The sequence below is a fragment of the Flavobacterium anhuiense genome, from assembly GCF_050990855.1.
GTDB lineage: Bacteria > Bacteroidota > Bacteroidia > Flavobacteriales > Flavobacteriaceae > Flavobacterium > Flavobacterium anhuiense_C.
Map to the genome: position 1 here is coordinate 346,029 of NZ_CP158861.1, position 57,671 is coordinate 403,699.

Annotated in this window: 69 protein-coding genes (2 of these 69 cut by a window edge); 2 read left to right on the plus strand and 67 right to left on the minus strand. The window is 31.9% G+C overall.

The features are described 5' to 3' along the window. The 3 genes in view from gmd to ABTV69_RS01665 are tightly spaced (at most 39 nt apart) and all read right to left on the minus strand, a layout consistent with a single transcriptional unit that may run on beyond the window. Positions 1-162, minus strand: the beginning of a protein-coding gene (gene gmd, locus ABTV69_RS01655) for a GDP-mannose 4,6-dehydratase (protein WP_433833702.1). The gene continues 957 nt to the left of window position 1, outside the view; 162 of the gene's 1,119 nt are visible here — the first part of the coding sequence; it begins with the start codon at positions 160-162; the stop codon falls past the left edge of the window. Between the two features lie 39 nt (positions 163-201). After that, positions 202-1,098 (minus strand): NAD-dependent epimerase/dehydratase family protein, encoded by an 897-nt coding sequence (locus tag ABTV69_RS01660; protein ID WP_433833704.1) that lies wholly within the window; start codon positions 1,096-1,098, stop codon positions 202-204. Beyond that, positions 1,095-1,838: a glycosyltransferase family 2 protein gene (locus tag ABTV69_RS01665; protein ID WP_433833706.1), complete on the minus strand. Its 744-nt coding sequence runs from the start codon at positions 1,836-1,838 to the stop codon at positions 1,095-1,097. Before ABTV69_RS01665 ends, ABTV69_RS01660 begins: the two co-directional genes overlap by 4 nt. Before the next feature lie 151 nt (positions 1,839-1,989). On the opposite strand from ABTV69_RS01665, the gene ABTV69_RS01670 reads away from it, so the two are divergent. Further along, positions 1,990-3,021, plus strand: a complete 1,032-nt coding sequence (locus ABTV69_RS01670; protein WP_433833708.1) for an acyltransferase — start codon at positions 1,990-1,992, stop codon at positions 3,019-3,021. A 62-nt stretch (positions 3,022-3,083) separates the two neighbouring features. Here the strand turns inward: ABTV69_RS01670 and ABTV69_RS01675 are convergent, their stop codons facing one another. From ABTV69_RS01675 to ABTV69_RS01810, 28 genes are all read right to left on the minus strand, one after another. Continuing rightward, the gene (locus tag ABTV69_RS01675; RefSeq protein WP_433833710.1) at positions 3,084-4,154 is read right to left on the minus strand and encodes a glycosyltransferase; all 1,071 of its coding nucleotides are present in this window, start codon (positions 4,152-4,154) and stop codon (positions 3,084-3,086) included. 136 nt (positions 4,155-4,290) lie between these two features. Further along, positions 4,291-4,788 carry an acyltransferase gene (locus ABTV69_RS01680; protein ID WP_433833712.1) on the minus strand — a complete coding sequence of 166 codons (498 nt, stop codon included), beginning with the start codon at positions 4,786-4,788 and terminating at the stop codon, positions 4,291-4,293. Continuing rightward, positions 4,785-5,792 (minus strand): glycosyltransferase family 4 protein, encoded by a 1,008-nt coding sequence (locus tag ABTV69_RS01685; RefSeq protein WP_433833714.1) that lies wholly within the window; start codon positions 5,790-5,792, stop codon positions 4,785-4,787. Before ABTV69_RS01685 ends, ABTV69_RS01680 begins: the two co-directional genes overlap by 4 nt. Next, positions 5,789-7,003, minus strand: coding sequence for a glycosyltransferase (locus ABTV69_RS01690; protein ID WP_433833716.1), 1,215 nt, complete (start codon positions 7,001-7,003; stop codon positions 5,789-5,791). Before ABTV69_RS01690 ends, ABTV69_RS01685 begins: the two co-directional genes overlap by 4 nt. Beyond that, positions 6,993-8,219 (minus strand): glycosyltransferase, encoded by a 1,227-nt coding sequence (locus ABTV69_RS01695; RefSeq protein ID WP_433833718.1) that lies wholly within the window; start codon positions 8,217-8,219, stop codon positions 6,993-6,995. The genes ABTV69_RS01690 and ABTV69_RS01695 overlap by 11 nt, the downstream gene beginning before the upstream one ends. Beyond that, a complete protein-coding gene (locus ABTV69_RS01700) occupies positions 8,191-9,522 on the minus strand; it encodes an O-antigen ligase family protein (protein WP_433833720.1) in 1,332 nt (443 codons plus the stop codon). Before ABTV69_RS01700 ends, ABTV69_RS01695 begins: the two co-directional genes overlap by 29 nt. 83 nt (positions 9,523-9,605) lie before the next feature. After that, positions 9,606-10,346 (minus strand): glycosyltransferase family 2 protein, encoded by a 741-nt coding sequence (locus ABTV69_RS01705; RefSeq protein ID WP_433833721.1) that lies wholly within the window; start codon positions 10,344-10,346, stop codon positions 9,606-9,608. Between the two features lie 42 nt (positions 10,347-10,388). Further along, positions 10,389-11,078 (minus strand): acyltransferase, encoded by a 690-nt coding sequence (locus ABTV69_RS01710; protein WP_433833723.1) that lies wholly within the window; start codon positions 11,076-11,078, stop codon positions 10,389-10,391. A gap of 55 nt (positions 11,079-11,133) precedes the next feature. Beyond that, entirely contained in the window at positions 11,134-12,276 is a 1,143-nt protein-coding gene (locus tag ABTV69_RS01715; RefSeq protein ID WP_433833725.1) for a hypothetical protein, read from the minus strand. Beyond that, entirely contained in the window at positions 12,276-13,589 is a 1,314-nt protein-coding gene (locus ABTV69_RS01720; RefSeq protein WP_433833727.1) for a lipopolysaccharide biosynthesis protein, read from the minus strand. The genes ABTV69_RS01715 and ABTV69_RS01720 overlap by 1 nt, the downstream gene beginning before the upstream one ends. Positions 13,590-13,592: 3 nt before the next feature. Continuing rightward, a complete protein-coding gene (gene rfbH / locus ABTV69_RS01725; RefSeq protein ID WP_433833728.1) occupies positions 13,593-14,897 on the minus strand; it encodes a lipopolysaccharide biosynthesis protein RfbH in 1,305 nt (434 codons plus the stop codon). Next, positions 14,887-15,768, minus strand: a complete 882-nt coding sequence (locus tag ABTV69_RS01730; protein ID WP_433833729.1) for an SDR family oxidoreductase — start codon at positions 15,766-15,768, stop codon at positions 14,887-14,889. The genes rfbH and ABTV69_RS01730 overlap by 11 nt, the downstream gene beginning before the upstream one ends. Before the next feature lies 1 nt (position 15,769). Beyond that, positions 15,770-16,306: a dTDP-4-dehydrorhamnose 3,5-epimerase family protein gene (locus tag ABTV69_RS01735; protein WP_433833731.1), complete on the minus strand. Its 537-nt coding sequence runs from the start codon at positions 16,304-16,306 to the stop codon at positions 15,770-15,772. Positions 16,307-16,315: 9 nt separating this feature from the next. After that, positions 16,316-17,410, minus strand: a complete 1,095-nt coding sequence (gene rfbG, locus ABTV69_RS01740; protein WP_433833733.1) for a CDP-glucose 4,6-dehydratase — start codon at positions 17,408-17,410, stop codon at positions 16,316-16,318. Next, on the minus strand, positions 17,395-18,171 hold the full coding sequence (gene rfbF / locus ABTV69_RS01745) for a glucose-1-phosphate cytidylyltransferase (RefSeq protein ID WP_433833735.1): 777 nt from the start codon (positions 18,169-18,171) through the stop codon (positions 17,395-17,397). Before rfbF ends, rfbG begins: the two co-directional genes overlap by 16 nt. A 21-nt stretch (positions 18,172-18,192) precedes the next feature. Continuing rightward, the gene (locus ABTV69_RS01750) at positions 18,193-19,224 is read right to left on the minus strand and encodes a ferredoxin--NADP reductase (protein ID WP_433833737.1); all 1,032 of its coding nucleotides are present in this window, start codon (positions 19,222-19,224) and stop codon (positions 18,193-18,195) included. Between the two features lies 1 nt (position 19,225). Beyond that, positions 19,226-20,305 (minus strand): Wzz/FepE/Etk N-terminal domain-containing protein, encoded by a 1,080-nt coding sequence (locus tag ABTV69_RS01755; protein WP_433833739.1) that lies wholly within the window; start codon positions 20,303-20,305, stop codon positions 19,226-19,228. Between the two features lie 2 nt (positions 20,306-20,307). Beyond that, positions 20,308-22,734 (minus strand): SLBB domain-containing protein, encoded by a 2,427-nt coding sequence (locus ABTV69_RS01760; RefSeq protein ID WP_433833741.1) that lies wholly within the window; start codon positions 22,732-22,734, stop codon positions 20,308-20,310. A 3-nt stretch (positions 22,735-22,737) separates the two neighbouring features. Next, positions 22,738-23,784: a dTDP-glucose 4,6-dehydratase gene (gene rfbB, locus ABTV69_RS01765; protein WP_433833743.1), complete on the minus strand. Its 1,047-nt coding sequence runs from the start codon at positions 23,782-23,784 to the stop codon at positions 22,738-22,740. 17 nt (positions 23,785-23,801) lie between these two features. Beyond that, positions 23,802-24,809, minus strand: a complete 1,008-nt coding sequence (locus ABTV69_RS01770) for a mannose-1-phosphate guanylyltransferase (RefSeq protein WP_433833745.1) — start codon at positions 24,807-24,809, stop codon at positions 23,802-23,804. Positions 24,810-24,839: 30 nt separating this feature from the next. Then, positions 24,840-26,129 carry a nucleotide sugar dehydrogenase gene (locus tag ABTV69_RS01775; RefSeq protein ID WP_433833747.1) on the minus strand — a complete coding sequence of 430 codons (1,290 nt, stop codon included), beginning with the start codon at positions 26,127-26,129 and terminating at the stop codon, positions 24,840-24,842. 285 nt (positions 26,130-26,414) lie between these two features. Then, positions 26,415-26,879: a UpxY family transcription antiterminator gene (locus ABTV69_RS01780; RefSeq protein ID WP_433833749.1), complete on the minus strand. Its 465-nt coding sequence runs from the start codon at positions 26,877-26,879 to the stop codon at positions 26,415-26,417. A 51-nt stretch (positions 26,880-26,930) separates the two neighbouring features. Next, positions 26,931-28,322, minus strand: coding sequence for a UDP-glucose 6-dehydrogenase (locus ABTV69_RS01785; RefSeq protein WP_433833751.1), 1,392 nt, complete (start codon positions 28,320-28,322; stop codon positions 26,931-26,933). A 27-nt stretch (positions 28,323-28,349) separates the two neighbouring features. Continuing rightward, a complete protein-coding gene (locus ABTV69_RS01790; RefSeq protein WP_433833753.1) occupies positions 28,350-29,333 on the minus strand; it encodes an SDR family oxidoreductase in 984 nt (327 codons plus the stop codon). Positions 29,334-29,344: 11 nt separating this feature from the next. Then, on the minus strand, positions 29,345-31,792 hold the full coding sequence (locus ABTV69_RS01795; RefSeq protein ID WP_433833755.1) for a polysaccharide biosynthesis tyrosine autokinase: 2,448 nt from the start codon (positions 31,790-31,792) through the stop codon (positions 29,345-29,347). Between the two features lie 15 nt (positions 31,793-31,807). Continuing rightward, positions 31,808-32,599, minus strand: coding sequence for a polysaccharide biosynthesis/export family protein (locus ABTV69_RS01800; protein ID WP_433833757.1), 792 nt, complete (start codon positions 32,597-32,599; stop codon positions 31,808-31,810). 71 nt (positions 32,600-32,670) lie between these two features. Further along, on the minus strand, positions 32,671-33,291 hold the full coding sequence (recR, locus tag ABTV69_RS01805) for a recombination mediator RecR (protein WP_433833759.1): 621 nt from the start codon (positions 33,289-33,291) through the stop codon (positions 32,671-32,673). Positions 33,292-33,452: 161 nt separating this feature from the next. After that, positions 33,453-33,818: a CoA-binding protein gene (locus ABTV69_RS01810; protein WP_433833761.1), complete on the minus strand. Its 366-nt coding sequence runs from the start codon at positions 33,816-33,818 to the stop codon at positions 33,453-33,455. Positions 33,819-33,971: 153 nt separating this feature from the next. Between ABTV69_RS01810 and ABTV69_RS01815 the strand changes: the two genes are divergently transcribed. Continuing rightward, the gene (locus ABTV69_RS01815) at positions 33,972-34,598 is read left to right on the plus strand and encodes a MarC family NAAT transporter (RefSeq protein ID WP_433833763.1); all 627 of its coding nucleotides are present in this window, start codon (positions 33,972-33,974) and stop codon (positions 34,596-34,598) included. Between the two features lie 73 nt (positions 34,599-34,671). On the opposite strand, the gene ctlX is transcribed toward ABTV69_RS01815, so the two are convergent. The 36 genes from ctlX to rpsG form a co-directional block, all read right to left on the minus strand. Then, positions 34,672-35,607, minus strand: coding sequence for a citrulline utilization hydrolase CtlX (gene ctlX / locus ABTV69_RS01820; protein ID WP_433833765.1), 936 nt, complete (start codon positions 35,605-35,607; stop codon positions 34,672-34,674). A 69-nt stretch (positions 35,608-35,676) separates the two neighbouring features. Then, a complete protein-coding gene (locus ABTV69_RS01825; RefSeq protein ID WP_433833767.1) occupies positions 35,677-36,591 on the minus strand; it encodes a dimethylarginine dimethylaminohydrolase family protein in 915 nt (304 codons plus the stop codon). A 62-nt stretch (positions 36,592-36,653) separates the two neighbouring features. Continuing rightward, positions 36,654-37,931: a citrate synthase gene (locus ABTV69_RS01830; RefSeq protein WP_433833769.1), complete on the minus strand. Its 1,278-nt coding sequence runs from the start codon at positions 37,929-37,931 to the stop codon at positions 36,654-36,656. Positions 37,932-38,084: 153 nt separating this feature from the next. Then, positions 38,085-39,377, minus strand: a complete 1,293-nt coding sequence (gene eno, locus ABTV69_RS01835; RefSeq protein ID WP_132989113.1) for a phosphopyruvate hydratase — start codon at positions 39,375-39,377, stop codon at positions 38,085-38,087. A gap of 111 nt (positions 39,378-39,488) precedes the next feature. Continuing rightward, the gene (gene carA / locus ABTV69_RS01840; RefSeq protein ID WP_433833772.1) at positions 39,489-40,598 is read right to left on the minus strand and encodes a glutamine-hydrolyzing carbamoyl-phosphate synthase small subunit; all 1,110 of its coding nucleotides are present in this window, start codon (positions 40,596-40,598) and stop codon (positions 39,489-39,491) included. A 240-nt stretch (positions 40,599-40,838) separates the two neighbouring features. After that, a complete protein-coding gene (rplQ, locus tag ABTV69_RS01845) occupies positions 40,839-41,330 on the minus strand; it encodes a 50S ribosomal protein L17 (protein WP_433833773.1) in 492 nt (163 codons plus the stop codon). A 62-nt stretch (positions 41,331-41,392) separates the two neighbouring features. Further along, positions 41,393-42,385: a DNA-directed RNA polymerase subunit alpha gene (locus tag ABTV69_RS01850; protein WP_008464329.1), complete on the minus strand. Its 993-nt coding sequence runs from the start codon at positions 42,383-42,385 to the stop codon at positions 41,393-41,395. 21 nt (positions 42,386-42,406) lie between these two features. Continuing rightward, a complete protein-coding gene (rpsD, locus tag ABTV69_RS01855) occupies positions 42,407-43,012 on the minus strand; it encodes a 30S ribosomal protein S4 (protein WP_008464326.1) in 606 nt (201 codons plus the stop codon). A gap of 90 nt (positions 43,013-43,102) precedes the next feature. Further along, a complete protein-coding gene (gene rpsK, locus ABTV69_RS01860; protein WP_026727866.1) occupies positions 43,103-43,486 on the minus strand; it encodes a 30S ribosomal protein S11 in 384 nt (127 codons plus the stop codon). An 8-nt stretch (positions 43,487-43,494) separates the two neighbouring features. Further along, the gene (rpsM, locus tag ABTV69_RS01865) at positions 43,495-43,869 is read right to left on the minus strand and encodes a 30S ribosomal protein S13 (protein ID WP_008464322.1); all 375 of its coding nucleotides are present in this window, start codon (positions 43,867-43,869) and stop codon (positions 43,495-43,497) included. A gap of 2 nt (positions 43,870-43,871) precedes the next feature. Beyond that, entirely contained in the window at positions 43,872-43,988 is a 117-nt protein-coding gene (ykgO, locus tag ABTV69_RS01870; RefSeq protein ID WP_002987490.1) for a type B 50S ribosomal protein L36, read from the minus strand. Between the two features lie 12 nt (positions 43,989-44,000). Further along, the gene (gene infA / locus ABTV69_RS01875) at positions 44,001-44,216 is read right to left on the minus strand and encodes a translation initiation factor IF-1 (RefSeq protein ID WP_007136545.1); all 216 of its coding nucleotides are present in this window, start codon (positions 44,214-44,216) and stop codon (positions 44,001-44,003) included. A 7-nt stretch (positions 44,217-44,223) separates the two neighbouring features. After that, positions 44,224-45,570, minus strand: coding sequence for a preprotein translocase subunit SecY (gene secY, locus ABTV69_RS01880; protein ID WP_008464318.1), 1,347 nt, complete (start codon positions 45,568-45,570; stop codon positions 44,224-44,226). 13 nt (positions 45,571-45,583) lie between these two features. Further along, the gene (rplO, locus tag ABTV69_RS01885) at positions 45,584-46,036 is read right to left on the minus strand and encodes a 50S ribosomal protein L15 (RefSeq protein ID WP_179002200.1); all 453 of its coding nucleotides are present in this window, start codon (positions 46,034-46,036) and stop codon (positions 45,584-45,586) included. An 11-nt stretch (positions 46,037-46,047) separates the two neighbouring features. Next, a complete protein-coding gene (gene rpmD / locus ABTV69_RS01890) occupies positions 46,048-46,230 on the minus strand; it encodes a 50S ribosomal protein L30 (protein ID WP_008464315.1) in 183 nt (60 codons plus the stop codon). A 10-nt stretch (positions 46,231-46,240) separates the two neighbouring features. After that, the gene (gene rpsE, locus ABTV69_RS01895) at positions 46,241-46,765 is read right to left on the minus strand and encodes a 30S ribosomal protein S5 (protein ID WP_085949269.1); all 525 of its coding nucleotides are present in this window, start codon (positions 46,763-46,765) and stop codon (positions 46,241-46,243) included. A gap of 3 nt (positions 46,766-46,768) precedes the next feature. After that, positions 46,769-47,119 carry a 50S ribosomal protein L18 gene (gene rplR / locus ABTV69_RS01900; RefSeq protein ID WP_035650451.1) on the minus strand — a complete coding sequence of 117 codons (351 nt, stop codon included), beginning with the start codon at positions 47,117-47,119 and terminating at the stop codon, positions 46,769-46,771. 11 nt (positions 47,120-47,130) lie between these two features. Then, complete coding sequence (gene rplF, locus ABTV69_RS01905; protein ID WP_433833776.1) at positions 47,131-47,673, minus strand: 50S ribosomal protein L6; 543 nt, start codon at positions 47,671-47,673, stop codon at positions 47,131-47,133. A gap of 19 nt (positions 47,674-47,692) precedes the next feature. Beyond that, complete coding sequence (gene rpsH / locus ABTV69_RS01910; protein ID WP_008464306.1) at positions 47,693-48,091, minus strand: 30S ribosomal protein S8; 399 nt, start codon at positions 48,089-48,091, stop codon at positions 47,693-47,695. A gap of 105 nt (positions 48,092-48,196) precedes the next feature. Next, the gene (gene rpsN / locus ABTV69_RS01915) at positions 48,197-48,466 is read right to left on the minus strand and encodes a 30S ribosomal protein S14 (RefSeq protein ID WP_008464305.1); all 270 of its coding nucleotides are present in this window, start codon (positions 48,464-48,466) and stop codon (positions 48,197-48,199) included. A 3-nt stretch (positions 48,467-48,469) separates the two neighbouring features. Next, positions 48,470-49,021, minus strand: a complete 552-nt coding sequence (gene rplE, locus ABTV69_RS01920; protein ID WP_012022484.1) for a 50S ribosomal protein L5 — start codon at positions 49,019-49,021, stop codon at positions 48,470-48,472. 2 nt (positions 49,022-49,023) lie between these two features. Continuing rightward, a complete protein-coding gene (rplX, locus tag ABTV69_RS01925) occupies positions 49,024-49,338 on the minus strand; it encodes a 50S ribosomal protein L24 (protein WP_026727873.1) in 315 nt (104 codons plus the stop codon). A gap of 11 nt (positions 49,339-49,349) precedes the next feature. Further along, positions 49,350-49,718 carry a 50S ribosomal protein L14 gene (gene rplN / locus ABTV69_RS01930; protein ID WP_007803649.1) on the minus strand — a complete coding sequence of 123 codons (369 nt, stop codon included), beginning with the start codon at positions 49,716-49,718 and terminating at the stop codon, positions 49,350-49,352. Positions 49,719-49,720: 2 nt separating this feature from the next. Beyond that, positions 49,721-49,981 (minus strand): 30S ribosomal protein S17, encoded by a 261-nt coding sequence (rpsQ, locus tag ABTV69_RS01935; protein ID WP_012022485.1) that lies wholly within the window; start codon positions 49,979-49,981, stop codon positions 49,721-49,723. Between the two features lie 17 nt (positions 49,982-49,998). Further along, the gene (gene rpmC / locus ABTV69_RS01940; protein WP_008464297.1) at positions 49,999-50,190 is read right to left on the minus strand and encodes a 50S ribosomal protein L29; all 192 of its coding nucleotides are present in this window, start codon (positions 50,188-50,190) and stop codon (positions 49,999-50,001) included. Between the two features lie 12 nt (positions 50,191-50,202). Continuing rightward, entirely contained in the window at positions 50,203-50,628 is a 426-nt protein-coding gene (gene rplP, locus ABTV69_RS01945) for a 50S ribosomal protein L16 (RefSeq protein ID WP_008464295.1), read from the minus strand. A gap of 19 nt (positions 50,629-50,647) precedes the next feature. After that, positions 50,648-51,406: a 30S ribosomal protein S3 gene (gene rpsC / locus ABTV69_RS01950; RefSeq protein ID WP_008464292.1), complete on the minus strand. Its 759-nt coding sequence runs from the start codon at positions 51,404-51,406 to the stop codon at positions 50,648-50,650. A 5-nt stretch (positions 51,407-51,411) separates the two neighbouring features. Next, entirely contained in the window at positions 51,412-51,825 is a 414-nt protein-coding gene (gene rplV / locus ABTV69_RS01955; protein WP_007803631.1) for a 50S ribosomal protein L22, read from the minus strand. An 8-nt stretch (positions 51,826-51,833) separates the two neighbouring features. Beyond that, a complete protein-coding gene (gene rpsS, locus ABTV69_RS01960; RefSeq protein WP_008464288.1) occupies positions 51,834-52,112 on the minus strand; it encodes a 30S ribosomal protein S19 in 279 nt (92 codons plus the stop codon). A 6-nt stretch (positions 52,113-52,118) separates the two neighbouring features. Further along, positions 52,119-52,943 (minus strand): 50S ribosomal protein L2, encoded by an 825-nt coding sequence (rplB, locus tag ABTV69_RS01965; RefSeq protein ID WP_008464287.1) that lies wholly within the window; start codon positions 52,941-52,943, stop codon positions 52,119-52,121. Positions 52,944-52,952: 9 nt separating this feature from the next. Beyond that, positions 52,953-53,243 carry a 50S ribosomal protein L23 gene (gene rplW / locus ABTV69_RS01970; protein WP_008464286.1) on the minus strand — a complete coding sequence of 97 codons (291 nt, stop codon included), beginning with the start codon at positions 53,241-53,243 and terminating at the stop codon, positions 52,953-52,955. 7 nt (positions 53,244-53,250) lie between these two features. Continuing rightward, positions 53,251-53,880: a 50S ribosomal protein L4 gene (gene rplD / locus ABTV69_RS01975; RefSeq protein WP_111379744.1), complete on the minus strand. Its 630-nt coding sequence runs from the start codon at positions 53,878-53,880 to the stop codon at positions 53,251-53,253. Continuing rightward, a complete protein-coding gene (gene rplC, locus ABTV69_RS01980) occupies positions 53,880-54,497 on the minus strand; it encodes a 50S ribosomal protein L3 (protein WP_144217592.1) in 618 nt (205 codons plus the stop codon). The genes rplD and rplC overlap by 1 nt, the downstream gene beginning before the upstream one ends. A 405-nt stretch (positions 54,498-54,902) precedes the next feature. Then, the gene (gene rpsJ / locus ABTV69_RS01985; RefSeq protein ID WP_007803605.1) at positions 54,903-55,208 is read right to left on the minus strand and encodes a 30S ribosomal protein S10; all 306 of its coding nucleotides are present in this window, start codon (positions 55,206-55,208) and stop codon (positions 54,903-54,905) included. 10 nt (positions 55,209-55,218) lie between these two features. Then, positions 55,219-57,375 (minus strand): elongation factor G, encoded by a 2,157-nt coding sequence (gene fusA, locus ABTV69_RS01990; protein ID WP_433833779.1) that lies wholly within the window; start codon positions 57,373-57,375, stop codon positions 55,219-55,221. Between the two features lie 11 nt (positions 57,376-57,386). Beyond that, positions 57,387-57,671, minus strand: partial view of a 30S ribosomal protein S7 gene (gene rpsG / locus ABTV69_RS01995; protein ID WP_026727879.1) — the 3' portion only. Its footprint extends 192 nt past the window's final position; 285 of the gene's 477 nt are visible here — the last part of the coding sequence; the start codon falls outside the window, past its right edge; the stop codon is at positions 57,387-57,389.

A 57,671-nucleotide genomic window follows, 5' to 3' on the forward strand; every position in this document is an offset into this window, starting at 1 on the left:
GTGAGTTTCGTGCTGATCTTGGTATATGTGATCAATACGTTGAGTATTAAAAGAAGAAGCTCTTCTTTTAACACCATGGACCATATATCCTTTTTCTAATAATAATTCTGCCAAATACGAACCATCTTGTCCGGTAATACCTGTTATAAGAGCAATTTTCATTTTTATTATTTTATTATTTTATTATTTATTTCAGTTATTTTATTTTTTCTTAAAAGATTCAAAAGTTTTAATTAATCCTATTTCTGCTGATATCGGTAAATCTTTTTTAATAGCACTCTTTATTTTCTTATTACTAACTATGTAGTTTTCAGTCAATTTATCTAAACGTTCTGTATTTAAAGGTAATTTGGCATAATCCCCAAATTTAGCGAACAACCTGATGAAAGACGAATTAATATTTAAAATTAAATTTTTCTTTTTTAAACTTCTACCAATTAAATTAATTAATTCGTTTGTTGAGAGATTTTCATCATCAGCCAAATTGTAGATACCTGAAATAACTGAATCATTATCAATAATTTCACCAACAAAAAAACAGAGATTTTCAATATTCAAAAATGAACGTTTATTCTCAAAATTTCCTAATGGCCAAGGTATTCCTTTTGACACAACATTATATAAAAGATTTAAATTCCCCTTATTTCCTGGACCATGTATCATACAAGGTCTCAAAATATATACTCTTTTATAATCAGGTAGTCTAGTATTTAAAATATATTCCTCTGCTTTTCTTTTCGCAATGCCATAGTGTGTCTTCGGATTAGTTTCAAATTCTTCTGTTAAAATTCCATTTACTTGATCAGCTGCCGCTTTAACTGTACTCATAAAAACAAATATTTTTGAAGAAGAAGAAATAAAAGCATCAAACAACTGCCTGGTCAATTCAAAGTTCGCATGATAATATTCTAAAGGATCAGCTACTTTTTTTAAATCGTGTGCCTTCCCTGATAAGTGAATAATCACATCCGTATTTATACTAAGTTTTTGCTCTGGAATATACCTCACACTTAAACAATCGATCTCATGATCTTTTTCCAAATATTGTTTAAGATTTGTACCTACAAAACCTGATGCACCTGTTATTGTTATTTTCATCTTTTCAAATATCCTATTATTTTCCAAAAAAAACGCATTTTTATCTTTGAAGAGGAAAAAGCCATATCATTCATAGTAAGAGCCTTTTGAATTTCTTTTGTAATTAATTTATACGAAGAAGATCCAGAACTACTTAAACCACCTACTAGCATTGATGTTGTTATGATTGAAGAATATTTCCAACTAATTTTATTCTTCAAAAAAAATCGAGTAATCAACTCATAATCTGCGCCTATTTTAAAACCTAAATCATAAACTCCAAATTTAGAAAAAAGCTCTTTTTTAAAAAAGATGGAAGGATGCGGAGGCATAAAACCTATTCTAAGTTTATCAGGATTCCAATATTTAGAAGAATAAAGTCGTACAATCTTACCATTATCTTTCTTCTGTACAATATTTCCAATTGATGCATCAATATCATTTTTTTTATGAAAATCTACTATTTCTTCAATAACAAATGTCGAATTAAAAACATCATCAGAATTCAAAATTCCAATTAGATCTCCTGAGGCCATTGCTATTCCTTTATTCATAGCATCATAAAGGCCTTTATCTGGTTCTGATATCCATTTAGAAATTACATCGTTATGTTTTTCAATAATAGTAACAGTTGAGTCTTTTGAATTTCCATCAACAATTATATATTCTATATTTTTATATGTTTGATTTTTAACTGACAAGATTGTTTTCTCAATGGTAATTGAGCTATTATAACAAACTGTTATTATGGAAATTTTCATTATTAAATTCTTATATTGATTTATAAATTTGACTATTTTATAAAAACTTTTTTACCTCATTGCTTATTAACTTCTAAACAAAAATGAAAAAATTAAATTACATTTTTTCTAAAAATTATAATATTTAAGTTCCATATCTTCGTAAAAAAAAATGCACGAAACTAAATTACAATGGGCGGATAGCCTAAGAGCCCTGGCTACCGTTTCTGTAATTATATTACATGTTACGGCTCCCTTATTAACAAGTATGGAATCTCTTTCTAATTGGTGGATTGGAAATATTATTCAAAGCTCTGTTAGATTTAGTGTCCCTATTTTCTTTATGCTAACAGGTTCTCTGCTTTTTGATAAGGAATATGCTATTGACGTTTTTTTAAAAAAGAGATTTTTTAAAGTTGTACTTCCATTTCTTTTTTGGAGCATTCCTTATATTTTATTTAGTTTAGTGATTAAAATAATGCACAAAGAACATTTAGATTTTTTTCAAGTTTTTATGTTTACAATTGATCAATTTAAAAATGGCAGTTCCTATCATCTTTGGTTTGTATATACATTATTAGGCATTTATATTTTCACTCCAATAATTAGTAAATGGATAAAAAACAGTACGAATAAAGAGGTCTTATATTTTTTGTCAATTTGGTTAATTACAATTTTATATACTTATCCAATTTTCTCAATATTCAGTACTAAATTAGATCTTTCTCATTTTACTGGTTTTCTAGGGTATGCTATCTTAGGATATTATTTAAGAAAGATTAGTTTTGAGAATTCTACCAAAAAGAATCTTATAGCTTTTATTCTATTTTTTACAGGCTTATTAATAACAATTGTAGGAACCTTCTTCTTATATAAGATTAAAGGAAAAATGGATGAATTATACTATGAGTATTTAACATTTAATGTATTAATGTGCTCAATGGGTATTTATCTATATATTAAGGACAAAAATATAAAGAGTATATTTTTTCTTAACTTTTTAAATTTAATCAATAAATTTAGTTATGGTATTTATTTAGTACATGTATTAGTTTTAGCATTTCTTACAAAAGCGGGAATCACCTGTTTCTTTATTCATCCTTTAATTGGAATTCCAGTAACTTCTTTATTATGTTTAACAATTTCAACCTTACTGATATATATTATCAACAAGCTTCCTTATGGAAAATATATATCAGGGTAAACACAACTAATCTCTAATTTTTAGCTGTATTATTCCGCTAAAAATTACTTTTTCATCAATTATCAATTAGAAGATAATAAATAATTAAAACTATTAGCTACATCTTCCCAATTATTTGGAAATTTTTCTAAAACTGTAGTATAATTAACTTTAACACCTAATCGATAATCATCTGTGAAATCATCAATTGCTTTTAAAAAAGATTTTTCATCATAAGGGGTAAAATAGTAGGCTGAATTTTCGCACATCCATCTTGAATAGTTAAAATCTGCAACAATAATTGGTAAATCAATAGTTAAAGATTCAATTAAAGGCAATCCATAACTTTCCATTGATGATATAAAAAGGAGCGCATCCGCTTTTTTATAATAATCATTCATTTCTGATGTACTTAATCTTCCTAAATTTTTCAAGAAGGCAATATGTTTAAATGCTTCAAATTCTTCTTCTTTTAATGTCAGCCAAATCTCAAAACCATTATCCTGAATATTCTCTTTCAACAAATATTCATTAATTTTCAATAAAAACTCATGCTTTTTATGTGGGTAAAAGGCTGAAGGATAAAATAGTTTTATTTTAGATTCCTTTACTGAATTAGCAGTTTTATTTTTATCTAGCCAATTAGGTACTGGTTGAGGGATAACAACTATTTTATCCTTTATAGCTGGATAAGATTTAATCATTTCCTCAGCAATAGCTCCAGTCTGAACTATTATTTTTTTAGCATAAACCTGATTAATCGAAAACAAGAATCTATTTATTCTGAATTTAAGACTTTTTCCTGAAAACTTATTAATTTTTGGATATACTAAATTTGGCTGATGAACCAAGACGACTTGATTATGAATTCCTCTTAGAGGTATATCTCCTAAAACAATTGTAGGCACATTTGAAAAAATAAAACTTGAAAAAAAACACTCTATAAATCTTGAAATGGGATTTGGTAAAAATCTTTTATATATTCTAATTTTAGTATTTTCAGCATTAAAATTAAAACTATCACTTGGTAGAAATACTGTTGTGTTTTGTAAAAATCCCAAAGAAGAAGAAGCTTCTAGAAAAGAAATAACAACCTGAGAAGCGCCCAACCCGTTTATATTAGTGGCATGTATTTGTATTTTATTTTTATCCATTTTTTTTTAACCATTGCAAAGTTTATCAGCTACTCCGATATTTATCTTTAAACAATTCAATCAAAGTATTTCATTTAAACTGTGAAAAAATCGTAATTAAACACAAACATCTTTTTGGGAATTATGATCTCCTGACTTATAATTTTCTAATCTCTTTTGCTGGAACACCACCGTAGATTGTATCTTTTGGAACAGATTTATTAACTAAGCTTCCTGCAGCTATAATTGCCCCATCCCCTATTGTTGCACCTCCTAAGATTAAGCTACCATATCCTATCCAGACTCCGTTTCCGATCGTGATATCTTTACTTATTCCTTTACCTGCTCTTCTTTTGTTATCACCTATTTCATGGGATCCACATATTAAACTAACATTTGATGAAATATCACAATTACTTCCTACTACAATAGAAGAATCTCCACCCATAAAAAGCGTCTTATGTCCAACAAAAGAATTATCACCTATTTTAATTCTAGTTATGCCAAGCATTTCAACTGAACTATAAATTACTACTCCATTACCAAGTTTATGTCCCATTAGTGCATAACATAATCTGTTCATTTTGGGAAAAGCCTGTAACGGCATTAATTTTAATATTATTCTACCCAAAAACATTTTCAACCTTCTAATCATAAAAAACAATTTATATAATTATTAGAAATGGCATTAAAATCAATAGCATTAATATTTGTAGTATGAATATTATACTGATTGATATCTGTAATTCTTTCTATTTTACGATTTAAATCAATTAAATCATCCATAATAAAAACTTGACCTACATTATATGCATTCACCAAGTCTTCATTACAACCTACTTTATCCGATACTACAACAGGTAATCCATGATATAATGCCTCTTCAATTACTAAACCCCATGTTTCCATTTTTGATGCCAAAATAAATACATCGTTAACACTATATACATCTTTTAATTCTAAACGATTTTTATAACCTAAAAAGTTAACATTTTTCATATTATCAATTAAGCTGTAATATTTGTCGTCTTCAATAGTTCCTACGATGTTTAGATTTAAATGTTCATTAGTAAGAAAAAAATCAAATAGCAAATCTAAGCCTTTGTCCTTTGAGACACGTCCAACATATAAAAAGTTCAATATTTTAGATGGTGTAGATTTTGATCTAGGTAAATAATCAAAATCTAATATGCCGACCCCTTTTGACACTTTAATATTCCCTTTAAAACCTAAATGCTCTACTAATCTACTGTGGGGCTGTCCACTTACAATACATTCAGAAATTCCTCTAACAAAAAATCTTTTTAATGGTGTTGCTAATTTTGATTCTCGAAATTCATAAATAGTAGATTCGACTATTAATTTAAGTTTTCGTTTTGGCACCACCAATCTCAGAAACCAAAAATGGAAATCGTCCCAGCCACCTAATATTGTAAAATCAGCCTTTCTACTTTCTAGATATAAATTTTTAAGGTTTAATAATACATTTCTACTTGTAACAATATTTTTTTTTTCTAAACCATATCGAAAAAAGTCTCCAGTTCGTTTTATCTTAGAATCGTAGGTAAAAAAAACTTTAAGTTCACTTTGTTCTGCTATTTTTCTAAATGCAATATTTTTATAGAAACTAGGCAGGCATGTTACAATAAGTTGTTTCATCTGTTTAGACAATTAATTATTTTATTTCCTACATTTTCAAATCCCCAATTTTCTTTTGCAAACTGTTTTGCATTTTTGCCAGTTTTGCTAATAATTTCATCGTTCAATGTACTTAAAACAGATATAATATTTTCTGGAACATAATCATCTAATAAAAAACAAGTATTACTAGGTAAATTTACATAATCTCCAATAGGAGTAACTATCACGCATTTACCAGAAGCCATATATTCATATCCTTTTGATGGAGTTTTTTGCTGGGAATTTCGTCCATTAGGATTTTGCAAAACCAGACAAACATCTGCATTATTCAAAATAGAGGTAAACTCCATTGAACTTGTAAAACCAAAATAAGTTATATCCAAATTATTGAAAGCAGCAAGACGCAATTTTAGTGATTCTTCTTCTAAAGAAATACCGCAAATATGAAATTTAATTTTTTTTGCTAAATGTTTATCTTGATTTAATATACTTAAAGTATCTATATATAATTCTATACCTTGTTCTTCATCAAGCATACCAGCTAATAGAACTGTAATATTTCCATTCTCTAAAATTAACCTAGGAGTTTCTTTAACATCAATACATCCGTCAACTACTAAAACATTTTTATTTTTTATCCCATTAAAAACAAACTTTGAAGATGGTATTATAACCAAATCAGCTAACCATATAGATATCTTCATTAAAGTAACTCCAATTGCTTGCTGCAATGAAAACATAAGATTTTTTTTAAACCAATCAGTAATTTTAGGTGTAACAATATCTTCTAAATCTTCAATAATTTTAATTTTCTGAATTTTAGCAAGCACCCCAACAAAGACAGTTGATGGATAATAGCAATATAATATTGTTATTTTTACATTTTTTCGAAAAGTTAAACTCAAAAATAGTAATGACATCGAAAAAAACTCGAACAAAATACTCAAATAAGGAATAGATAATGCAGTAGCATAAATAATTACAACTCCATTTTTTCTAGTAATTCTTGCTGGATGTATTATTCTAGCATCAAACTTAATTCTTGCACTACACGCGGGAGAAATTATATATGGCAAAAATCCAGCAGATTTTAATGCTCTAGACAATCTCCACATTCGATTAGAACCAGCTGGATTTGGTGCAATTAAACTTCGTTCCTTTTGTATATTTTCATCCAAATAATTGCCAACAAAAATCGACGTACTGACGTTACTTTTTCTATTTCTCACTTAAAATTTGATTATAAATAGAACTATACTTAATTGCACAATTCTTTATTGAAAATTTCTTTTCTGAATCTATTGCAATGCTTTTTTTATCGAATTTATTATTTAAGCAGTAATCTAATCCATTGACAATATCATCAATATCTCTAAATTTTGCTAAATATCCTGTTATCTTATGATTGATAATATCACTAGGTCCTGTCTCTTCAAAAGCAATTGCTGGTGTACCGCAACATTGTGCTTCGGCTACAGTCATTCCAAAACCTTCGGCTACCGATGTACACAAAAAAACATCTGCGATACTATATAATTTGGCCATTTCTACTGCACTTGAAACAAAACCATAATTGATAACTTCATGAATTGGATTTGATAAAACTATCTTTCCGCCACCAAATGTTATTACTTTTAACTTTTTTTCGTTATACTTATTTATTGCATCTATGCTTAACTGAACTCCTTTAAAAGGAGTATTTAAATGTTGGGCTCCAATTAAAACGACAGTATCATGCATTTTAATATTAAGTTTTTCACGTAACTCAAAATCATAACCAAAATAGTAGATATTACAATCTATACCACTTGGTACTACCTCAATAGATTCTTTTTTCAGGAGAGAACCACTTTTAGCTTGTCCTTTCATCCAGCTACTTATTGCGACATACTGAATTTTTGTATTTGGGTAATATTTTTTCTTCCTATTAAATACATAACGCGACAAATCATTTTGTTTACCACTATTTAAAACTTGACAATTGCCGCAATTACTTTTAAAATTCTCACAAGATAAAAAGTAGTGACATCCTCCAGTAAAAACCCAACAGTCATGCATCGTCCACACGATTGGTTTGTTTAACTTTGGTAAATTCTTAATATCTACAAATGCATGATTAATCCAATGAAGATGAATAATATCCGCATTTTGAACTTCTGAATTTGTGGAAAGATCAATACCAAATATACCGGGTGAAAATATTTCTCGCTTTTTTTTTATATAAAATTTAAGAAGAACTCTATCTGCAAAAGTTAATAATATACGTTTTATCTTTTTTAATTTAGTATTTTCATAAAATGATACATGCTCAATTTCTTTAGGCTGTTCATTTAAAAATAGTATTTTCGATTCAACATTCTTATTAAGTAATGCTTCATGCAATTTAACACAAGCTATCCCTGCTCCTGCTGTAGAATTAGCCGCCGAGACATGTAATATTTTCATTTTTTCTAATTTTAATTTTTGAGAACTGAGCAATGAATAACCAAAACATAAATCCTACTCCATCATAAACAATATGTTGACCTGACAATCCAAACGCAAGATAAATAGATGTAAAGGAAAGTAAAATATAACAATCTACTTTATCAGTCAGATTTTTGTAAGCGTAATACATCGTTTTATAAATTAATCCAGCATAAAACAACATTGAAAAATAGCTTGTCTGACGTCCAATTTCTAAAAAAATATTATGTGAACCTTCAGACCATTCTGTCCATTTATCAATATAGTCGAAATAAACTTCAAGGGAACTACCAGCTGGAGCTATAAAAAAATTCTGCGAACTAATTTGAAGAAACGATGCGTCCCAAATCGGCTTTCGATCACCGATTAATTTAAACTTAACATATCCCATTACACTCGTAAAATCATAACCGAGTTTATCTACTGGCATCCGAACTACATAAATTGTTATAAGAATAGGTATTAAAATAAATAAAGGTCCCAGATATTTTAATTTTTTTTTATTAAAAATATCAACCTTCGCAAAAATTAAAAATATAAAACTTAAAACTATCATTGCAACAATAGTAATTGTAGTTTCAAGGCCTATTAATGTTCTGCCTAAACATAAAAGAAGTACAAACTTTAAAGGAAATGATTTAAATCTAAACCATAAGTATGGCAAAAACCCAAAAGTTATAAAAAGCCAGTGAGCATTCATCAATCCAAGAGATAAAGAAACTGCTGATAAAATAAAAATTTTGTCAAATTGCTTTAAAAATCTCTCTTTAGATGATACCAACTGTGGTAATAATACCACTCCCATTGTTAACACAATTCTAAAACCAACAGTAAGTCCTGCCTTATTTTCTGCTCCTGAAAAAAATGATATAAATAAACCAATTATAGAAAATAAAACTGTTAAAAACCATATTCCGACTAACCAATAGGGTTTTGTTTTTGCAAAATTCAATAGTGCCCTTACAGGTACAGCAAGTGCAAAAGCGAATTTAGTCGATAAGGCTATTGGACCTATTATTAATACATTTTTAAAAAGTGCATAAATACCAACATTAATATTACTTACGTTTTCAGCGTCTGAATTTTGCCCCATACAAATATTGGTATACAGCAATAAGAAAACTACATATAGATCAATTTCTTTTTTTAACGAAAAATAAAAAAAAGCATAAAATGAACTTACTATGATAGCAAAATCAGCTATAACCCCTCCAAAAAGATGCAAAAAAATAAGAACATATAACATTCCATATTTTTTTAAGTCAGCTTGAATTTCTCTCAACTTATTAAAACTCTTGTTTAGTTAGTAATGATTTAAAAGCATATCCCTTTCGAGATTCCCTTATTTTAGAATTATAATAATATTTAAGCCTTTAAAAATTTATTTAATCCGTTTTTAAATTTTCTTTCAAGTCTTAAAAAGCTTCTTTCAAAAAAATTGAAATTTTTTCTAGTAAAGAATTTATCTTCTCTAAAAAACACAGATAAATTATCTTTTGAGAAACCTTCTTCGTCCCAAATACTTATAATATCCTCAACATAATAAAATTTACCTTCCGCGTTTGAAATTCTATATAAAAGGTCTCTGTCTGAAATAATTTTATAATCTAGATCATAGAGACCAATTTTATTAAATACTCTTTTATTAAAAAAAACACTTTGATGGCAAATTGTATTTAAAAAAAAGAAATTAGGTTTTATTATCTTATATGGTATTAGAAGAATCTTTCCTTCATTTTTTGCCAAAGTATTTCCGTATACAATATCATATTGATCAATATTATTAATATCAGAAAATATATTTTTATAAAAATCATTATTATGAAATAAATCCCCACTATTCATAAAAATTAACCATTCTCCTTTTGATAAATTAATTCCCTTATTCATTGCATCATAAATTCCATTATCTGGTTCAGAAACAAAGCAAGAAATATTGTCGATGTATTTTTTAATTATATCACATGTACCATCTGTAGAACCTCCATCAATAATGACATATTCAATATTATTATTCTTTTCTTTTAATTCTAATATATTTAAAATAGTAGCTTCAATATGCTCAATATTATTATATACTACTGTTATTACGGATAGTTTAATCATTGTTTTTTATAACCCAATTACGTTTTAACTACTTTTTTTTGACTAATTATAAAAGCGATCTCTTTCCCAAGTAATATCAGTTTTTACAATTTTAGAAGGAACTCCCGCTGCAATCGAATTATTTGGAATATTCTTGGTAACGATTGATCCGGTACCAATAATACTATTGTTACCAACACAAACTCCTTTTAAAATCTTAGCCCCCGACCCAATCCATACATGATTACCTACAATAATATTTTGAGCTTTATTTATTTTAACATTTTTAATAAGATCAATGATAGCGTGCGAATCTCCGGTCCTTAATTCAATTTCATTAGAAAACATACAATCCTCTCCAACAAAAATAGAGCTTTGTATTTCTGTTACTGCAAAATGTGCTGATTCAATTGTAGTCTTTTTGCCAATATTTATTTCGCAGAAACTATCTTCAAACCAAATCTCTCCGCCTTTAACAATACACTCTTCATCGATTTTCAATTTATGATTATCTCCTCTCATATAAATAGTTAAATTTGACAAAAGAGATTTACTCATTATCTCAATTCTATTATTATTACCAATAATATCATATCTCACATTTAATAATACACCATCATTAATAATGAGATTGTTTTTTCCTATAATTTGCTTTCTATATTTATTTTTCAAATGATAAAATTTCATTTTTAAAAAAAATAAATGTTTGTTGTTATTTACTAATGACTTTAAAAAATCATAAATTTTAGTCATGAAAAATGAATATTAAGTAAACTTTATTTTAAAGTATTTTGATTTAGTAGAGATACTAACTGTTAAAGATTTCATTATATGTTAAAGTCATCTTCGCTACTTTTTTATTGATATAATTTTTTCCCTTAATTCCAACGGAAGTGTAGCTTTTTAAAGTAATAAATTGCCTTATTAACGCTACATCATTTGTGATATTTCCTGACAGCCTTAAAACACTATCATCTGGTATTTCTTTGCCAAAACTATATTCTGCATCAAAAATTCCTAATGCAACTCCTAATTTTAAAGTTTTTAATACACTTCCTTCAATTGGCGCAGACCAGATAGATGGGCATAACGTAAGTTTTGAATTTAAAACACATTCTTTTAAACCTGTTGTCCAACTCATTTTAACAAATTCAACGTTATCTATTTTTTCTTCAAATTGAGATTCGAAAGGGAATAAAAAAATATATTCTGGCAAATATTTTGCGAGTTCATAAATATATTTACTACCTTTTGCTGAATTACTATCTCCGTGAAAAACAACATCATACTTCTTACAATTCTCTGAAACCCAAAGTTTTGAATCCTCGAACAAATCTGATGTTAGAAGCCCAACCTCTCTAATTAATAAATTTTCACCAAACTGTTTTTTTAATAATTCCTTTTGCCCAAAATTTTGTGTTAGAAAATTAATCTTATCAATATTTGCCTTAATAACATTTAGAAAATCAAAGTATTCTTCATATGAATAATAAACAGGAAACGAATCACATGAGTTCTTTACAGCATTATTGTACTGCATATCTAAACACAATAAACATGGCTTCTCAATAGATTTTAAATAATTATAAGATTTAATACAAAAAAAATTATTATCCATTACATAGATTGACAAGTTGTTTCTTTTTATCAATCTTTCTAATTTACGGAAACCTATCGATTGAGGATGCAAGACAATTAAGTCTTTATTTTTAAAAAAATAAAGTTTACTATTATAAAAGATAGTTTTGCAGTAATATTTAAAAATTAAAACAAAACATAAAAACAATTTCAAAAATTCAAGTTTTAAAATACAATCTTTAATAGAAATTTTTCTCCCCATAGCTGGATAAACAAAACTAAAATTTTGTGAGTTTTCTATTAGATATTCTAAAACCCTACCAACTCCAGCTGGCCCTGGACCGATACCTGATATAATTATTTTTTTTGCCATTATGAATATGTTTTAAGAATCTTATAAGTAGCTATAGGTCCTAAAATGGCAAACGGTAATAAACAAGCAATCATCCCAACTATAATCCCAATTAAACCCATTTTTAGAATATCTGTACATAGTAGACAAATAGGAATCACTAATATGCCTTGAATTATGGCAACAATAGTTTGCATTTTAAGTTGTCCAACTCCATTTAAAAAATGTGAATAAATGTTACTCCAGTTTAAAATAATTGAATACAAAGCAATTAATGATGAAACTCCAAATCCTGGATTAATTTTACCCTTACCAAGCCATAAATCTAGGACAAACTGGTGGAGTACCACCAAAAGTAATGCACCTATTGTAGTAATTAACAACAAAACATGCAGCTTGTATAAAGCTTTACGAATCCAAATAAAATCAGATTTTTTATACGCTTCGGTAAATGCAGACCAAAATGGTGTTACAATAATCGAAAATCCTAATGTCAAGATTGAAAACAACCTAAATGTAACATTATAAACTGAAACATCTTGCGCAGTTAATAATTGTATAATTAACATGTTTGACATTGAGAACATAAAGATAGTAGCAATTTGAATAATAAAAAAAGCACCTCCTAATTTTAATATGTCTTTTGCCTTAGAAATATCAATCCATTTTATTCTTGGCAAATATTCCTTTTTTATATTATAAAACAAAAAAGTGACAATTAAGCTACTACATAAAAGGCATAAGGAATAAATTTTAGTAATCGCAAATAAATCATGGTCAATTTTAAGAAATGTCAAAGACAGAATGAAAAAAGAGCTATGTAGAATAGATGTTAAGTTAGTAAACGCCGGTAATTGGAAAGCATTCATAACTTGATCGACGATACTTACAATAAAGTTGATAATTACTGCTATTGAGATAACAAACATTGTTTTTTGCAAAACAGCATTACCTATTTGATTAGTATTAAAAACTTCATTCCAATTAATAAATGGAATAATTACACTAATTACAACAATAATAATAGCACCTATAGAAGCTAATGCGAAATAACCTGTGCTTATATATTTACATGACAATTCATAATCGTTAAAAGCTAATGCTTCTGTTAGTTTATTTCTTAGACCATTTCCTATTCCGACATCAAATGATACAATCCATGAAACTACTGACAATATCGTCAGCCATATTCCATACTGATTAGTACCTAAAACGGATAAGGTTTTCGGGATAACCAAAAAACCTAAACCCATTGAAAAAAATTTTAATATAAAAGAAAGTATAATTTGCTTATTTATATTTCTGGAACGATTTCCAGAAGATAACTCTGCCATCGCTTATGAATTTATATAGTCTCTTATAACGTCTGCGATATAATCATAATGTGTTTCATTTAGACCTGGCCACACACCTAACCAAAAAGATTGGTTCATTATTATATCAGTATTATTTAAGTTACCAACAACACGATGTTCTATATTTGCATAAGCAGGTTGCCTTAATAAATTCCCCCCAAAGAGTAAACGAGTACCTATTTTATTTTTCTCCAAATGCTGTACAAGCATATGACGATCATTTGCATCACCTTCACGTAGCGTTAATAAAAATCCAAACCAAGAAGGTTCTGAATTTGGAGTAGCTTCAGGCAATATGAAAATATCTTCAAATTCTTTCATTCTTTCGTACAGAAGTGCATAATTTTCTTTGCGACGTTGAACAAAATGATCAATCTTTTTAATTTGTGAAACACCAAAAGCAGCTTGCATATCCGTTACTTTAAGATTAAATCCAATGTGTGAATATGTATATTTATGATCGTATCCATAAGGCAAAGTACCTAGCTGTTGACCAAAACGGCATCCACAAGTATCATCTTTACCAGGTTCACAATAACAATCCCTTCCCCAGTCTCGAAAACTTTCTGCAAGTTTTGATAAAACTGGATTATTTATTAATACAGCTCCTCCCTCTCCCATTGTAATATGATGCGCAGGGTAAAATGAGAAAGTAGAAATGTCTCCAAATGTTCCCGTTTTCTTTCCATTATAAGTAGCTCCTAAAGAATCACAGTCATCTTCAACTACCCATAGATTATACTTTTTAGCAACTCTCATTACTTCATCCAAATCAAAAGGATTTCCTAATGAATGCGCAATCATAATTGCTTTCGTTTTATCACTTACTGCCGCTTCAATTAACTCAGGCTTAACATTATGTGTAGCAATATCAACATCAATAAAAACAGGGATTGCGCCAAATTGTATTATAGGATTTACTGTCGTAGGAAAACCTGCAGCTACAGTTATAACTTCATCTCCAGGTTTAATAGCTCTATCTCCTAATTTTGGAGAAGTTAGAGCATAAAATGCAACTAAATTTGCTGAAGAACCCGAATTTACCAATAAAGCTCTATGTGCCCCAAAATATTTTGCAAAATCAGCTTCGAACGTATTTGCAAAACGTCCAGCTGTTAGCCATCCATCTATTGCAGCATCAACTCCATTAAGTATATCTTCTTCATCAATTATCTTTCCAGTCACAGATACATAATCTATGCCCGGAACTATAGTCTTACTTATATTATTTTTTATAGTAGGTAATAATTGTTCTTTTAAGCTGCTGCTAATATTCTTATATTCCATTTTTAATTATTTTTAAAACAAAAGTATCTATATTGGTTAATTTGAAATCAGGATATTCTAATAAAAATTTATTATTTAAGAGACCACCGTATAATGGTCTTAGTGCTTTTTGTTGTGAAAGATTTGTAGATATTGGACTTAAACATAAATGATTTGACTCGGGAAAATAGGACGTAACTTTAGATGCTAACTGAAACCTATTATAATAATCTGTTGAGCTTAAATGGTATATACCTTTTTTATCATCCAGAATTAACATATAAATCATTCTGGCAACATCCCTAGCATAAATAGGAGTCGCAAATTGATCAAAAGGCAGATTAAATGTCTTCTCTGTTTTAGTAAGGATTAAACTGATTAAATGACTAATAAAATTTTTTGATCTTTCCTCTTCACCATAAACATTCGTAATTCTTGCAATGATGAAATTTGGTGTATTTTCTACAATTTTTTCTGCTGCTAATTTATGCTTTCCATAAATATTTACAGGATTTACCTCATCATCTTCAGAATAAGGTCCATTTTTTCCATCAAAAACATAATCTGTAGATATGTAAACTAATTTGATATTATTAACCTTACAATATTCATTAATTACAGCTGTAGAAGTTACTGTTAACTCTTCGCTTTCCTTTTCATGCTCTTCACAATAATCAACATTAGTTAACGCCGCACAATGAATAATTACATCTGGCTTAAAATTTATTTCGTCTAAAAAAAGAAAACAGTTCTGATCAGATGGATCGAAAAAATAAGTCCCTTTTGTTTTATACTTTCTATATGTACCAATTGTTTCGACATCCTTTTCTTTAAAATATTCCATACAATGAGAACCGACTAAGCCAGAAGCTCCTATAATTAATACTTTCATTCTAAAAATATTTTATGTTCGGATTAAACTTATCAAAAGATTGATCTCTTTCGGAAATTATTGGATCATTAACAGTAATTTTAAAACCGAACGAATCATATCGCACTCCTCCTTCCGAATCTTTGTCTTGAACTGTGGTTGTATGGTATTCCACAATCGTATCATCTTCTTGAGAAATAAAGCCATGAGCGAATCCTTTTCCTATGTATATACCTTTTCTATTTGTATCTGAAAGCTCAATTGTAAAATATTGTCCAAAAGTTTCTGATTGAGATCGTAAGTCTAGAATTATATCTATTATAGAACCTTTTACAACATATACCAATTTTTGATGATCATTAGGAGCATACTGAAAATGCATTCCTCTAAAAACATTTTTATGTGAAACAGAATAAAAACTTTCTTTAAATTCCCATTCTAATTTACTCTCTAAAAATGTCTCTTTATGAATAGTCTTTACAAATTCACCCCTATTATCTTTAAAAGAATTATACTCTAAAACATATAAATCTTTAAATTTTGTAGTTACTATTTTCATAACATCAATTTACCTAATAAATGATTCTATTTGTTTTACGGTAAAATCTAAAATATTATCTTTATTGGAATTAAACTCCCCATACCACTGCATAGTCATATTTACCGCTTGCTCTGCATTTAATCTTGGCTCCCAATTTAATTCCGACATTGCCTTATTAATATCTAATTTTAACAATCCTGCTTCATGAGGTTGATTTTCTTCTTGCAAGACCATAAATTCCCCTTTCCCTAAGGAATGAATAGCTAACTTAAGCATATTTTCTACCGTAAGTGAATCAGATGCATAAGGTCCAAAATTATAAGCCTGATTAAACTGTAATGGAGACTCAGACAACTTAGCTCCCAATAACAAATAACCAACTATTGGTTCTAAAACGTGCTGCCAAGGCCTGATAGATTTAGGATTTCTAATTACTACCTTTTTATCATTAATGAAAGCTCTAGCAATATCTGGAATTAAACGATCTTTTGACCAATCACCTCCTCCAATTACATTTCCTGCCCTTGCAACAGCTATACCTTTTTGATGTACCGAAAATGTCTTATTGTTAAAAAAAGAGTTTTTATAAGAGTCAATAATTAATTCCGTACACGCTTTACTTGCACTATAAGGATCATACCCGCCTAATCTATCATTTTCACGATATGGATAAATCCATTCTTTATTCTGATAAACCTTATCCGTAGTAATTAATACTACATCGCATTTTTTTTCTAATAAGCGCACTGCATCCAAAACATTCGCTGTGCCAATAGCATTCACCTCAAAAGTTTCAGCTGGGATATCATATGATAAGCGAACTAATGGTTGTGCTGCTAAATGAAAAACAAAATCAGGTTGAAAAGAAATCAATTCATCCTGTAATCGTTCCTTATTTCTTAAATCTCCAATGACTGAAGTACAAATAGAATCACCATTTATTAAATTGAATAAATCGTTTTCAGTTTGAGGTTCAAGAGCATAGCCTTTCAATTCGGCTCCTAAAAGATTAAGTGTTTTCAACAACCAAGCACCTTTAAAACCAGTATGCCCAGTAATAAAGACTTTTTTTCCTTTATAATTACTTTTTAAAATTTCCAAAGACATTACCATGTTTTCCATTTTGCATTACCAGAATTCCACATTTCTTCCAGTTCAATACGATCTCTCAATGCATCCATACATTTCCAAAATCCATTATGCTTATATGCTGCTAATTGTTGATCTCTTGCTATAGCTCCTAGAGGTTCTTTCTCCCATTGAATATCTTCTACTTCTCCCGTAAGATATTCAAAAACGCTAGGTTCTAAAACAAAGAAACCTCCATTTATCCACATTCCATCACCTAATGGCTTCTCTACAAAACTATCTACTTCCCCTTGAGTATTAATCTCTAAATTTCCAAAACGACCTGGAACTTGAACACTTGTCAGAGTTGCTATCCTACCGTGTGATTTATGAAATTTCAATAATTCTGTTAAATTTACATCTGCCACGCCGTCACCATACGTTAACATAAAGGTTTCATCTTTTACATATTTTTCAATACGTTTTAATCTTCCAGCAGTATTTGTATGTAATCCAGTATCTATTAATGTTACCTTAAAAGATTCTGTTTCAGAATAATGAACATTTATATTGTTGTTTGCTAATTCAATTGTTACATCAGAATTATGCAAATAGTAATTATAAAAATATTCTTTAATATAAGTAGCTTTGTAACCTAAACAAATTATAAACTCACTATAACCATGTTGCTCATACATTTTTAAAATATGCCATAAAATTGGCTTCCCTCCAATTTCAACCATTGGTTTTGGTCTAGCTTCAGTTTCTTCCATAAGGCGAGTTCCAAAACCACCTGCAAAAATTACTACTTTCATTATTATATATAATATTTATGGTTATTGTACTTCAATGTGTACATCATTTGTTAAAGGGTAACTACAACAAAGCAAATATTCATTTTCAGATAAATCTAATCGAGGCTTTTCTAATCCAATCATTTTTAGTTTCCCCGTAACTAATTTTGCTTTACAAGTACTACAATTACCGGTCTGACATGAATAAGGCAATTCTAAACCAATTTCTAGTGCCTCTTCAAGAATAGAATTTCCTTTATTTATGATAATTTTATTTTCAGAACCATTAAAAGCCAATCTAATTTCCTGATTACTAATCTCAATAAAATCTTCAGGTTTTTTTACAATTTCAAAATCTTCAGAAAAAACATTATCTAGATCTCCATTAAAAGCACGTAAAGAATCTTTTACTATAGTTTTCAGCCCTATAGGGCCACATATGTAGTGTTTGCAAGGATGGTTAATACTTTTTAATAATTTTTCAACAAACTCTGAGTTAATTCTTCCCAAGTATTTATGTGAGTCATCTTGAAAAAATTCTTCCTTCGAATAAAAATTAAAAATTTCAAATTTTTTTGAATAATTCTCTCTAAGTCTTACTAATTGATCTTTAAAAATCACTGAAGATTCTAACTTATTACCATAAATCAAATATACATTAACTTCTGGTTGTTGAATTAATATCTGTTTAATCATAGAGTAAAGAGGTGTAATTCCACTTCCTACTCCCCAAAATAATACTGATTTTACTTTTTCATCAAATTCAGAAATAAAATCACCTAGAGGCTCCTGTACTTCAATTACATCATCAACTTTAACCATATCATTTATGTAATTCGATACAATACCTCCTGGCACGCGTTTTACAGTCACATCTAGAGTCGAATCAATTAACGGAGCAGAAGAGAATGAATAAGGACGGATGTATCTTCTTCCATTTATTCTAAATTGAAGAGTAAGATACTGTCCTGCTATATATTTTATTTTTTTCAGGCCAGGTTGTTTAAAACATAATGTAACAGTATCTTCTGTTTCTTTTCTGACTTCCTGTACTTTTAGAGTATAATTTTTCATTTTAATCTTTCATCTGTAGTTCTTTAAGTATTTTTTTTAAAATCAAAAAGAACACAATAATAAAACCAGCTAACAAACCACCTAATATAATTCCTTTTGCTTTTCCAAAACGTTCCTTTGCCAGTGGTAAAATAGGCCTATCTATCACTTGAATTAAAGGAGTTTCTTTTCTTAAAGTTACTTTTGCTAATTCACTTTGTTTTACTAGCTCTGTAAGTATAGCTGTATTAGCCTGAACATCCACCTGTCTCCTTGCAGATGGTGTTCTCCTTATATTTAATGCAGGATTTAAATTAAAAGTATTATCATTAGCAACTGCGACACCAGTAATCGCGCTGTTTAATTCCGAACGAACAGAATCGACTTGACGCTCCAAAATTTCCATATTTACACGAGCTTTTTTACTTTTAGTGTCAATATAAAATTGCCCTACTTGTTTTGCTAGTGCTCTGCAAAGAAATAAAGAAAATAATTCATCATTAGAACTTACGTCCATAGAAATAATTGAAATCTTTTTATCCTTTTGACCTACAGATAATGCATTTTTATAAACATCTTGATAAATAACCCCCAAAATACTATCTTGAGCACGGGTAAAATGTTTCCTATCCTTTTGAGGTAAAAACTTTATATCTTTAAATTTAGGATCATCATTCCATTGGTCTCTCCAGCCATTTCCTTCAATATACATTTCTGCTAAGGAAATTTCTTTTCCATTAACAACAACAGGAGAAAGCAAAGTCTGTTCGACCATTGTCCTTGATTTAAATAATTCTGTTAAATTAGAACCTGAAAACATACCTCCTCCTCCTCCTCCAACGTCAATTCCGAAAGAACTTGCCAATCCTAATGCACCTCCTAATCCTCCTGCAGATTTTTCATCTTCTAACGCAAAAGTTAGTGTTGCTGTGTAAATTGGCTTACTGGTCAAAGAATAAAGCAATCCAATACTTGCTCCAATAATTCCCGCTAACATAATAACTTTCCACCTAGAAAGCAAATAATAATACCACTCCTTAATCTTTTGAACTAATTCCTTTAAGGATATCTCATCACTTTCAATTAAATCTTTTTCCATCATTTTTATTTAAATGCTGTAACTATTAAAAGCGCTAAACTAGCAAATGCTGTACCTAAGCCAGCCCACTCACCCGCACTCATTTTTTTTCTTTCAGGTTTCTCGGGAACTACAATTTGCGAATCCGGTTCAACTCTTGGATAAGACCTAAAAAATAAAAATGACCTAGTGACATCTGCTTTGCCATTCGGATAAATAATATAAGCTTTGCTTTTCCATCCCTTACTATCTACCCCTCCTACTGCACTTAAATAGTATCCAAATCCTTTACCATTTCTATAAGGAATTTCCGAAGTAAGCAACACATTTCCAGTAACTTTTACTCCCTCATTGTAAACCGAAACTTCAATTTCATCGCCTGGAAATAAAGTTACATTTGAATAGTGATTTTTATCTTTTACAATCTTTTCCCAATTCACTGGAATTGTAGCAAACTTTTGCTCTTCTTTCAGTTTCTTAACAAGTTTGCCCTTCAAAGTATCGCTTTTCGCTAAATTAAGATCAACACTCTCTAACTTCTCTATTTCTTCCTGTTTAATTGGACGTTTAATTTTCATACCATCTAGATTAGCTATAGATGTTAATCCTCCTGCTCGCATTACCACATTGTAAACAGTTTCTTTCTTATTGGCCAAAACATACTTTCCTGGATATCCGACAGCTCCGCTGACAGTTACCATTTGAGGTTTTTCATAAACGGCAATTCGACGAATATTAATAACATCAAAAGGTTTCAATACAAAATTCTTAATTTGCTCATTATTATCAGCTGTAATCTCTAATTCAATTAATTCGATACGTTTTGGATCTGCATCATCTATTGCATCAGACTTAATCATTCGGGCAATTTCAACCCTTTTTGATGCTGATCCTGTTAATCCTCCAACTTGAACTACTAAGTCATTTAATGTTAAATTCTCGAAATATTCATATTCGCCTGGATTTTTTACTTCACCATCGATAGTAATTTTATATTCTTCTCTAAAATCTAAAATGGAATAAACAGTAACTATATCTTCTCTTTTTAATTCAATATCAGCATTTAAATCACCTGACAAAGCAGCCCCTAAATCGACATTAACAATTTCTGTCGTTAAATCTGTTTTTAAACGAATAATTCTTGCTCTTTTACTATATGCATCTTCTTTTAATCCTTCTGCTCTCGTTATAAGATCAGAAATTCTCATTCCTTCAGTAAAAGAATAATAATTTGGTCTAAAAACAGCTCCCTCAATCTTGATTCGATTTTCAAATCGATTTAGAATCTTAGTAATTCTAAAAACATCTCCAGATTGAGGCTGGTAAGAATTATATTCACTTTCGTTGATATCATGTACTTTAAATTCTTTTCCAGTCTTTTGTAGTACATTTACTGAAGCTGTATAAGCAAATTCGTTAAATCCTGACGTGAAGTTCAATAAATCAGAAAATTTCTCACCTTTTTTCATCTCAAAAATACCAGGACGCTTTACTTCCCCCTCGACTGTAACTCTCTGACTATAAGCAGGAATTCTAATTACATCATTTTCTTTCAAAGCAACATTATCCGATTGATCACCTTTAACCAAAAATCGATAAATGTCAATATTTTTGTAAATTTTATTATTTCTTATCAACTCAATATTTCTATAACTCCCATTCTTTCCAGGTCCGCCTGCTAAATGTAAAGCATTGTAAACAGTAGCTAGCGAAGAAATTGAATAATTTCCAGGCTGTTTTCCTCCAACTACAGTAATTTTTATTGTTCTAATTTTACCTAAACTCACACTAACCTGTGATTGTCCAGATCTAACTGTACTATAAACTCTTGCAATTGACCCTTTTATTTTTTGTGTTGCTGCTTCTATAGTCATTCCCGAAACAGAGATTTGGCCAACATATTCGATAGAAATTTTTCCTTCAACACTAACTGGTAGATTTCCATCATACTCCTGTACACCATACACTGTAACTTGAATTTCATCACCAGGCCCCAAAATATAGTTCATAGGAGTGGCCATTTTTAAATCAGGCTCAAAATTAAGTGTTGGATTATCAAAAAGTTCAGATCCAAAAATGAGCGCATTTGTTGAGTCTTTTACTTTAACATTTTTGATACTTTCTTGTCTTCGTCCTGAATCAGTTTTTTCCACTACTGTTTTTTCAGTATTTTTACCTAATCCTGAGTTTTTCTTTTGATATTCAGTTAGCTTAACTTTCAATTTGTTAAAGTTACTTTGACTCATTCCTTTAGACAATGCCATTGGCTCAACTTGATCAATGGTTGCATTATTGCTTTTTAATTGTACATCTATTTTTGCTAAATCATCATCAGATAAATAATCAACATTTACTGTACTTAAATCTTTAGACTTCATTATATCTTGCGCATTAACACTTAAAGACATAGTAAGTGTAAAAAACAAGAAAACAACGTATGCTATTTTTTTCATGTTTTAGGAATATTGTTTTTTATAGTATTCTTTATAGACACCAGAAGTTACATTCTCGAGCCATTCTTTATTATTGAGATACCAATTAATGGTTTTTTCTAATCCTTCTTCAAAAGTAACTGTAGGCTTCCACCCTAATTCTCTGTTAATTTTTGAAGCATCAATTGCATAACGCAAATCATGACCTGGCCTATCTTTTACATAAGTAATCAATTTTTCAGAATCGCCAACTTTACGGCCTAACTTCTGATCCATGATCTTGCAAAGAAGTTTTACCAAATCAATATTTTTCCATTCATTAAATCCTCCAATATTATATTTTTCCTGATTTTTACCTTCGTGAAAAACCAAATCAATTGCAATCGCATGATCTTCCACGAATAACCAATCACGAATATAATTCCCGTCTCCATAAACTGGAAGAGGCTTATTGTTGATGATGTTATTAATAAATAATGGGATTAATTTTTCAGGAAAGTGGTATGAACCATAATTATTAGAACAATTCGTTAAAACATATGGTAGTTTGTAAGTTTCTCCATAAGCTCTTACAAAATGATCTGAACTAGCTTTAGACGCTGAATACGGAGAATTTGGATCATAAGGAGTAACTTCACTAAATAGTCCGTCAGGACCTAATGAGCCAAAAACTTCATCCGTACTAATATGATAAAATCTTTTTTGCTCAAAATCTTCTTTCCACTGATTCTTAGCTGCATTTAACAAATTCACTGTTCCAATAACATTAGTTTTAACAAATGCAAGTGGATCCTCAATTGAACGATCAACATGTGATTCTGCAGCTAAATGTATAACACCATCAAAATTATGATTTGAAAAAAGATCATTAATAAAATTTTCATCAACAATATCACCTTTTACAAATGTATAATTAGATTTATCTTCAATATCTTTTATATTCTCAAGATTTCCAGCATACGTTAATGCATCTAAATTAAAAATCTGATATTGTGGATATTTAGTAACAAATCTTCTCACTACGTGTGAACCAATAAAACCAGCACCTCCTGTTATTAGAATTTTCTTCATTTTTTAGATGCCTTTTATTAATTTAATAAATCTGAATTTTGTTTTTCCAATTCACTATATATGTCTTTCACATCTTGAGAATTCTCTTTCTGCAGAATTAGATTAGCAGTTTCAGTATAAACAAAAATGGTATTTTTCAAACCTAAAAATGTTGTATGCTTATCACATCCAATAACCATATTACCATTAGAATCTGTACAATGACCTTTTGAATTTAAATAATCATATACTGATTCAAATGACCCTAAATCTGACCAAGAAAAAGAAGCGGGAACAACTTTAATTTTTTTACTGCGCTCCATTACCGCATAATCAATACTAATTGAAGGAATTTCCATTGATAATGCTAAATCTAAAAATCCTTCCTTACTTGCTTCCCACACAGCTTTTGATTTTTCAAATACGTCTGGCTGGAATTTCTTTAATTCTTCTAAAAGAACACTTGCTTTAAAACAAAACATTCCACTATTCCATAGAAAATTGCCCTTTGCTATAAATTCTTTTGCGGTAGTTTCATTTGGTTTTTCACGAAAAGAAATTACGTTATCGCCTTCTGCTTCAATATAACCATAACCCGTTTCCGGTTTAGTTGGTATTACACCGAAAGTTACAATAAATCCATCGTTAGCCTTTTGTACAGCCTCACTTATTGCTTGATTATAATTCTCCATTTGGTCAATTATATGATCAGAAGGAGTAATGATTAAAATGTCATCCGGCTCAGATGCAAACGCGGCAAAAGCAATTGCAGCAGCGGTATTTCTAGGAGTAGCCTCAATAATATTTATGTATGAAGTACTTGTTTTTTCCATTACTTTTCCACTCAGTTGATGGTTATCTACATTTCCAACAACCATTACTTTATTCGCTAAATGACTATTTCGTTCAACAGTCATTTCAAATAGAGATTTTCCTTCAAATATTTCAAGATATTGTTTTGGTCTACTTTTGCGAGATAATGGCCATAAACGACTTCCTACTCCTCCGGTAAGGATAACATGTGTAATACTTTTATCTGAATTCATATTTTTTAAATAAAAAAAAGAAGCTAAAATCTATAGCCTATTATCAGCTAAAGATCCTAAAACTCCTTTTACGTCATAAATTAAACTTTTTTCTTTCTGCAATTTTGAAAAATCCAATTCTAAAAATTCCGCATGCGAAACTCCTAAAACAATTGCATCAAATGTATTATCAGGAATAGAGTCTAATGTTATTAAATTATATTCTTTTTTTACATCCTTCACATCTGCTAGCGGATCAAATATCGTTACTAGGATTCCATAATCTTTTAATGCTTTAACAACATCAACTATTTTTGTATTTCGAACGTCTGGGCAATTTTCTTTGAACGTAATTCCAAGCATTAGCAATTCAGCGCCATTAACAGAAATGCCTTTCTTTATCATTAGCTTCACTATCTGCGAAGCTACATATTCTCCCATACTGTCATTCAAACGTCTTCCCGCTAAAATTATTTCAGGATGATAACCAAACTCTTGTGCTCTTTGAGCCAAATAATAAGGGTCCACACCTATACAATGCCCTCCAACAAGACCTGGTTTAAAAGGCAAAAAATTCCATTTTGTTGATGCTGCAGTTAAGACTTCTTGTGTATCGATATTCATTAAATTGAAAATCTTAGCTAATTCATTAACAAAAGCAATATTAATGTCTCGTTGTGAATTCTCAATAACTTTTGCTGCTTCTGCAACTTTTATTGTCGGCGCTAAATGTGTTCCGGCTGTGATTACAGATTTATATAAGCCATCTACTTTTAGTCCTATCTCCGGTGTAGAACCTGAAGTAACTTTTAGAATTTTTTCTACCGTATGCTCTTTATCGCCTGGATTTATTCTTTCTGGTGAATAGCCAGCAAAAAAGTCTTCATTAAAGCTTAAGCCTGAAACCTTTTCTAAAACTGGTACACATTGCTCTTCTGTTACTCCTGGATAAACTGTTGATTCGTAAATAACGATATCTCCTTTTTTCAAAACTTTACCAACAGTTTCGCTAGATTTATAAAGAGGCGTTAAATCTGGCCTATTGTTTTTATCAACTGGTGTAGGAACTGTAACTATATAATAATTACAATCAACTATATCATTTAAAGAAGTTGTACAGTATAATCCTTTTTTTTCCGTTGGCTTATCAACTAAAACTTCTTGTAAAACATCATCTTCAACTTCTAAAGTTGTATCAGTTCCAGATTTTAAAGAATTAACTCTAGATTCGTTTATATCAAAACCAATTACTGGGTATTTTGTAGCAAATAATCGAGCTAAAGGCAATCCTACATAACCTAAACCTATAACTGCAATTTTTACATTGTTTTCCAACTTCATATTTTTTAATTTAATCTGGTCACTAAAATTCACGGCTTCGCCGTTCTCAGTCACAAAACAATGACTCAGATATGTAAATTAATCTTTTTCGCGCAAATATAGCATAATAAGTCTAGTAATTCAATACGGTTTCCCGTAATACTCAAAAAACCATTAAATGCATAAAAAACTAACATTTACAACAGCTTACTAATCAGACTGTAAATAAATACATTATAAAAAAAACAGAAGAAAAAATTTCAAAAAAAGGTTTTTTCTTCTGTTTATATCACTTAAAATTTACAATTATTTATACTTTATTTTCAATACACAGCCCAAAGCCTCCAATACGAATATGTAATAATTATTCGAAATTTCTTGTACCGTTGCATCTTGATTACTAAACGCACCCGACTCTAATTTAATTTTATCTCCAACTTGAATAGTTGAAACCGAAACATCACTTAAGTTTGGCGCTTGCAAGCTTGTTCTAATAGTTTCAATTTCTTGATCTTTTACTATCGCAGGCTTTCCTAACCAAAATAAATACCTCACCACTCCTGCAACTTGAAAAACTGAATTACGTTCTGAATCTGATAATTTCACAAAAACATAGGAATTAAAAAGAGGCAATTCAACTTTCTTCTTTCGATCTGACCACTGCTTTACCTGCGTAACCATTGGACAATAACATTCTATTCCATATTGGTTAAGCTTATCTGCTACTTTTTTTTCCCATTTCGGTTTTGTATATACTACGTACCAATTCATTTTTTATCATTTATGATGAAGCAATATTTTTATTACCTCAAAATTTATTATTTAAGAACCGATACCTTTATAAACGAACCCAATCGATTCTAATTGTTTTCCGTCCAAAATATTTCTTCCATCGAATACAAAAGCTGGTTTATGCATTGCATCATAGATCTTCTTCCAATCGTAAGTTGTAAATTCATCCCATTCTGTTAAGACCGCAATTGCATGCGCATCTTTACAAGCATCATAAGCAGTATCAAAAACATTTAGTGCATTACGGTTCTCTTCATTTGTTCTTGTTTCTAAATAATCTAAGTCACTTAGCATTTTATTTTTAGATACTTTAGGGTCAAAAACTGTGATTTTAGCTTGTTCGTTTATTAAATCATCCGCAACATAAATAGCTGCAGATTCTCTAGTATCGTTTGTATCTTTTTTGAAAGCCCAACCTAAAAAAGTAATTTTTTTATCGGCCACTGTATTGTATAATGTCTGAACAATTTTATTTGAAAATCTTCTTTTTTGATGATCATTCATAATAATAACTTGCTCCCAATAATCTGCAACTTCATTCAATCCGTATGATTTTGCTATATACACTAAATTAAGAATGTCTTTTTGAAAACAAGAACCTCCAAAACCAACAGAAGCCTTTAAAAATTTTGGTCCAATTCTACTATCCATTCCAATTGCTTTTGCAACTTCATTTACATCCGCACCTGTTTTTTCACAAAGCTCTGACATTGCATTGATTGACGAAATACGTTGTGCTAAAAATGCATTTGCAGTAAGTTTTGACAATTCAGAAGACCAAACATTTGTTGTTAAAATTCGATCTATACTTACCCAATTTGAATAAACTTCCACTAATGAATTGATAGCTTCTTCTCCTTCTGGAGTTGTGTCACCTCCAATCAAAATTCGATCTGGATTTAACAAATCTGTAACTGCAGTTCCTTCTGCCAAAAATTCTGGATTAGATAAAATTTGAAATTGAACACCATTTCCGGTATTATCTAATATACTTTTAATTGCTTCTGCAGTTCTAACTGGCAAAGTTGATTTCTCAACTACAATTTTATTTTGCTTTGCAACTCTCGCTATTTGTCTCGCGCATAATTCGATATACTTTAAATCAGCAGCCATTCCTTTCCCTTTTCCATAAGTTTTGGTTGGCGTATTTACCGAAATAAAAATCATTTGAGCTTCATCTATTGCTTTATCAACTTCTGTAGAAAAAAATAAATTTCTACCTCTTGCTTCGGCAACAATTTCTGAAAGTCCAGGTTCATATATTGGAATATTTTCAGGATTCGGATCGTTCCAATCTGATATTCTTTGTTCATTTAAATCAACAACTGTAACCTGAATGTGTGGACATTTCTGAGCAATCACTGCCATTGTAGGTCCGCCAACATATCCTGCACCAATGCAACAAATTTTTGTAATTTTCATTTGATCTATTTTATCTTGATCTTAATTTTATTTTAAATTATTCCAATACCATTCGACAGCTTCCTTTAATCCGTCTTGTAAAGAATATTTCGGATTATAGCCAAGTTTATTTTTTGCTTTTTCTATACTTGCCAATGAATGCGGAATATCTCCAACTCTATTTTCTCCATAAATGACTGAAACCTCTTTTATCTCAGGGTCAAACTCAGCCAAATATTCTTTTAAATATTTTACCAAGTCATTTAATGTATTTCTATCTCCGAATGCTGTATTATAAACTGTATTAATTGCCTCAAGATTCTGGCAGGTCATTGCCAATTCATTCATCTGAATAACATTATCGATATAGGTAAAATCACGAGAGTAGTTTCCATCTCCGTTAATTACAGGGCTTTCATGATTCATGAATTGCTTTACAAACTTTGGAATCACAGCCGCGTAAGCCCCATTTGGATCTTGTTTTCTTCCAAAAACATTAAAATAACGAAGTCCTATTGTTTCCAACCCGTAGGTCTTGCTGAAAATTTCCGCATATAATTCATTTACATATTTTGTAATTGCATAAGGAGACAATGGTTTCCCTATCACATCTTCTACTTTTGGCAGTCCTTGAGAATCTCCATAAGTCGAAGAACTTGCAGCATATACAAATCTTTTTACTTTAGCATCTCTTGCGGCAGTCAACATATTTAAAAAACCCGAGACATTTACATCATTTGTGGTAATCGGATCTTTTATAGATCGAGGAACAGAGCCCAAAGCCGCTTGATGCAAAACATAATCTGCTCCTTGAACCGCGTTATTACAATCACTTAAATTTCGAATGTCACCTTCAATTAATTTAAAATTTGGATTATCTAAAAAGTCTTTCAAATTATAGCGGTGACCTGTAGAAAAATTATCTAAACAAACCACTTTATACCCCAAACCTAAAAAATAGTCAGTCAAATTTGAGCCAATAAATCCAGCCCCTCCTGTAATTAAAATTGTATTTTTTGTTTTACTTTCCATTTATCAAAAGTTTAGCTTTTTTTAATTTTATTTAAAAATGCTTTCCAAAATCCATTTTTAACTTCCTCTTCATGATAGCCATTAGAATAAGCTCCGTAACCGTAGCCATATCCATATCCCGAACCATATTTTGCTTTATTTTCATAGCCATTCAATACAATACTCACATTATTCAACTCGCCACGCTTAAGTCTTGTATTTAACAACGTTATCATATCTTTCTTAGTATAGTTCTGTCTCACGATATATAAAGTTACATCAGCAAATTGAACCAATTCTAATGAATCTGCCACAAGACCAACTGGTGGAGTGTCTAAAATTATATAATCGTATTTCTCCTTTAATTCACCAATCAATTCTTTCATTGCATCACTTAAAATCAACTCTGAAGGATTTGGCGGAATTGGCCCTGAAAGTATTACATCTAGATTTGGAATCTGTGTCGAGTTAGTGATTTCCTCTAAATTATTCTGTTTTATTAAATAATTAACCACTCCTAAAGGCGATTTTAACTGAAATTCATCAGCCAACCTTGGTTTTCTTAAATCTAAACCAACGATTACTGTTTTCTTTTCGCTTAAAGCGAAAACTGTAGCTATATTTATAGAACAAAATGTCTTCCCTTCACCACTAATTGAAGACGTTATCATTAAAGTTTTTGACCCGCTAACTTGTTGTTTTTTATATAAAAATTGAAGCGAAGAACGTATACCTCTAAATGATTCTGAAAGAGCTGATTTAGGTTTTTCAAAAACTGCCATACTACCCGAGTCTTTATTAAGACCGATTACGCCAATTAATGGGATTTGAGTTAATTTATTAATATCCTCGCTATTCTGAATTGAATTATTAATGAAAAAAATCACCATAACAAACAGTAAAGGAATTAAAATACCTAAAAACAAAGCCATTATATAATTCACAGAAGTTTTAGGTCCTATCAAACCTTCTCCAATATCTTTTGCCGGATCAATAAAATGAATATCCGACAAATTTGAAGCTCTGACAATTTCAGCTTCATTTCTTTTTTGAAGAAATTCTGTATAGATATTATCATTTAAATCATATTTCCTTTTTATTTTCAATAATTCTTGCTGTTCTGCAGGCAGTCTTTTAACAGTACTCTCTGCCTGGCCAAGTTTTGCATTTACTAGAGACAAGTCAGACAGTAAGGCTGCTTTTGCAGTAGCAATATTCTCCTGCAGAACATTTTTTACTGCCTGCATTTGATTGTCGAAATCTTTAAATATTTTTTCGCTCTTTACAGCATACGCCATTTCCGATCTTTGAGTAGAGAGCGCTATAAGTTTAGAAATATTAGAAACAATATTTGGATCTTCAATTCCTGCCACAGAAGGAGCTGGCAATTTAGAATAATCGACGCTGTTATTTAAATATGATCGCAACGAATTGTAATAAGCAATTTTTCTAGTAACTTGATCTTTTTCAACATCAAAATCCATAATTTTCTCCGAAACTCTAGAACCGCCTCCTTCTATTTCATAAATATTTTTATCTTTTTGAAAAGACTTTAATTCATTGCCAGTTTGTTTCAGCTGCGATTCCATTGCCACTAGAGTACTATCAATAAAACGAATAGTATTTGTAGCAAATTGATTTTTCCCATCAAGCTGAATTTTGATAAGCATTTTTACAGTAGAATTCAAATAATCTACCATTCTAGCCTTATTTGTTCCCTGCATTGATAAGGTCAAAATCGAGCCTCCACTTTTTCCAGCATCTACATTTACACCTTTGTATCGAGAGACTGTTCCGTCAAAATCATTAAATCTGACAAAGTATTCTTTCCCTTTATAAAAACCTGGATTATCTGTTATTTGAAGTTTCCAATTCAAAAATGGAAGATTAACTTGTTCTCCAACTTTATATTTTTTAGTAAAGCTTACGGGTTGGACTGATGTGTTACTATAAGTATTATTGCTATAAGTGATCAAGGAAACTGAATTACTTTCAAATGGAATTTGAATTTGATATTCGTTTTCGCTTAAAAACTTTACGCTAATCAATGCACCTACAAGCTGTCCTTTTGTATTGTCAATATCGACATAAAATGGCACAGCTCCATACGAGTCTATTAAATTATATTTTCCTTGTTCTAAATAATCAATGTAAAAATGAAGTTTATCTACAACAAGCTCATTATGAGATCTTGACTGTAGAATTGTAGAAATGCCATTTACTTGATCCGATATTCCTCCCCAATTGAAGACCAAGCTTGTATTTGATGTAAAAAACGGATTGCTTTCTTCTTTGATCGAAATCATGGTTTGCATTCCGTAAATTTTTTCTTTACGAATATTTACCTGATATGCAATCGTAAATGCAATTATCAAACTCGCAAGAAACCATTTCCAGTAGCTTATAATTTTCAACAAAAAACCCTTAAAATCAAAATGAGAATGATTTTCAAAAATGGCAAAGTCTTTAATGTCTAACATTTTAAAAATCTATTTTTATTTTATAATTAGGTAAACCGTTGTTGCTAAAGATAGCAAAGTAATAATTGTTCCTATAGATTGTATACCAGTTTGACCCGTTCCCCAAGTTTTTTGTCTCAATGGTTTTACGTAGATATAATCATTTGGCTGTAAATAATAATATGGTGATCTCATTACATTGACGTCTGTTAGATCAATATCATGCATTTGAACACCTGTTGGGGTCTGACGAATTATTGTTACTTCTTTTCTATTACCGACTGTGGTAATATCTCCCGCATTTGCAACAGCTTCTAAAATGGTAACATTATCTTTATACAGTGTTTTCGTCCCAGTACTTTCTACCTCTCCATTTATAGTATATCTAAAACCCGCTAACTTAACTGTAACAAAAATATTAGCTTCACTTTTAAAATACTCTTCTAATAATTTCTTTTCAATTTTTACACGAACTTCTTCTAAAGTATATCCTATCACGTTAATCTCTCCAAGAATTGGCATTCTAATATTTCCATGATCATCGACTGTAAATCCATCAAAGTATAAAGAAGATTCTTCTTTTGCTGACTGGCCATTTTGAGAGTCAGTTGTATTGAAAATAGAAACCAATTTCGGATCAATTGCTTTTATATTAATACTGATAACATCACTTACCTGCAATCGGTATGGTTTTGATTCAACAGCTGCAATTGTTGTTTGCTCACCTGAATTATTTTTATCCTGAAGATAAACCAAATCCTTAATCGGAATACATGAGGTAAATAATGTTGAAATTAATAAGAATAGAAAAAAGCTTTTTTTTGTCATTCGTTCAATTTTATCGCAAATATAGCTTTTCCTTCAGCACCTAGAAAAACCTAACTTTATTTGGGGTTTAATTAATTATTTTTAAATGTTTTTTCAAAAGGCACTCTGTGCAAAATACTTCGTCCTAATGTTATTTCGTCCGCATACTCCAATTCATCCCCAACTGATATTCCTCTCGCAATTGTTGAAATTATAATCTCAGAATCTGCAATTTGCTTATAGATATAAAAATTTGTTGTATCTCCTTCCATAGTTGAGCTTAACGCAAAAATAATCTCTGTCACATTTCCAGATTTTACTTTTGCTACTAAACTAGAAATACTTAACTGATTTGGTCCAACTCCTTCTATAGGTGAAATTTTCCCACCAAGTACATGGTAAATCCCTTTAAATTGCCCCGTGTTTTCAATTGCCATAACATCCCTAATATCTTCTACAACACATATTGTTTCATGATTTCTAACTGGATTAGCACAGATTTCACAAATTTTAGTATCCGAAATATTGTGACAACTTTCGCAAAACTTAATATCCTCACGCATATTCAACAATGCTTGAGATAAAAAAGCGGTTTGTTCTTTCGGTTGTTTTAACAAATGAAGAACCAATCGAAGTGCCGTACGCTTGCCAATACCAGGCAATTGCGACATTTCGCTTACTGCTTTTTCAATTAATTTTGATGAAAATTCCATGACGACAAAAGTAATACTTTTAATGGTTTAGCCTACATTAGAGCCATTAAATTCAAGGTTTAACCCTATTGAAAAAATACTAAGAAAGCCCTTCTTTTTTTAACAATTCAAAGAAAACATTTAATGTTTAGTGAATTAAAATTATTTCTTAAAAAAAGAATTTAGTATTGACTTGTAGCCAATAGCACCAAAGTACAAGCTATTTCAACCTGAATATCGTTTAATTCTAATAGTTGGTACAATTCAGGATTTTCAGTCCCTGGATTGAAAATTACTCTTTTAGGTTGCGCTTCAATAATATAATTATAATAATCTCTCTGTCGAACAGGATTTAAATACAAAGTGATAGTGTCAATATTTTTTACAGGTATTGCTTTAGTTTGAATTTTTACCCCAGCAACTTCGCCAGCTTTCTGACCAATTGCCAGAACAGAATGCCCCTTTCCTACCAACATATTTACAGCTCTATAAGAATAACGTTCTGGATTTGTAGATGCTCCTATAACTAGTGTTTTTTTACTTTTCATAATTTTTATTTAGAATTGCAAAAGTAATCAAAAAGAACGATTTAACTTTATCTCTTTGATTCAGAATCAAGAACAATAAAAAACATTATTATAACATAATTTCACACAAAAGCATCAAAAAATAACTACATTTACTTCACTAACCAACATAATATGGAATTATTCATTTATCTATTTGCCGCTTTATTCTCAGTATTAAATCCTATTGGGACTGTGCCAATTTTTGTTGGATTAACCCAACATGATTCTCAAAAAGAAAGATCAAGAATCTCACTTTGGACCGCGATCAATGTTTTTATTATTTTGTTGGTTTCCTACTTTATCGGACAATATGTTCTAACTTTTTTTGGAATTAGCATAGATGCCTTAAGAATTGCAGGTGGAATTGTAATTGTGAACTCTGGCTTCTCTTTGCTTTCTGGGAAATTCAATAAGAAACGAGGAATCAATAAAAAAATCGAAAACGAAGCACAACACAGAAATGATATTGCTTTAACTCCCTTGGCAATTCCTATGCTCGCAGGCCCAGGATCTATGTCTCTTTTGATTGCTTTTTATCAGGAACATCATGAAATAAATGAAATCATAATTTCTTCATTAGCTATTCTTGCTATCGCTGTAGCTATTTATGCTATTTTAAAAAGTGCACATTATCTAGCTAGAATCCTAGGAGCTTCTGGAATTGTTGCTATTTCAAGAATTGTTGGTTTTATTGTTATTTCAATTGGTATTCAATATATTGTAAGTGCAATTATAAATATTATTAAAGGGAATTTTTAATTCAGATATTTCTAAAAAAGAAAGGGATAAAATCTTAATTGATTTTATCCCTTTCTTTTTTATGTATTTTGTCTTAGCTTCTTGGCAAGAAAACTTCCGCCATCATACATCTTGCACTTCCACCGCCACAAGCTTCAATAGTGTCCAAACTTGAACTTAAAATTTCTGCGTGATTTTCTAATTGGGTAATTTGTTTCGGAGTCAAACTTTGATGCGCTGATGCACTCATTACAATATATCTCTTATCATCTTTCCCACGAACTTCTAGCATATTTCCAGCAAAATTATTTACTTGATCTTCTGTAATCAAAATAATCTCCTTTTTATCATCCTTTAAATTATCCAAAACCATTTTTCGCTCTTTTTTGTCATCAATAGAATCCGCACAAATAACAGCAAATGTTTCCCCTAAGCACATCATTACATTTGTATGATAAATTAGTTTACGCTCGCCATCAACCGTTTGAAAAGCTTCAAAAATAACAGGAGCATAATCAAAATCTTCGCAGAATTCTATAAACAATTCTTCATCTGCTCTTGGAGATAATGCACAATATGCTTTTCCGTTTGCTCTGTCTAATAACAAGCTTCCTGTTCCTTCTAAGAAAATACCATCTTCTTCTGCAGAAGTGTAATCCATTATATTGGTAATTTCGAATCCTTTTTCTTCCAAAGTATCCAAAATATCTTCGCGGCGTTCTTGACGACGATTTTCGGCAAACATGGGATAAAGTGCTACATCACCATTTTCATGGAATGAAACCCAATTGTTTGGAAAAATACTGTCTGGAGTATCCGTTTCTAAATTGTCATCTACAACTGTCACATCTACTCCAACTGCTCTCAATTTTTCAACAAAAGCATCAAATTCCGCTTGTGCTTTGGCATTAACAGTACTTGGTAAAAGTCCGTCCAATACTTTTTGATAATAATTATTTACAGCCGTTTGCTCATTCATTCTGAATGCTACTGGCCGAATCATTACGATTGCATTAGTAGTTTGTTTCATTATCTTATTTTTTTGTTTCAAGTTTAAAGTTTCAAGTTTTCCTCTAACTCGCAATCCGAAACCCGTTTTTTAATCTCTAATTAATGGAAGCGTTGAACATCTCAACAAGCCTTCTTGTTTTGAGATTTCAGCATATGGAATTTCTTCAACCGTAAAACCATTTTCACGAAGCCAGTTATTCAAACGCGTAAAATTCTTTTCAGAAACTACTACATTTTCATCAATTGAAAACACATTCGAAAACATATTATACATTTCGTTTCTTTCAATATGAAACAGGTTTTCTTTACCAAAAAGATTTACTAAATACAAATAATCGGCTTCTTCACGAAAACCTCTTTTGTAGATAATACCTTTATCTTTTCCAACAGGTTGAAAACAGCAATCTAAATGCAATGCATTATCTCTAGCCTCTAATTTAGATTTTACTAAATCAAATTCCTTTACAATTTTATTTGGAAACAGAGATTTTATATAGTTTACACCCTGCATATTTGTTCTGGCAGTAATATAATCTTTATAATCGCTGCCTTTATAAGTCCCTATAAAAATATGATCATTCCAAAGCATCACATCACCTCCTTCAATATGAACTTCTTCTGGAGGTCGAACAACTTTTGATGAATCAATCTGATCAATTACATACTGAATTGCATCTAATTCTCTTTCTCTATCTGGCAGAATATTCGATTTTACAAAAACATCATCTATTACAAACCCAATATCACGAGCAAAAATCTGATTGTAATTTTCAATCATTTCCGGACGATAAACAGTTACATCATACTTTTTGAAAACAGCATTAAAAGCATCCATTTCTGCAACCATATCTTTTTCTACAGGATAAGTTCCTGCCTTAATATGTTCCAATGATTTAGGATCATAAGCCTCTTCTATAGTTGGAGTTGGCCCATTATGAACAGCAGAACCCAAAACTACAGCACGAAGTCGAGACGTTTCGTTCTTTACATTTAATTGCAACATAACTCTATTATATTTTGAGCAAATATAAAAAAAGCTTCACAGTTAAGTGAAGCTTTCGTTTTTTATTTATTAGACTTGAACTCTCTTAAAGGATGTCCAGTATAAATTTGTCTTGGTCTTCCAATTGGCTCTTTGTTTTCACGCATTTCTTTCCATTGCGCAATCCAACCTGGTAATCTTCCAATCGCAAACATAACAGTAAACATATCTGTTGGAATCCCTAAAGCTCTGTAGATAATTCCAGAGTAGAAATCAACGTTTGGATATAAGTTTCTTGCCTTGAAATATTCGTCTTCAAGCGCTGCTTTTTCTAATTTTCTTGCGATTTCTAAAATCGGATCTTCAACACCTAAAGTCTCTAATACTTCTGTTGCTGCTTTTTTGATGATTTTAGCTCTTGGGTCAAAGTTTTTGTAAACTCTGTGCCCGAATCCCATTAAACGGAAAGGATCATTTTTATCTTTTGCTTTCGCTAAGAATTTATCTGTATCTCCACCATCTTTATTAATTTCTTCTAGCATTTCAAGCACTGCTTGGTTTGCTCCACCGTGAAGTGGTCCCCATAAAGCAGAAACTCCTGCAGACACTGATGCAAATAAACCAGCATGAGAAGAACCTACCATTCTTACAGTTGAAGTAGAACAATTTTGCTCGTGATCTGCGTGAAGAATAAATAATTTATCTAAAGCATTTACAATTACAGGATTTGCAGCGTAAGGTCCTGTAGGCAATTTAAACATTAATTGCATAAAGCTTTCTACATATCCTTTTGTGTTATCATAGTAGTTTAAAGGATAGCCCATAGATTTTCTATAAGTCCATGTAGCAATCACTAAAAACTTCGCCATTGTTTTACAAATAGCCTCGTACATTTCTTTTTCGTTATCAACATTAACCGCTTTTGGATTAAATGCTGTTAAAGCACTTGTTAAAGCAGATAATACTCCCATAGGGTGAGCTGTTTTAGGGAAACCGTCAATGATATTTTTCATTTCTTCGTTTACCAAAGAATGTTTTTTAATACCATTTTCAAAATCTTCTAATTGTTTAGCTGTAGGCAATTCACCAAAAATTAAAAGATAAGATACTTCTAAGAAACTCGCTTTTTCAGCAAGATCTTCGATAGAATACCCTCTGTAACGTAAAATACCTTCTTCTCCATCTAGGAAAGTAATTTCACTTGTACAAGATCCTGAATTTTTATAACCTGGATCTAATGTAATATAACCTGTTAAATCACGTAATTTGTTGATATCGATAGCTGATTCGTTCTCACTTCCTGTGATTACTGGAAGTTCAATCTTTTTACCATCTATTTCTAATGTAGCTATTTTTGACATAATATATTGGAAATAATTCTTTAAATAATAATTTATCAAATCTAATGAATTTAAGACTAATTAAAAAAAGAATACTGCTATGAATTTGTTAAAACTCCAAAAAAAAACCATCCGCCGCGGCGGATGGTTTTTTCCAATATATAATTTGTTCAATTATTTGATTTTAAAAGCATTTAAACCAGGGAAATAAGCCGTACTTCCAAGCTCTTCTTCAATTCTCAATAATTGGTTGTATTTAGCCATACGATCTGAACGAGAAGCAGAACCAGTTTTTATTTGACCACAGTTTAAAGCTACCGCTAAATCTGCAATTGTATTATCTTCAGTTTCTCCAGAACGGTGAGACATTACAGATGTGTAACCAGCATTTTTAGCCATATTCACAGCTGCAATAGTTTCAGTTAAAGTACCAATTTGATTTACTTTTACTAAAATAGAATTTGCAATTCCTTTTTCGATACCAGTAGACAAACGAGCAACGTTAGTTACAAACAAATCATCACCTACTAATTGCACTTTATCGCCAATTTTTTCAGTTAAAGCTTTCCAACCATCCCAGTCATCTTCATACATACCGTCTTCGATAGAGATAATTGGATATTTAGCAGCAAGTTCAGCTAAGTACTGAGCTTGTTCTTCTGAAGTTCTGATTTTTCCTGTTTCACCTTCAAACTTAGTGTAATCGTATTTACCGTTTACATAAAATTCAGAAGCAGCACAGTCAAGAGCGATCATAATTTCGTCTCCGAAAGAATATCCTGCTTTTTCAACTGCCAATTTAATAGTATCTAAAGCATCTTCTGTTCCTCCAGCCAAGTTTGGAGCAAAACCTCCCTCATCACCTACAGCGGTACTTAAACCTCTATCGTGCAATACTTTTTTCAAGTTGTGAAAGATCTCAGTTCCCATTTGCATTGCATGTGTAAAAGAAGTCGCTTTTACTGGGAAAATCATAAACTCTTGGAATGCGATAGGCGCATCAGAGTGAGAACCTCCATTGATGATGTTCATCATTGGAACAGGTAATGTATTAGCAGAGACACCACCTACATATCTGTACAATGGCAAACCAAGTTCGTTAGCAGCAGCCTTTGCAGCCGCCAAAGAAACACCTAAAATAGCATTAGCTCCTAATTTAGATTTGTTTGGAGTACCATCCAAATCAATCATTAATTGGTCAATTGTGTTTTGTTCGAAAACAGAAGTTCCAACTAATTCTTCAGCAATAATAGTATTTACATTATTCACTGCATTCAAAACACCTTTACCTAGATAAGCTTTACCTCCATCACGTAATTCAACAGCTTCGTGTTCTCCAGTTGATGCTCCAGACGGAACAGCAGCTCTACCTAAAACTCCATTTTCAGTTACCACATCTACTTCAATAGTAGGATTACCTCTAGAATCAAGAATTTGTCTTGCGTGAACTTTAATTATAATACTCATTATTTTTGTTTTTTATTAATAAATTATATTTTTTTTTCGAAATTATAAAAATATTTAATACTAAAAACGCATTCCAGTCATTAAACACCTTTATTTATTAACTACATCGTTTTAGGCTTTGCTAGTTTTGATATTCTCCACAAATTGATCAAATAAATAAGAAGAATCGTGTGGACCAGGACTAGCTTCTGGATGGTATTGCACTGAAAAACAATTCTTATTCTTCATTCTCATACCAGCAACTGTATCATCATTTAAATGTATATGAGTCAATTCCAATTCTGGGTGACCTTCTAATGCCTCTCTTTTCACAGCAAATCCGTGATTTTGAGAAGTAATTTCTCCTTTACCTGTTAGAAGATTTTTTACTGGATGATTAATTCCTCGGTGTCCCCCAAACATTTTGTAGGTCTGAACTCCATTTGCCAAAGCGATAATTTGATGTCCTAAACAAATCCCAAACAAAGGTTTGTCATCTGCAATAATATTTTTAGCAACCTCAATTACCCCATGAAGCGGATCTGGATCACCTGGTCCGTTAGATAAGAAATAACCATCAGGATTAAAAGCGCTTAGCTCCTCATAAGTTGTATCATAAGGAAAAACCTTAATGTAACAATCTCTCTTTGCAAAGTTTCTTAAGATGTTCTTTTTAATTCCGAGATCAAGTGCTGAAATTTTATATTTAGCATTTTCTTCTCCAACAAAATAAGGTTCTTTAGTTGACACTTTTGAGGCTAATTCAAGACCTTCCATGTTTGGAACGTTTGCCAATTCTTTTTTAAGATCTTCGATTGAAGTTCCATCTGTACAGATAACAGCATTCATTGCGCCATTATCACGAATGTAACTTACCAAAGCTCTCGTATCTACATCAGAGATGCAGATTAAATTTTGTTTAGCAAAATAATCTTCCAAGCTTCCAGAAGCACCTGTTCTTGAATAGTTAAAGCTAAAATTTTTACAAACTAAACCAGCAATTTTCACGCTGTCTGATTCAACTTCTAAATCATTAATACCATAATTCCCGATGTGCGGATTAGTAGTAACCATAATCTGTCCAAAGTATGAAGGATCTGTAAAGATCTCTTGATATCCGGTCATTCCAGTATTAAAACAAACTTCACCAAAAGTTTTACCGCTAATACCGATAGACTTTCCATGAAAAACAGTTCCATCACTTAGTAATAAAATGGCGCTTTGTCGTGTTGTGTATTTCATTCTTTAATTTGTATTGTTTTTTTTAATTGTGTATGAAGTAAAACCTCATTTGTAATTAGATATTTTGCAAATTTACTTCTTTAAAATAGCCCTTCCAAGATTTTTTAAAACTTTCACTCGTAAAAATAAAACCGATCATTTTAAATAAGTTACATTTTTGAAGTTTCAAAAAAATCAAAAAAAAAGGATAAACTAAAAATTAGTTTATCCTTGATTTTTATAGAATGATTACTTTCATAATTATTCAGAAGCTTCAGTAGTCGTTTCTGTTTCAGCAGCAGGAGCTTCTGGAGCAGTAGTTTCAGCTTTTTTAGCTTTACCACCACGACGGCTTTTAGCTTTTTTCACTTCTTTTTTACCTCCGTTGTAAAGTTCATTGAAGTCAACAAGTTCGATCATCGCCATATCAGCGTTATCTCCCAAACGATTTCCAACTTTAATGATACGAGTGTATCCTCCTGGACGGTCACCAACTTTAGCAGCAACATCTCTGAACAAATCAGTTACAGCGTATTTGTTACGTAAGTAAGCAAAAACAATACGGCGGTTGTGAGTCGTATCCTCTTTTGATTTTGTAATTAAAGGCTCAACAAATTGTTTAAGCGCTTTAGCTTTAGCAACAGTAGTATTAATACGTTTGTGCTCAATAAGAGAACAAGCCATATTAGCCAACATAGCTTTTCTATGTCCAGTCTGTCTGCTTAAGTGGTTGAATTTTTTTCCGTGTCTCATGACGTGTTTTTTTTATCTTCATCTTGCTACAATCCACTATGGAGAGCAAAATATGAAGTAAATTATTCTTTATCTAATTTGTATTTAGCTAAGTCCATTCCGAAAGTTAAATTCTTAACTGCAACAAGTTCATCAAGTTCAGTTAAAGATTTTTTACCAAAATTACGGAATTTCATTAGGTCATTTTTATTGAACGATACTAAATCACCAAGTGTATCAACTTCAGCCGCTTTCAAGCAATTTAATGCTCTCACAGATAAATCCATATCAACAAGCTTAGTTTTAAGCAGTTGTCTCATATGCAATGACTCTTCATCATACGATTCTGTTTGTGCAATTTCGTCAGCCTCAAGTGTAATTCTTTCATCAGAAAACAACATGAAATGGTGAATTAAAACTTTAGCAGCTTCAGTAAGAGCATCTTTTGGATTGATAGAACCATCAGTTTTAATTTCAAAAACTAATTTTTCGTAATCTGTTTTTTGCTCTACACGGAAGTTTTCGATTGCATATTTTACATTTTTTACCGGAGTAAAAATAGAATCTGTAAAAATCGTTCCAATTGCAGCATTCTGTTTTTTGTTCTCTTCAGCAGGAACGTATCCTCTACCTTTCTCGATTGTTAAATCGAAGTTCAATTTGATTTTAGAATCTAAATTACAGATAACAAGGTCTGGATTCAAAACTTGGAAACCTGAAATAAATTTTTGAAAATCACCTGCTGTTAATTGATCTTTACCAGAAACAGAAATAGTAACTGATTCATTATCTATATCTTCAATCTGACGTTTGAAACGTACTTGTTTAAGATTAAGAATAATTTCGGTAACATCCTCAACAACACCTGAAATAGTAGAAAACTCATGATCTACACCTTCGATACGAACAGATGTAATTGCATAACCTTCTAACGCTGAAAGCAAAACTCTTCTAAGTGCATTACCAACTGTCAATCCGTAACCAGGTTCTAAAGGTCTAAACTCAAATTTACCTTCAAAATCGGTTGAATCGATCATGATAACTTTATCGGGCTTTTGAAAATTAAATATTGCCATAAATTTCGACTAAGTCAATTATTATTTGTTGTACAACTCTACGATTAATTGTTCTTTAATGTTTTCTGGAATTTGAAGTCTCGCAGGAACAGAAACGAAAGTTCCTTCTTTAAGATCATTGTTCCAAGTAATCCATTCATAAACATGACTTGAATTTGATAAAGAACGTTCGATAGCTTCTAAAGATTTAGATTTTTCACGAACTGCAACTTTATCACCAGGCTTAAGGTGGTAAGAAGGAATATTTACAACCTCTCCATTTACAGTAATGTGTCTGTGAGAAACGATTTGACGCGCACCTCTTCTAGATGGAGCAATTCCCATTCTAAAAACAACATTATCCAATCTTGCTTCGCATAATTGTAATAAAACTTCACCAGTAACTCCTTTAGTAGCTGATGCTTTTTCGAATAAGTTTCTGAATTGTTTTTCTAAAATTCCGTAAGAATATTTAGCTTTTTGCTTTTCCATTAATTGAACAGCGTACTCAGACTTTTTTCCTCTTTTTTTAGCCATCCCGTGTTGTCCAGGTGGGTAATTTCTTTTTTCGAAAGATTTATCATCTCCGAAGATTGCTTCGCCAAATTTACGAGCGATTTTGGTTTTAGGACCAGTATATCTTGCCATTTTAAAAAAAATTTAAGGTAGAAATTATGAATTCAGGTCTAATCCTTCGATAATTATGTTCTACCTTGTTTATACTATAAAAATAAAAAATTAAACTCTACGTCTTTTTGGAGGACGACATCCGTTGTGTGGCATTGGAGTAACATCAATAATTTCAGTAACTTCAATTCCACCGTTATGAATAGAACGGATAGCAGACTCACGTCCGTTACCTGGTCCTTTTACATAAACTTTCACTTTTTTAAGTCCTGCCTCAAGTGCTACTTTAGCGCAATCTTCTGCTGCCATTTGAGCTGCATAAGGAGTGTTCTTTTTAGAACCTCTGAAACCCATTTTACCAGCTGAAGACCAAGAGATAACTTCACCTTTCTTATTAGTCAAAGAAATAATAATGTTATTAAAAGTGGCAGAAATATGAGCCTCACCCGTTGATTCAACGATAACTTTACGTTTTTTTGCAGTTGCTTTAGCCATATTACTTATTATTTAGTTGCTTTTTTCTTGTTAGCAACAGTTTTTCTTTTACCTTTTCTTGTTCTTGAGTTGTTTTTAGTTCTTTGTCCTCTTAATGGAAGACCAGATCTATGACGAATACCTCTGTAACATCCAATATCCATTAAACGTTTAATGTTTAAAGAAATTTCAGAACGTAATTCTCCTTCGATTTTGTAAAATGAAACAGCTTCACGAATTGCTCCGATCTCATCATCATTCCAATCTTGAACTTTTTTATCTTGGCTAACTTGAGCTTTTTCTAAAATCTCAATAGCTCTACTTTTTCCTAATCCGAAAATATAGGTAAGTGCGATAACACCTCTTTTGTTTTTTGGGATATCTACCCCTGCTATTCTTGCCATAATTATCCTTGTCTTTGTTTAAATCTAGGATTCTTTTTGTTTATTACGTACAGTCTCCCTTTTCTACGCACGATAATGCACTCGGCACTTCTCTTTTTTACTGATGCTCTAACTTTCATAGTGAATATCCTTTAATATCGATAAGTAATTCTTGCTTTTGACAAATCGTAAGGACTCATTTCTAGTTTCACTTTATCACCAGGTAATAATTTGATGTAATGCATTCGCATTTTACCAGAAATATGAGCAATTACAATATGTCCATTTTCTAACTCTACACGGAACATTGCATTAGATAATGCTTCTATTATTGATCCGTCTTGTTCTATTGCTGATTGTTTTGCCATAAATATATTAAGCTACCGCTTTTCTATTTTTACCAGTCTTCATTAAACCATCATAATGTTTGTTTAACAAGTATGAATTGATTTGTTGAATAGTATCTATTGCAACTCCAACCATAATTATTAATGAGGTACCTCCAAAAAACATTGCCCAAGATTGTTGTACATCCATAATACTTACAACAATAGCTGGGAACACAGCAATCAAAGCAAGGAATAAAGATCCTGGGAAAGTTATTAAAGACATCACTTTATCAAGGAAATCAGAAGTTTCTGCTCCAGGACGAACTCCAGGAATAAAACCACCGCTTCTCTTTAAATCATCAGCCATTTTGTTAGTAGGTACAGTGATCGCAGTATAAAAGAATGTAAATACAATAATTAAAGTTGCAAAAACAAAATTATACCAGAAACCAAACATATTACTAAATGCACCAACAATAGATTGTGATGTATCTGATTTAGACAATCCAGCCACTGCTGCAGGGATAAACATAATTGCCTGAGCAAAAATGATTGGCATAACTCCAGAAGCATTAAGCTTTAGAGGAATCCATTGTCTATTACCTCCTGCCAAATCTTGCTCGTAATCTCCAGTTGTTGTACGACGAGCGTATTGCACTGGAATTTTACGTACTGCCATTGTAAGCAATACACAAGAAATGATAACTAACAGCCACACAATAATTTCAATAACTAATAACATTGGACCTCCATTGTTATTGGTAACACGTGTTGTAAACTCTTGAATAAAAGCTTGCGGTAAACGCGCTAAGATACCAACCATAATTAACAATGAAATACCATTTCCAATACCTTTATCTGTAATTTTCTCACCAAGCCACATAGCAAAGATTGTACCAGTAACTAAAATGATAACTGACGAGAACAAAAATTCTGGTGAATTAAAGCCTAGCAAAAATGCATTACTAGGCAATGTTCTGTATAAATTATAGATATAAGTTGGACCTTGAACCAATGTGATAGCGATTGTCAACCAACGAGTGATTTGATTAATCTTTTTTCTACCACTTTCCCCATCATTTTGAAGTTTTTGTAAATATGGAATCGCAATTCCCATTAACTGAACAACAATAGACGCAGAAATATAAGGCATGATACCTAAGGCAAAAACTGAAGCCTTAGAGAAAGCACCCCCGGTGAACATGTCTAGAATAGATCCTAGACCATTTTTAGTTTGTCCCGCTAAACCAGTCAATTGCGTTGCGTCAATTCCAGGAAGCGTAACGTGTGCTCCAAAACGATATACTAAAAGTAACCCTAAAGTAATTAAGATTCTATTCTTTAGTTCTTCGATTTTCCAAACATTACTTATTGATTCAATAAATTTCTTCATCTTAATAGATAAGTTATATAGTTACAGCTTCTCCACCAGCAGCCTCAATAGCAGCTTTTGCAGTAGCAGTAAATTTGTGGGCAGTTACTTTTAATTTTGCTTTCAATTCTCCTCTACCTAAAATCTTAACGATTTCATTTTTAGTAGCTAGACGATTTGCTACAAACTCTGCCATTGATACAGAATCAGTAATTGCTCCATTGTCAACTAATAATTGAAGAGTATCTAAATTAACACCTTCGTATTCTTTACGATTGATGTTTTTGAAACCAAACTTAGGTACACGTCTTTGAAGTGGCATTTGTCCTCCTTCAAAACCAATCTTTTTAGAATAACCAGAACGAGATTTAGCTCCTTTGTGTCCACGTGCAGCGGTACCACCTTTTCCAGAACCTTCTCCTCTACCTAATCTTTTATTTTGATTGTGCGTAGATCCTTCAGCAGGTTGTAAGTTACTTAAATTCATAACAGTATTTGTTATTTAGCTTCTTCAACAGAAACTAAGTGTTTAACTTTGTTTATCATCCCAAGGATAGCAGGATTTGACTCATGCTCCACAACTTGTCCAATTTTACGTAGACCTAAAGCTTCCAAACCTCTCTTTTGAGAAAGAGGGCAGTTGATTTTGCTTCTTACTTGTTTTACTAATAATTTAGCCATAATTTCCTAATTAACCTTTAAAAACTTTCTCTAAAGAAACACCTCTTTGTTTTGCAACAGTGTGAGCGCTTCTCATTTGCAATAAAGCATCAAAAGTTGCTTTTACTACGTTATGTGGATTTGATGATCCTTGAGATTTAGACAATACATCGTGAATACCTACTGACTCAAGAACTGAACGAACAGCTCCACCAGCAATAACTCCAGTACCATGAGATGCTGGAATTAAGAATACGCGTGCACCACCAAATTTACCTTTTTGTTCGTGAGGAACTGATTGACCATTCAAAGGAATTCTAACTAAGTTTTTCTTAGCATCTTCTACTGCTTTCGCAATTGCTTCAGAAACGTCTTTAGATTTTCCTAATCCGTGACCAACTACTCCATTTTCATCACCTACAACTACAATAGCAGAAAAACCGAAAGCTCTACCTCCTTTTGTAACTTTAGTAACACGATTAACACTAACTAGACGATCTTTTAATTCAAGACCACTAGGTTTTACCAATTCTACATTTTTGTATTTAGACATAATATATTAGAATTTAAGTCCAGCGGCTCTTGCGCCTTCTGCTAATGATTTAATACGACCGTGATATAAATACCCACCTCTATCGAAAGTGATAGTATCGATCCCAGCTTTTAACGCTTTCTCTGCAACTAATTTTCCAACAGCAGCAGCTACTTCAACGTTAGTACCTTTTCCTATTTCTTTTTCTCTAGAAGATGCAGCTAATATAGTAACTCCATTTACATCATCAATGATTTGAGCGTAAATTTCTTTATTACTTCTAAATACAGAAAGTCTTGGTCTTGCAGCAGAACCACTAACCGATTTTCTAATTCTGAATTTAATTCTCTGTCTTCTTTCAGATTTTGTTAATGACATAATCTTATATTTTAAGCTGATTTACCTGCTTTTCTTCTTAATACTTCACCCACAAATTTAACACCTTTTCCTTTGTATGGCTCAGGCTTACGGAAACCTCTGATTTTCGCAGCTACTTGACCTAAAAGTTGTTTATCAAACGATGTTAATTTTACGATAGGGTTCTTACCTTTTTCAGATACTGTTTCTAAAGATACTTCTGGAGCAATTTCTAAAACAATATTGTGAGAATATCCAAGAGCTAAATCTAATTTTTGACCTTGGTTTGAAGCTCTATAACCAACTCCAACTAATTCTAGTTCTTTTGTGAAACCTTCAGATACACCAACAACCATATTACTGATCAAAGATCTGTATAATCCGTGTTTTGCTCTATGGTCTTTATGATCAGACGATCTTTCTACTAAAACTTGATCGCCTTCAACTGTTACATTTACGTCCGAAAACTCTTGTACTAGTTGACCTCTTTTTCCTTTTACTGTAATAATACCGTCTTTAACTTCAACAGTTACACCAGCAGGGATTACAATTGGGCTTTTACCTATTCTTGACATCTTTATCTAGTGTTTAAAATTAGTATACGTAACAAATTACTTCACCACCTACATTTAATTGCTTAGCTTGTTTTCCAGTCATCAAACCTTTTGATGTAGAAACAATAGCGATTCCTAATCCGTTAAGGATTCTTGGTAATTTGGCAGCACCTGCGTACTTACGTAAACCAGGTTTACTAATTCTTTGGATATCTTTGATTACAGGCTCTTTAGTATCTTTATCATACTTCAAAGCAATTTTGATAGAACCTTGTACAGTGTTCTGCTCAAATTTGTAACTCAAGATGTAACCTTGATCAAATAAGATCTTAGTTATCTCTTTTTTTAGATTAGATGCTGGAATTTCGACAACTTTGTGGTTTGCAGCCACAGCGTTACGAACTCTAGTCAAATAATCTGCAATAGGATCTGTATACATATGTATTTGATTGCGATTATGGTTTTCGGGAGATACTCATCTCCCGAACCTTTAATCAATTAAAAATTATTTTTTGGTTTGCAAAAGTAATAACTTATTGCGAGATTACCAAGAAGCCTTTTTAACTCCTGGAATTAATCCATTGTTAGCCATTTCACGGAAAGTTACACGTGAAATACCGAATTGACGGATGTAACCTCTAGGTCTACCTGTTAATTTACAACGATTGTGTAAACGAACTGGTGAAGCATTTTTAGGTAATCTTTGCAATCCTTCGTAGTCTCCAGCCTCTAATAAAGCTTTTCTCTTCTCAGCATACTTAGCTACCGTTTTCTCTCTTTTCACCTCGCGGGCTTTCATTGATTCTTTAGCCATGTCTTAATTCTTTTTAAAAGGTAATCCTAATTCAGCCAATAATGACTTTGCTTCCTTATCAGTTTTTGCAGTAGTAACAAAAGTAATATCCATTCCTGAAATTTTGTTTACTTTATCAATATCAATTTCTGGGAAAATGATTTGCTCTAAAACTCCAAGATTGTAGTTACCTCTTCCGTCGAAACCTGTAGCTTTAATACCACCGAAATCTCTTACACGTGGTAAAGCAGAAGTAATAAGTCTATCTAAAAACTCATACATTCTTTCTCCACGTAAAGTAACTTTTGCTCCAATAGGCATTCCTTTTCTCAATTTGAAAGACGCAACGTCTTTCTTAGAGATTGTAGAAACTGCTTTTTGTCCAGTGATCTTTGTTAACTCATCAACTGCATAGTCAATAAGTTTTTTATCAGATACAGCTGCACCAACTCCACGGCTCAAAACGATTTTTTCAAGTTTAGGAACTTGCATTACGTTTGTATATCCGAACTCTTCTTTAAGAGCAGAGATTACTCTACTCTTATATTCTTCTTTTAGTCTAGGTGTATATGCCATTACTATAGTACTTGATTAGATTTTTTTGAAAATCTTACTTTCTTATCTCCTTCTACTCTAATACCTACTCTAGTTGTTTCCTTAGTTTTAGGATCAATTAAAGCAATGTTAGAAATTTGAATAGAAGCTTCTTTCTTAACGATACCACCTTGAGGGTTTTTAGCACTTGGTTTAGTATGTTTAGAAACCATGTTTACACCTTCAACGATCGCTTTGTTTTTTTCACGGTAAACACGTAAAACTTTACCTTCAGCACCTTTATGGTCTCCAGCAATAACTCTTACGATATCTCCTGATTTTATTTTTAGCTTTATCATCTTAAAACGAATTAAAGCACTTCTGGTGCTAATGATACAATTTTCATGAATTGTTTTTCACGAAGTTCTCTTGCTACCGGACCAAAAACACGAGTTCCTCTCATTTCTCCTGCAGCATTCAAAAGAACACATGCATTGTCATCGAAACGGATATAAGAACCATCAGCTCTTCTCACTTCTTTTTTAGTACGTACAACAACTGCAGTTGAAACAGCTCCTTTTTTCACGTTTCCGTTTGGAGTTGCATCTTTGATAGAAACTACAATTTTGTCACCAACAGAGGCATATCTTCTTTTAGTACCTCCTAAAACACGAATAGTTAAAACTTCTTTAGCTCCCGTGTTATCTGCTACTTTTAGTCTTGATTCTTGTTGTACCATAATTATTTAGCTCTTTCTAAGATTTCAACTAATCTCCAACATTTTGTTTTACTTAAAGGACGCGTTTCGCTAATTCTTACAGTATCTCCAATGTTACAGTCGTTTGTTTCGTCGTGTGCAACATATTTCTTAGTTTTCAACACGAACTTACCGTATAATGGGTGTTTTACTTTTCTTACTTCAGAAATAACGATAGATTTATCCATCTTATTCGAAGTAACAACACCTATTCTTTCTTTTCTTAAATTTCTTTTTTCTTCCATCTTTCAGCAGAATACAATTATTGTAACTCTCTTTTAGTTAACTCTGTAGCTAATCTAGCAACTGTTCTTCTAACGCTTCTAATTTGAAGTGGGTTAGCAATTGGAGAAATAGCGTGAGCCATTTTTAGGTCAGCATATACTTTCTTAGTTTGACTAAGCTTTTCTTGCAACTCCGCTGCAGAAAGATCTTTTATTTCTGATTGTTTCATAATAAATATAAATTATGCTTCGAAATCTCTAGCAACGACGAACTTAGTTTTTACTGGAAGTTTTTGAGCTGCAAGACGTAAAGCCTCTTTTGCAACTGACAATGGAACTCCTCCAACTTCAAACATAATTCTTCCTGGTTTAACAACAGCAGCCCAATACTCAACTGCTCCTTTACCTTTACCCATACGTACTTCAAGAGGTTTCTTAGTGATAGGTTTGTCTGGGAAAATTTTAATCCATAATTGTCCCTCTCTCTTCATGTAACGAGTTGCAGCGATACGCGCAGCTTCGATTTGACGAGAAGTTAAGAACATTCCATCTTCATGTACAGATTTAATACCAAACATTCCATTTGAAAGTTCGTGCCCTCTCTGAGAGTTACCCTTCATTCTACCTTTTTGTACCTTACGGTATTTTGTTCTTTTAGGCTGTAACATTTTTCTTTAGTTTAAAAATTTACTTTCTTTTACGAGCGTCTGGTTTTCCACCTTTGTTAAAGTTAGATTTGCCTCTAGGAGCATCTCCACCTTTTCCACCACCTGTACCAGATTGTTTTTTGTCCATTCCAGCAAGTGGAGAAAGTTCTCTCTTACCGTAAACTTCACCTTTCATGATCCATACTTTGATACCCATTCTACCGTAAGTAGTATGAGCTTCAGCCAAAGCATAATCAATGTCAGCTCTGAAAGTTGATAGAGGAATTCTACCTTCTTTGAAACCTTCTGAACGCGCCATCTCAGCACCATTTAAACGACCAGAAATCAAAACTTTAATACCTTCAGCGTTCATACGCATAGAAGCAGCAATAGCCATTTTGATTGCACGTCTGTAAGAAATACGGCTTTCGATTTGACGAGCGATGCTTGTAGCCACAAGATAAGCATCTAGCTCAGGTCTTTTAATTTCAAAGATGTTAATTTGAACCTCTTTGTCAGTAACTTTCTTAAGTTCTTCTTTTAACTTATCTACCTCTTGTCCACCTTTTCCGATAATAATACCAGGTCTAGCAGTAGTGATAGTAACGGTTACAAGTTTCAAAGTTCTCTCGATGATTACTTTTGATACACTAGCTTTTGATAAACGAGCATGGATATACTTTCTGATTTTGTGATCTTCAGCTAATTTATCGCCGTAATCATTTCCACCATACCAGTTTGAGTCCCATCCTCTGATGATACCAAGTCTATTTCCAATTGGATTTGTCTTTTGTCCCATGCTGCTTAAGAATTGCTTTGTGTGTTATTGATAGCTCCAAGCACGATTGTTACGTGATTAGAACGTTTTCTTATTCTGTGTGCACGACCTTGTGGAGCTGGACGAAGTCTTTTCAACATCATTCCACCATCTACTCTGATCTCTTTAACAAATAATCCAGCTTCTTCTAAATTACCTTCACTATTTTTTTGCTCCCAGTTATTGATTGCAGATAATAATAGTTTTTCTAATTTTCTTGAAGCTTCTTTAGAACTGAATCTTAAAATGTTAAGTGCTCTTTCTACCTTCTGACCTCTTACCAAGTCCGCTACTAAGCGCATTTTTCTAGGTGAAGTAGGGCAGTTATTCAATTTTGCGAAAGCGATAGACTTATTAGCCTCTTTTCTCGCATCTGCTGTTTCTCTTTTACGAACTCCCATTGCTTCTTTTATTTTTTACCTTTATTTTTTGCTCCAGCATGACCTCTAAAAGATCTAGTTGGCGAAAACTCTCCTAATTTGTGACCTACCATGTTTTCTGTTACGTAAACTGGTACAAATTGACGACCGTTATGAACTGCGATAGTTTGTCCAACGAAATCTGGAGTAATCATTGAAGCTCTAGACCAAGTCTTAACAACTGCATTTTTACCACTTTCTACGTTTTCTTGAACTTTCTTGTCTAATTTATAATGAACGAAAGGTCCTTTTTTTAATGAACGTGCCATATCTTATTATTTCTTTCTACGTTCTACGATATACTTGTTACTCGGGTTTTTCTTAGAACGAGTTCTGTAACCTTTAGCTGGCAATCCGTTTCTTGAACGTGGGTGCCCTCCAGAAGAACGTCCTTCACCACCTCCCATAGGGTGATCAACTGGGTTCATCGCTACTGGTCTAGTTCTAGGTCTTCTTCCTAACCATCTTGTTCTACCTGCTTTACCAGATACAACTAATTGGTGGTCAGAGTTAGAAACAGCTCCAATTGTAGCCGAACAAGTTAACAAGATTAATCTTGTCTCACCAGATGGCATTTTAATTGTTGCATATTTCCCGTCTCTTGCCATTAACTGAGCAAAAGTTCCAGCTGAACGAGCAATTACAGCTCCTTGTCCTGGACGTAACTCAATACAAGATATAACAGTTCCCAGAGGAATTCTGCTTAAAGGTAAAGTATTACCGATCTCTGGTTGAGACTCTGGTCCAGAAACTAATTTCTGACCAACTTTCAATCCGTTTTGAGCGATAATATAAGTTTTCTCTCCATCAGCATAAGCTAATAAAGCGATAAACGCAGTACGATTTGGATCGTATTCAATTGATTTCACTGTAGCTGGAATTCCATCTTTAGTTCTTTTAAAATCAATAATACGATATCTCTGCTTGTGACCACCACCCGTATAACGCATGGTCATCTTTCCTTGACTATTTCTACCTCCTGAGTTTTTTATCGGCGCTATCAAAGAGCGTTCCGGCTTATCAGTTGTAATAGCGTCATAACCATTCACAACTCTAAATCGCTGACCCGGGGTAATAGGTTTTAATTTTCTTACTGACATTTTTCTATCTTAGATATTGTTGTAAAAATCAATTGTTTCTCCTTCTTGTACTTGAACAATTGCTTTTTTGTATGCATTTGTCTTTCCACTGATTAAACCACTTTTAGTGTATTTAGTAGATCTATCTGGTCTCACATTCATTGTGTTAACAGAAACGATAGTTACTCCATAAGCAGCCTCAACAGCTTTCTTAATCTCAACTTTGTTTGCTTTTTTGTTAACAACGAATCCGAAGCGGTTTAGAACTTCACTTTCTTTGGTTACTTTTTCCGTTACTATAGGTCTAATAATAATGCTCATCTTCCTATTATTTACTTAAATTTTCTTCAATTAACTCTAAAGAACCTTCCAAAAGCACTAAATTATTAGCGTTTAATATTGCGTAAGTGCTTAATTCTGAGCTGGTTACGACGTTTGAAGCCTTTAAATTACGTGACGACAAATATACGTTTTTATTTGACTCGCCCAACACAAATAAAGATTTTTTATTCTCTAACCCTAAAGCTTTCAAAACGTTAATGAAATTTTTAGTGTTTGGAGCTTCAAAATTAAAGTCTTCTAAAACTACAATATTTGACTCTTTTGCTTTGATAGAGAAAGCTGATTTTCTAGCTAATCTCTTTAAACCTTTATTCAATTTGAATGAATAACTTCTTGGTCTTGGTCCGAAAACTGTTCCACCACCTTTAAACAAAGGATTCTTAACACTTCCTGCACGAGCAGTACCAGTTCCTTTTTGTTTTTTAATCTTACGTGTACTTCCAGTTACTTCAGCTCTTTCTTTAGCTTTGTGAGTACCTTGTCTTTGATTAGCAAGATATTGCTTAACATCAAGATATACAGCGTGATTGTTTGGTTCAATTGCGAATACTGAATCAGAAAGTTGAACTTTTCTTCCAGTATCTTTTCCGTTGAAATCTAATACTTTTACTTCCATTACTTCTGAATGATTACATAAGAGTTTTTGTGCCCAGGAATACATCCTTTAACAACAAGTAGATTCTTTTCAGCAACTACTTTTAAAACTCTAAGGTTTTGAACTTTTACATTTTCTCCTCCCATTCTTCCAGCCATACGCATTCCTTTGAATACTCTAGACGGATAAGAAGAAGCTCCTACAGAACCTGGCGCTCTTAAACGGTTGTGTTGACCATGAGTAGCTTGTCCAACTCCACCAAAACCGTGACGTTTAACAACACCTTGGAAACCTTTACCTTTAGACACACCTTGTACATCTACAAATTCTCCTTCTTCAAAAATAGTAACATCAATAAGATCTCCTAATTTTTGTTCAGTTGCGAAATCTTGGAATTCAACGACTTTTTTCTTAGCAACAGTTCCAGCTTTTTTAAAGTGACCTAAAGCCGCTTTAGTAGAATGTTTCTCGTTTTTGTCATCGAAACCAAGTTGCAACGCTTCATACCCGTCAACCTCGTTGGTTCTGACTTGGGTAACAACGCATGGACCAGCTTCGATTACTGTACAAGGAATGTTTTTCCCGTTTTCGTCGAAAATACTAGTCATGCCGATTTTCTTACCAATTAACCCAGACATAAATATTAATTATTAATTACTAAAATTCCCTTCAATTTGAAAATAACAGAAATTTCCAAACAGGGAGTGCAAAAGTAGACATTAAAATTGAATATACCAAACAGTTACAAAAATTAAATCGCTCATAATCAAAATCCAAGCATCAAAACAACACTAAAACAAACTTTATTTTCACCAAAAAACGATCATCTTTTTTCAATCCAAAAACACCCCACACTTAACGGTTAATTAATAAAATCACAACATAATAAACTCACAGTCCCTTAAAACAAAGGCTTTTACAAATTTTTATAAAAAATTAAAAATTAAAAATATCTGAAATTTCACAAATTAAAACCAACTTTTACAAACAAAAAAAGCGAGACAAAAAATGCCTCGCTTTTTATATAAAAAAATATAAAAAAATTATACTTTGATCTCAACTTCAACCCCACTTGGCAATTCAAGTTTCATTAAAGCATCAATAGTTTTAGATGAAGATGAATAAATATCAATCAATCTCTTGTATGACATTACTTCAAATTGCTCTCTCGCCTTTTTGTTAACGTGCGGAGAACGTAATACAGTGAAAAGTTTTTTGTGAGTTGGCAACGGAATAGGACCTGTTACAACCGCTCCAGTAGTTTTTACTGTTTTTACGATCTTTTCAGCAGATTTATCTACCAACATGTGATCGTAAGATTTTAGTTTTATTCTGATTTTTTGACTCATTTTCTTAAAATTAAGCGTTACCTTTTGCTTTTTTGATTACCTCTTCTGAAATATTAGAAGGTGTTTCTGCATAGTGAGAAAACTCCATTGTTGAAGTTGCTCTACCAGAAGATAATGTTCTTAATGTAGTTACATAACCAAACATTTCCGATAAAGGCACATCAGCTTTAATAGTTTTAGCACCATTTCTATCACCCATATCATTAACCTGACCTCTACGACGGTTCAAGTCACCTACGATATCACCCATGTTTTCTTCAGGAGTAATAACTTCGATTTTCATGATTGGCTCAAGAATAACAGCTCCAGCAGCACGTCCAGACTCTTTATAACCCATTCTAGCAGCTAATTCAAAAGAAAGAGCATCAGAATCCACAGGGTGGAAAGATCCATCTAATAAAGTTACCTTTAAACTATCAACAGCGTATCCAGCTAATGGACCTGTTTTCATAGCCTCACGGAAACCTTTTTCAACAGCAGGGATATATTCTTTAGGAACGTTACCACCTTTTACTTCATTAACAAACTGTAATCCTACAGGAACTTTACCATCAACTTCATCAGCTGGCTCGATTCTAAATACGATATCACCGAATTTACCACGACCTCCAGATTGTTTTTTGTAAGTTTCTCTATGTTGAGCAGATTTAGTAAACGCCTCTTTGTACTCTACTTGCGGCTCACCTTGATTAACCTCTACTTTAAACTCACGTTTCATACGATCAACTAAGATATCCAAGTGAAGCTCACCCATACCAGAAATAATAGTTTGACCTGAAGCCTCGTCAGTTCTTACAGTAAACGTTGGATCCTCTTCAGCTAACTTAGCTAAAGCCATACCCATTTTATCAACGTCAGCTTTAGTTTTAGGCTCAATAGCAATACCAATTACCGGCTCTGGGAATTTCATAGATTCCAAGATAATCGGATGCTTTTCATCAGATAAAGTATCCCCAGTTTTGATATCTTTAAATCCTACTGCAGCTCCAATATCTCCAGCCTCAATAAATTCGATTGGATTTTGTTTGTTAGCGTGCATTTGGTAAATACGAGAGATTCTCTCTTTGTTACCAGAACGAGTATTTAAAACATAAGAACCAGCATCTAAACGTCCAGAGTAAGCACGGAAGAAAGCTAAACGACCAACGAATGGGTCAGTAGCAATTTTAAATGCTAAAGCAGCAAATGGCTCTTTTACATCTGGTCTACGTAAGATTTTAGTTTGATCTTCTTCTAACAATTCAGCATCATCAGGATGAATTCCTTCAATACCTTCTTTATCTAATGGAGATGGCAAATACTTACAAACAGCATCTAACATAAATTGAACTCCTTTGTTTTTGAAAGAAGAACCAGCAAGCATAGGAATGATAGCCATATCAATAGTAGCAGCTCTCAATGCATTGTTAATTTCCTCTTCAGTAATAGAGTTCTCATCTTCCATGTACTTATCTAAAAGATTTTCATCATAAGTAGCAATCTCTTCGATAAGAATAGAACGGTAATGCTTAACATCATCAACCATATCAGCTGGGATATCAACAACATCAAAAGTAGCTCCTTGAGTTTCATCATGCCATACGATAGCTTGATTTTTAACTAAGTCAACAATACCTTTAAAGTCTGCTTCATCACCAATAGGCAAAGTAATTGCAACCGCATTCGATTTCAACATATCTTTAACCTGTCCGCATACAGCTAAGAAATTAGCACCTTGACGGTCCATTTTATTTACGAATCCCATACGAGGAACTCTATATTGATCAGCAAGCCTCCAGTTAGTTTCTGATTGAGGCTCAACACCATCAACAGCACTAAATAAGAAAACTAAACCATCAAGTACACGTAAAGAACGGTTTACCTCTACAGTAAAGTCAACGTGTCCAGGAGTATCAATGATATTAAAGTGGTATGGTAATGATTCTGGAATGACTTTACCTTGTACAGTTGGAAAGTTCCAAGTACAAGTTGTAGCAGCAGAAGTAATTGTAATACCTCTTTCTTGCTCTTGAGCCATCCAGTCCATTGTTGCAGCACCATCGTGCACCTCACCAATTTTGTGTGACTTTCCAGTATAAAAAAGAATACGCTCAGTTGTTGTTGTTTTACCAGCATCAATGTGAGCAGCGATTCCGATATTTCTTGTATATTTTAAATCTCTAGCCATTTCTTTACGAATTAAAATCTAAAGTGAGAGAATGCTTTATTAGCTTCTGCCATTTTGTGAGTATCCATTCTTTTCTTAACTGCAGCACCTTCTTCTTTAGCAGCTGCTAAACATTCAGAAGCTAAACGCTGTGCCATAGATTTTTCATTTCTTCTTCTTGAATAAAGTATTAACCACTTCATTGCCATAGAAATTTTTCTGTCTGGACGAATCTGCATTGGGATTTGGAATGTAGCTCCACCAACTCTACGGCTACGTACTTCTACGTGAGGCATAACGTTTGTTAAAGCATCTTT

Coding starts and splice junctions, on each gene's coding strand:
- ABTV69_RS01660 (WP_433833704.1), bottom strand. CDS start 1,098: ATGAAAATAACAATAACAGGTGCATCAGGTTTTGTAGGTACAAATCTT.
- ABTV69_RS01665 (WP_433833706.1), bottom strand. CDS start 1,838: ATGAAAATTTCCATAATAACAGTTTGTTATAATAGCTCAATTACCATT.
- ABTV69_RS01670 (WP_433833708.1), top strand. CDS start 1,990: ATGCACGAAACTAAATTACAATGGGCGGATAGCCTAAGAGCCCTGGCT.
- ABTV69_RS01675 (WP_433833710.1), bottom strand. CDS start 4,154: ATGGATAAAAATAAAATACAAATACATGCCACTAATATAAACGGGTTG.
- ABTV69_RS01680 (WP_433833712.1), bottom strand. CDS start 4,788: ATGATTAGAAGGTTGAAAATGTTTTTGGGTAGAATAATATTAAAATTA.
- ABTV69_RS01685 (WP_433833714.1), bottom strand. CDS start 5,792: ATGAAACAACTTATTGTAACATGCCTGCCTAGTTTCTATAAAAATATT.
- ABTV69_RS01695 (WP_433833718.1), bottom strand. CDS start 8,219: ATGAAAATATTACATGTCTCGGCGGCTAATTCTACAGCAGGAGCAGGG.
- ABTV69_RS01705 (WP_433833721.1), bottom strand. CDS start 10,346: ATGATTAAACTATCCGTAATAACAGTAGTATATAATAATATTGAGCAT.
- ABTV69_RS01710 (WP_433833723.1), bottom strand. CDS start 11,078: ATGACTAAAATTTATGATTTTTTAAAGTCATTAGTAAATAACAACAAA.
- ABTV69_RS01715 (WP_433833725.1), bottom strand. CDS start 12,276: ATGGCAAAAAAAATAATTATATCAGGTATCGGTCCAGGGCCAGCTGGA.
- ABTV69_RS01720 (WP_433833727.1), bottom strand. CDS start 13,589: ATGGCAGAGTTATCTTCTGGAAATCGTTCCAGAAATATAAATAAGCAA.
- rfbH (WP_433833728.1), bottom strand. CDS start 14,897: ATGGAATATAAGAATATTAGCAGCAGCTTAAAAGAACAATTATTACCT.
- ABTV69_RS01730 (WP_433833729.1), bottom strand. CDS start 15,768: ATGAAAGTATTAATTATAGGAGCTTCTGGCTTAGTCGGTTCTCATTGT.
- ABTV69_RS01735 (WP_433833731.1), bottom strand. CDS start 16,306: ATGAAAATAGTAACTACAAAATTTAAAGATTTATATGTTTTAGAGTAT.
- rfbG (WP_433833733.1), bottom strand. CDS start 17,410: ATGGAAAACATGGTAATGTCTTTGGAAATTTTAAAAAGTAATTATAAA.
- rfbF (WP_433833735.1), bottom strand. CDS start 18,171: ATGAAAGTAGTAATTTTTGCAGGTGGTTTTGGAACTCGCCTTATGGAA.
- ABTV69_RS01750 (WP_433833737.1), bottom strand. CDS start 19,224: ATGAAAAATTATACTCTAAAAGTACAGGAAGTCAGAAAAGAAACAGAA.
- ABTV69_RS01755 (WP_433833739.1), bottom strand. CDS start 20,305: ATGATGGAAAAAGATTTAATTGAAAGTGATGAGATATCCTTAAAGGAA.
- ABTV69_RS01760 (WP_433833741.1), bottom strand. CDS start 22,734: ATGAAAAAAATAGCATACGTTGTTTTCTTGTTTTTTACACTTACTATG.
- rfbB (WP_433833743.1), bottom strand. CDS start 23,784: ATGAAGAAAATTCTAATAACAGGAGGTGCTGGTTTTATTGGTTCACAC.
- ABTV69_RS01770 (WP_433833745.1), bottom strand. CDS start 24,809: ATGAATTCAGATAAAAGTATTACACATGTTATCCTTACCGGAGGAGTA.
- ABTV69_RS01775 (WP_433833747.1), bottom strand. CDS start 26,129: ATGAAGTTGGAAAACAATGTAAAAATTGCAGTTATAGGTTTAGGTTAT.
- ABTV69_RS01780 (WP_433833749.1), bottom strand. CDS start 26,879: ATGAATTGGTACGTAGTATATACAAAACCGAAATGGGAAAAAAAAGTA.
- ABTV69_RS01785 (WP_433833751.1), bottom strand. CDS start 28,322: ATGAAAATTACAAAAATTTGTTGCATTGGTGCAGGATATGTTGGCGGA.
- ABTV69_RS01790 (WP_433833753.1), bottom strand. CDS start 29,333: ATGGAAAGTAAAACAAAAAATACAATTTTAATTACAGGAGGGGCTGGA.
- ABTV69_RS01795 (WP_433833755.1), bottom strand. CDS start 31,792: ATGTTAGACATTAAAGACTTTGCCATTTTTGAAAATCATTCTCATTTT.
- ABTV69_RS01800 (WP_433833757.1), bottom strand. CDS start 32,599: ATGACAAAAAAAAGCTTTTTTCTATTCTTATTAATTTCAACATTATTT.
- recR (WP_433833759.1), bottom strand. CDS start 33,291: ATGGAATTTTCATCAAAATTAATTGAAAAAGCAGTAAGCGAAATGTCG.
- ABTV69_RS01810 (WP_433833761.1), bottom strand. CDS start 33,818: ATGAAAAGTAAAAAAACACTAGTTATAGGAGCATCTACAAATCCAGAA.
- ABTV69_RS01815 (WP_433833763.1), top strand. CDS start 33,972: ATGGAATTATTCATTTATCTATTTGCCGCTTTATTCTCAGTATTAAAT.
- ctlX (WP_433833765.1), bottom strand. CDS start 35,607: ATGAAACAAACTACTAATGCAATCGTAATGATTCGGCCAGTAGCATTC.
- ABTV69_RS01825 (WP_433833767.1), bottom strand. CDS start 36,591: ATGTTGCAATTAAATGTAAAGAACGAAACGTCTCGACTTCGTGCTGTA.
- ABTV69_RS01830 (WP_433833769.1), bottom strand. CDS start 37,931: ATGTCAAAAATAGCTACATTAGAAATAGATGGTAAAAAGATTGAACTT.
- eno (WP_132989113.1), bottom strand. CDS start 39,377: ATGAGTATTATAATTAAAGTTCACGCAAGACAAATTCTTGATTCTAGA.
- carA (WP_433833772.1), bottom strand. CDS start 40,598: ATGAAATACACAACACGACAAAGCGCCATTTTATTACTAAGTGATGGA.
- rplQ (WP_433833773.1), bottom strand. CDS start 41,330: ATGAGACACGGAAAAAAATTCAACCACTTAAGCAGACAGACTGGACAT.
- ABTV69_RS01850 (WP_008464329.1), bottom strand. CDS start 42,385: ATGGCAATATTTAATTTTCAAAAGCCCGATAAAGTTATCATGATCGAT.
- rpsD (WP_008464326.1), bottom strand. CDS start 43,012: ATGGCAAGATATACTGGTCCTAAAACCAAAATCGCTCGTAAATTTGGC.
- rpsK (WP_026727866.1), bottom strand. CDS start 43,486: ATGGCTAAAGCAACTGCAAAAAAACGTAAAGTTATCGTTGAATCAACG.
- rpsM (WP_008464322.1), bottom strand. CDS start 43,869: ATGGCAAGAATAGCAGGGGTAGATATCCCAAAAAACAAAAGAGGTGTT.
- ykgO (WP_002987490.1), bottom strand. CDS start 43,988: ATGAAAGTTAGAGCATCAGTAAAAAAGAGAAGTGCCGAGTGCATTATC.
- infA (WP_007136545.1), bottom strand. CDS start 44,216: ATGGCAAAACAATCAGCAATAGAACAAGACGGATCAATAATAGAAGCA.
- secY (WP_008464318.1), bottom strand. CDS start 45,570: ATGAAGAAATTTATTGAATCAATAAGTAATGTTTGGAAAATCGAAGAA.
- rplO (WP_179002200.1), bottom strand. CDS start 46,036: ATGAATTTAAGTAACTTACAACCTGCTGAAGGATCTACGCACAATCAA.
- rpmD (WP_008464315.1), bottom strand. CDS start 46,230: ATGGCTAAATTATTAGTAAAACAAGTAAGAAGCAAAATCAACTGCCCT.
- rplR (WP_035650451.1), bottom strand. CDS start 47,119: ATGTCATTAACAAAATCTGAAAGAAGACAGAGAATTAAATTCAGAATT.
- rplF (WP_433833776.1), bottom strand. CDS start 47,673: ATGTCAAGAATAGGTAAAAGCCCAATTGTAATCCCTGCTGGTGTAACT.
- rpsH (WP_008464306.1), bottom strand. CDS start 48,091: ATGTATACAGATCCTATTGCAGATTATTTGACTAGAGTTCGTAACGCT.
- rpsN (WP_008464305.1), bottom strand. CDS start 48,466: ATGGCTAAAGAATCAATGAAAGCCCGCGAGGTGAAAAGAGAGAAAACG.
- rplE (WP_012022484.1), bottom strand. CDS start 49,021: ATGGCATATACACCTAGACTAAAAGAAGAATATAAGAGTAGAGTAATC.
- rplX (WP_026727873.1), bottom strand. CDS start 49,338: ATGATAAAGCTAAAAATAAAATCAGGAGATATCGTAAGAGTTATTGCT.
- rplN (WP_007803649.1), bottom strand. CDS start 49,718: ATGGTACAACAAGAATCAAGACTAAAAGTAGCAGATAACACGGGAGCT.
- rpsQ (WP_012022485.1), bottom strand. CDS start 49,981: ATGGAAGAAAAAAGAAATTTAAGAAAAGAAAGAATAGGTGTTGTTACT.
- rpmC (WP_008464297.1), bottom strand. CDS start 50,190: ATGAAACAATCAGAAATAAAAGATCTTTCTGCAGCGGAGTTGCAAGAA.
- rplP (WP_008464295.1), bottom strand. CDS start 50,628: ATGTTACAGCCTAAAAGAACAAAATACCGTAAGGTACAAAAAGGTAGA.
- rpsC (WP_008464292.1), bottom strand. CDS start 51,406: ATGGGACAAAAGACAAATCCAATTGGAAATAGACTTGGTATCATCAGA.
- rplV (WP_007803631.1), bottom strand. CDS start 51,825: ATGGGAGTTCGTAAAAGAGAAACAGCAGATGCGAGAAAAGAGGCTAAT.
- rpsS (WP_008464288.1), bottom strand. CDS start 52,112: ATGGCACGTTCATTAAAAAAAGGACCTTTCGTTCATTATAAATTAGAC.
- rplB (WP_008464287.1), bottom strand. CDS start 52,943: ATGTCAGTAAGAAAATTAAAACCTATTACCCCGGGTCAGCGATTTAGA.
- rplW (WP_008464286.1), bottom strand. CDS start 53,243: ATGAGCATTATTATTAGACCTATAGTAACGGAAAAAGTAACCAAAGAA.
- rplD (WP_111379744.1), bottom strand. CDS start 53,880: ATGGAAGTAAAAGTATTAGATTTCAACGGAAAAGATACTGGAAGAAAA.
- rplC (WP_144217592.1), bottom strand. CDS start 54,497: ATGTCTGGGTTAATTGGTAAGAAAATCGGCATGACTAGTATTTTCGAC.
- rpsJ (WP_007803605.1), bottom strand. CDS start 55,208: ATGAGTCAAAAAATCAGAATAAAACTAAAATCTTACGATCACATGTTG.
- fusA (WP_433833779.1), bottom strand. CDS start 57,375: ATGGCTAGAGATTTAAAATATACAAGAAATATCGGAATCGCTGCTCAC.